Origin of the sequence: Micromonospora sp. CPCC 205561, from assembly GCF_036906775.1 — a bacterium.
Taxonomy (GTDB): domain Bacteria; phylum Actinomycetota; class Actinomycetes; order Mycobacteriales; family Micromonosporaceae; genus Micromonospora.
Genome location: NZ_JBAKHV010000047.1, coordinates 1 through 50,322 on the forward strand (window position 1 = coordinate 1; position 50,322 = coordinate 50,322).

The window sequence follows — 50,322 nt, forward strand, 5'->3', positions numbered from 1 at the left end:
CGATCCGCCTTGCGGCGCGCCCGTCCGGCCCGGGGCCGGCGGCCGGCGCCCGGGGGCGGCCGTCCGCTCCCGGGCGCCGGCACCGGGGCTGAAGTGGGGCCCGCTCCCCCGTCCGGCTCGGGTGGGCCCCGCGTCCCGCCACCGCCTGACCGGTCCCACCGCGCGTCCGGACGCTCCGCACGTGCGGCCGGGCCTGCTCCACCTGGCACGGCACGGCTCGCCGTCGGGCGCGCACCCGGGTTCCGGAACCCGGGTGCGTGCCCGGCGGCGTCCCGCCTCCGCACCGGTGCGGTTCCGCCGGTCCCCGTGACGCGAGCGGCCCGCGGCGAGGGCGCGGGCCGGAGCAGGACCCGACCCGCGTCGGGAGTCCCGGGCGGGTTCCCCCCGATCGCCGGAGAGTCGCGGCCACGTCGCCGGCGGCGTGCTCTCCGATCGCGCGGCTCCGCCTCGCGGCGACGCCGGGCGCCCATTCGGAACCGCGTGACCGTGGGCCGTGCGAAACAGCCCGCCGGTCGACCGGGGTGCCCGTCACGTGGCCCGGTTACATCGATCGCACCGGCCGACCAGCGCCTTTACCGCATTCCTCGTGCACAGGCCATCACATCACTGTGACGTTCTCATGCCCCACCCCCGACCCACAATGCCTGACCAGGGACTCCACACTTCCCACCCAATGACCCCCGTCATGCGCCCACACATCCTGCGGGGTGCCCTAGGGGTGCCCCACCAATGACTGCCGGTGGGAACCTCGAACCTCGCCGGAAACGCGCCCAGGCGCCAACACCACCCGGAGCCCACCATGCACTTCTCCGTGCTCGGAAGCACCGAAGTCACCGAGGACAACACCCCGCTCGAACTCGGCGGGATCCGCCAACGCGCAATCCTCGGCTACCTCATCCTCAACGCCAACAAGGTCGTACCCACCAGCCAGCTCCTGCACGCCATCTGGGACGGCAACCCGCCCCCCACCGCCCGCAAGATGATCCAGAACGCCGTCTCCGCCATCCGCCGCACCCTCAACGCCAACACCGACCCCACCACCACGCCCACCCTGCACACCTACGCACCCGGCTACCAGCTCCGCATCGACACCGAGACCATTGACCTCTACCGCTTCCGTCGGCTCGTCCGCGAAGGCCGCCAGGCCATCGCCACCAACAACCCGGCCCACGCCGCCGAGCTTCTCTACCAGGGCCTGTCGCTGTGGCGCGGACGCGCCCTCGCCGACCTCGTCGAAACCGGCATCACCTGGTCCGAACTGACGGCAATCGAAGACGAACGACTCTCCGCCATCGAAGACCGCCTCGAAGCCGAACTCGCCTGCGGCCGGCACCGCGAAATCACCCCCGAACTCGAAATCCTCACCGCCGCCGAGCCCATGCGCGAACGCCTCTGCCACCAATTCATGCTCGCCCTCTACCGCAGCGGACGGCAGGTCGACGCCCTGCGCGTCTACCGACGTACCCGCGAAGCACTCGTCGACGGCCTCGGCCTCGAACCCGGTCGCAGCCTCCAGGAACTCCAACACCGCATCCTGGAACACGACACCAAAATCCAAATTCCCGCGCTCGCGGGGTGAGCTGGCGACGCACCAACGGATGTCGTCCCGACAATTACCAGCGCGTGGACCGGTTGCGGGCACCATGGGCGCGCGGGCGGTCTGAGTCGCCCGACGCACCGGGTGCCGACAGCGATTATTTTCTTCGATCACAGCGAGGACGACATGGCGAACAAGTGCCCGGTGCACGGGCATCAGGAACTGGTGGATGACGACTACTTCTCCAGCCCGTACGCCCCTTACGACTTGTACGCGGCGCTGCACGAGCAGGGCACGGTCCACCGGACATGTCTCGACGGCCACGGCCAGGTGTGGGTGGTGATCGGCCACGCCGAGGTCTACTCGGCCCTGCGCGACAAGCGCCTCGCGCGTCCCCGCGAGTACTCCAATGGAGACTTCATCGGCCAGCGCTTCCCCGAGGCGTCATCGACGGGCACCATCGTCACCCTCGATCCGCCGGAGCACACCCGGTTCAAGAAGATGGTCAATGCCGCGTTCCTTCCCCGCAACTTGGAGAAATTCCGTCCCCGGATCCACGAGGTGGTCACCGCCCGGTTGGACGCGATCGCGGCGGCAGGCGGCGGAGACCTGGTCGAGGACTACGCGGCCGTCCTGCCGATCACGATCGTCTGCGACGTGCTCGGCGTCCCCGACGAGTACCGCACGAAGCTCAAGCGGTGGGCGGACCAGACCTTCACCGGCGACGACGAGACCAACGGGCAGGTCCGCACGGAGATGGCGCAGGTCATGAACCTGATCCGGGAGCAGCGGACGGCGGAGCCCGGCGACGACCTCATCTCGCACTGGATCCACGCCAAGAACGCGGACGGGGAGCCCGAGCTCGACGCCTTCCAGGTGGTGGCGATGTCCGTGCTGACGCTCATCGCCGGTTACGACACCACCTCGGGCATGATCAGCCGGGGAGCGCTGGCCCTGCTGGACGAGCCGGCGACGCTGGCGCGGCTCCGCGAGGACCCTGCGCTGTTCGACGCCGCCGTCGAGGAGATGCTGCGCAGGAACGGCTCGGTGCACCACGGCTTCCGGCGCTTCGCCACCGAGGACCTGGAGATCGACGGCACGAAGATCGGCAAGGGCGAGACGGTCCTGCTGTACCTGACCGCGGCCGGCAACGACCCGAGGCGCTTCCCCGACCCGCAGGTTCTCGACATCGACCGCTCCGACAAGGCGCACGTGGCGTTCGGCGGCGGCCCGCACTTCTGCTCCGGCTCCGAACTGGCCCGGATGGAGACGATCATCGCCCTGCGTGAGCTGTTCACCCGCTTCCCCGACATCAGGCTGGCCGTGCCCCGGGAGTCGCTGACGGTACGGCGTTCCCCGCTGCTGCCCGCCCTGGCGTCGCTTCCGGTCCTGGTCTGAGCGCTTCCCACCCGGCCCGAATCGCAACTCCTGTCCGACAAGAGGTTGTTGAACCATGCCGCGTACCGACCTGCTCCGTCCCCTGCCCGAACTGCTCCGCGCCAACGCTGCCAGGTTCGGCGCCCGGACCGCCTACGCCGACTCCCGCCGTGGCGTGAGCCACGGGGAACTGGCGGCGCGGACGGCGCGACTCGCCGGGCACCTCGCCGATCTGGGACTGTGGCCGACGGACCGGGTCGTCGTCCTGTTGGACGGCGTCGCGGCGCTGGAGGGCGTGCTCTCGGTCGTCCGCGCCAGCGGGATCGCCGTGCCGCTCGACCCGACGGTCGACGACGACGAGCTGGCCCGGCTCGTCGCGGACTCGAACGCGGAGTTCGTGATCACCGACGCCGCGAACGCCGGCCGGGTGCGGGTGCCGAACCTGATCGTGGACGGCGGGTACGACGGCGAGGCGCACTCGTTCGAGGAACTCACGACGATTGAGCCCGGGTCGCCACCCCGCGACGACGCCGGCGTCGACGACCTGGCGTTGCTCACCTACACGGCAGGGACGACCGGCCCCCGCAAGGGCGTGCTCGCCACCACCCGCAACGCGCTGTGGCCCGCCGCGGCGGCGCAGCTGGCCGGGGTCGGGTGCACCGAGGACGACCGGGTGCTGTGGATGCTGCCCGTGCACGCCTGGCTCGGACAGCTGGTCGCCGCCTCGGCGGCGGGGGCGACGGTCCGGCTCGCCGGCGGCCTGCCCGCCGACGAGACGCGTGCCGTGCTCGACGCGCTGGGTGGCACCGTGCTGGTGGGTACCGGCGCGTCGCACGGCGAGCTGTTGGACGCGCCGGTGCCGCAGGCGGCGGGGGTCCGGGTCGGCCTGGCCGTCGGTCCGGTGGACCCGGCGCTGCGCCGGCGGTTCGAGGCCGCGTTCGCCGCGCCGCTGCTCGCCGGCTACGCGACCACCGAGACCTCCGGTCTGATCGCGGTGAGCTGGCCGGGCGGCGACACCGAGCGGCGCTGCCTGCCCCTGCCGGGCCTCAGCGTCCGGGTGGTCGACCCCCGCTCGGGCGCCGACCTGAGCCCCGGTCAGGAGGGCGAGGTCTGGGTCAGCGGCCCGAACGTGATGGCCGGCGGCTACCACGACCTCTCCACCGAGACGGCCGAGGCGATGGGCGGCGGCTGGTACCGCACCGGCGACCTGGCCCGCCGCGACGACTCCGGACACCTGACGGTCACCGGCCGGCTGGCCGACATCGTCGTGGTCAACGGCGAGCGGGTGCGGCTGGACCGGGTCGACGCCGTACTGCGCGGCGTGGCCGGGGTGGTCGACGCGGCTGCCCTCGTCGGGCCGGACGGGCTGGTCGCGTACGTGGTCGGGTCCGACGTGGACGGTGCCGGGCTGTCGGCTACCTGCCGCGCGGAGCTGTCCGCCGCCGCCGTGCCGGTCGAGACGTACCTGGTGCGGGAGATCCCGCGCACCGCCCTGGGCAGCCCCGCCCGCCACCGGCTCCCCGAGCTGCCCCGCCGCCTGCTCTGCGTGGCCGGGTCGCAGCACGACGCGCTGCACGTGCTGCGCTGGGAGCCGGTGCCGGTGCGTACGCCGGGTGAGTTCACCTGGTCGGTCGTGGGGCCGCCCGAGCTGACCGCCGACCTCAGCGGGGCCGGCCTCGCCGTCGAGAGCTACGCCGACGCCGCGGCCCTGTCCGGGCTGCTGGAGCGGACGCTCGACGAGGACCGGCCGGAGGACTCGCGCCTCGTCGTGCTGACCCGCGGCGCCCTGCACGGTGACGACGCCACGGCCTCCCGACAGGCCGCCGCCTGGGCGGCGGCGCGGGCACACCAGCTCCGCCGCCCCGACCGGCTCGTGCTGGTCGACGCCGACGGCGTGAGCGACGACCTGCTGCGCGCGGCCGTGGCCTCCGGGGAGGAGGTGCTGGCCGTCCGCGCGGGCGAGCTGCTCCTGCCCCGGTACGCGGCCGTCGCCGCCCGGCCCGGCGACGCACCGCAGCGGGGCACCGTCGCGATCGTCGCCCGGTCGTACGACGCGACGCTGGCCCGCCATCTCGTGGCGGCCCACGACGTCCGGGAGCTGGTGCTGGTCGGCCCCGACGACGTGCCCGCCGACGCCCCGGCCAAGCTGGCGACGTTCGGCGCGCGGCTGTCCGCGCACCCGGGCGTGCCGTTCGACCGGGAGACGCTGGCGGCCGTCCTCGGGGACCAGCCGGTCACCGCCGTCGTGGCGGTGGACCTCGCGGCCGAGGAGACGCAGGCGCTGCACGAGGCGCTGCCCCGGGCCGCGTTCGTGCTGCTCCGCGACGAGTGGGACGTCGCCGCCACCGCCGTCGCCGACGCGCTGGTGCGGCACCGGCGCGCGCTCGGCCTGTCCGGGGTCTCCGTGGCCTGGTCCGCCCCCGGCTTCGTCCCGCTGCCCGAGGCACGGCGTACCGCTTTGCTCGACGCCGCCCTGGCGGCGGGCGAGCCCGGCGTGGTCGCCGCGCGTCCCGTGGCGGCCGACGGGCTCGACACCGACGGCGCCCGCCCCGCGCTCGCCGAGCGGCTGCTGGCGATGCCGGAGCAGGACCGCCCCGCTCTGCTGCGGGACGTCGTACGGACCGCGACCCGCGAGGTCCTGCGCGACCAGGCGCCCGCGACGATCGACGGCGAGACGCCGTTCCGGCAGCTCGGCTACGACTCGCTCACCGCCGTGCAGCTGCGCAACCGGCTCTGCGCCGCGACCGGCCTCACCCTGCCGGCGAGCCTGGTCTTCGACTACCCGACGCCGGACATCCTCGCCACCCACCTGTTGGACGCCCTGGGCCTCGGCGCGGCCGAGACGGTGCCGAGCGCGGTCGAGGCGTACGACGAGGGCGAGCCGATCGCCATCGTCGGCATGGCCTGCCGTTTCGCGGGCGGCGTCAGCTCCCCCGACGACCTGTGGCGGGTGGTCGAGAGCGGCACCGACGTGACCGGCGACTTCCCGACCAACCGCGGCTGGGACCTCGCCGCGCTGTTCGCCGGTGACGGGCCGGGCACGTGCTCCGCGACCGCGGGCGCCTTCCTGCACGACGCGGACGAGTTCGACGCGGAGTTCTTCGGCATCAGCCCCCGCGAGGCGCTGGCCATGGACCCGCAGCAGCGGGTGCTCCTGGAGACCACGTGGGAGTCGCTGGAGAACGCCGGGATCCCGCCGGCCTCGCTGCGCGGCAGCGACACCGCCGTCTTCACGGGCCTGCACGTGCAGTCCTACGGCCGGGTCGGGCACAGCGAGGAGGACGGGGTCGACGGCTTCCTCATCACCGGCACCCAGAGCAGCGTGGCGTCCGGCCGGATCGCGTACGCCCTGGGCCTGGAGGGCCAGGCGATGACCGTCGACACCGCCTGCTCGGCGTCGCTGGTCGCCCTGCACCTGGCCGTACGCGCGCTGCGCTCCGGCGAGTGCGCGATGGCGCTGGCGGGCGGGGTGACCGTGATGTCCGGCACGGAGACCTTCACCGAGTTCTCCCGGCAGAACGGCCTCGCCCCCGACGGCCGGTGCAAGGCGTTCTCCGACGACGCCGACGGCACCGGCTGGGGCGAGGGCGCCGGCGTACTGGTGGTGGAGCGGCTCTCCGACGCGCGCCGCAACGGCCACCGGGTGCTCGCCGTCGTCCGCGGCACGGCCGTCAACCAGGACGGCGCCTCCAACGGCCTGACCGCGCCCAACGGGCCGGCGCAGCAGCGGGTGATCCGCGCGGCACTGGCCAACGCCGGCCTGACGCCCGACCAGGTGGACGCCGTCGAGGCCCACGGGACCGGCACCTCGTTGGGTGACCCGATCGAGGCGCAGGCCGTCCTGGCCACCTACGGGCAGGACCGGGACCGGCCACTCTGGCTGGGCTCGCTGAAGACGAACATCGGCCACACGCAGGCCGCCGCCGGCGTCGGCGGGGTCATCAAGATGGTGCTCGCCCTGCGGCACGGGCTGCTGCCGCGCACGCTGCACGTCTCGGAGCCGACCAGCAAGGTGGACTGGTCGGCCGGGGCGGTGTCGCTGCTGACCGAGCCGGTCGCGTGGCCCGCCGGGGACCGTCCGCGCCGCGCCGCCGTCTCGTCGTTCGGGATGAGCGGCACGAACGCGCACGTGATCATCGAGGAGCCGCCCGCCCCGGACGCCCCGGAGGCCACCGACGCGCCGCCGCCGGTGGTGCCGTGGCTGTTGTCGGCGCGTTCCGAGCAGGCGCTGCGGGAACAGGCCCGCCGGCTGCACGACCACGTCGCCGACCGTCCCGACCTGCGGCCCGCCGACGTCGGTCGGTCCCTGGTCACCACCCGGGCCGCCTTCGGCCACCGGGCCGCCGTCACCGGCGCCACCCGGCAGGACCTGCTCGACGCGCTCTCCGCCCTCGCCGACGGTGGCGGCTCCGCCGACGTCGTCACCGGCACCGCGCACCCGGGCGGCCTGGCGTTCCTGTTCACCGGGACCGGCGCCCAGTACCTCGGCATGGGCGCCGAACTCGCCGCCGCGTACCCGGTCTTCGCCGCCGCCTTCGACGAGGCCTGCGCCGAGCTGGACCGGCACCTGGACCGCCCGGTACGCGAGATCATCGGTAGCGAGGACCTGCACCGGTTCGCGTACACCCAGCCCGCCCTGTTCGCCTTCGAGGTCGCCCTCTACCGGCTCGTCGAGTCGTGGGGCATCCGTCCCGGCTTCGTGGCGGGGCACTCCCTCGGCGAGCTCTCCGCCGCGTACGTCGCCGGCGTCTGGTCGCTCGCCGACGCCGCGAAGCTCGTCGCCGCCCGCGCCACCCTCATGGCGGCCCTGCCGCTGGGCGGCGTGATGGTCGCCGTCCAGGCCACCGAGGAACAGGTCACCCCGTACCTGAGCGACCGGGTCGGCATCGCCGCCGTCAACACCCCCACCGACCTGGTCATCTCCGGCGACGAGACCCCCACCCTCGCCGCCGCCGAGCAGCTCGCCGCGCTGGGGCACAAGACCAAGCGGCTGCCCATCCCGCTGGGCGCCCACTCGCACCTGATGGACCCGATGCTCGACGACTACCGCGCCGTCGCCGCGTCCATCACCCACCGGGAGCCCCGGATCGGCCTGATCTCCACGGTCGACGGGCGGCCGCTGGTGTCCACCGCCGAGCACTGGGTCGACCAGGTCCGGCACGCCGTCCGCTTCCACGACGCCGTCACCTCCCTCACCACCGACCACCAGGTCGGCACCTTCCTCGAGATCGGCCCCGACACCGTCCTCGCCACCACCACCGGCGACGCCACCGGCATCGCCACCATGCGCCGGGGGCAGCCCGAGACGCACAGCCTCGCCCGGGCCGTCGGTCACCTCTTCACCGTCGGGACCGGCCTCGACGCCGACGCGTACTTCGCCGGCGCCCGCGAGGTGCCGCTGCCGACGTACCCGTTCCAGCGGCGGTCGTACTGGCTGCGGCCGGCGGGCGGGGGCGACGTGGGCGCGGCCGGGCTCACCGCGGCGCGCCACCCGCTGCTCGGCGCGGTGCTGGGCGTGATCGACACCGACCGGCTCGTGCTCACCGGGCGGCTCTCCCTGCGCGAGCAGCCCTGGCTCGCCGACCACGCCGTCCTCGACACGGTCCTGCTGCCCGGCACCGCGTTCCTCGAGCTGGCCGCGCACGCCGCCGAGTACGCCGGCAGCACGATGGTCGAGGAACTCACCCTCCAGGCCCCGCTGACGCTCACCGAACAGCAGCGGGTCAACCTCCAGGTGTGGGTCGGCCGACCCGACGAGCAGGGCCGCCGCGAGTTCGGCGTGTACTCCCAGCCGGCCGACCAGGGGTCGGACGCGGAGTGGACGTGCCACGCCTCCGGCGTGCTGGCCGACGCGCCGGCGGCGGCACCGGCGCCGACCCCGGCGGACGAGTGGCCGCCGGCCGGCGCGGAGATCGTCGACGTCGGTGACTTCTACGGCTGGCTGCTGGCGCGCGGATTCTGCTACGGCCCCGCCTTCCAGGGGGTCCAGGAGGTGTGGCGGCGCGGCGACGAGCTGTTCGCCCGGGCCACCCTGCGCACCGAGGAGGAACCGGCCGCCGTGCGCTACGGCGTGCACCCGGCGCTGCTCGACGCCGCCATGCACCCGCTGGTGCTGCACGTGGACGGCGGCGAGGGCCGGGCCTGGCTGCCCTTCTCCTGGCAGGGGGTGCGCCTGCACCGCCGGGGGGCCTCGGTGCTGCGGATGCGCCTCTCCCCCGCCGGCGAGAACGCCCTGCGGGTGAGCACCACCGACGACGACGGCAACCCGGTGCTGAGCGCCGACGCGGTCGCCGTCCGGCCGCTCACGACGAACGGCCTGGCCGGCACGAGCGGCCCCGCCGCCGCGCTGTACCGCCCGGACTGGGTGCCCGTGGCCGTCCCGACCGGCGCCGGCGTGCCCGACGTCGAGGTGTTCCGCGTCGAGGCGGGCGACACCGCCGAGGCCGTACGGACTTCCCTGTACGACACGCTGGCGACGGTCCAGCGGGCGGCGGCCGGCGGTACGCGGCTGGCCGTGGTCACCGAGGCCGGGGATCTCGCGGGCACGGCGGCGTGGGGGCTGGTCCGTTCCGCCCAGACCGAGCACCCGGACCGCTTCGTGCTCGTGGAGACCGACGGCACCGACAAGTCCGAGCGCGCCCTCGCCGCCGCGATCGCCTCCGGGGAGCCGCAGCTCGCCCTCAGGGACGGGGCGCTGACCGTGCCGCGGCTCGCGCGGCACGCCTCCGCCACCGCCGAGCACCGGCTGTTCGACCCCGCCGGCCCGGTCCTGATCACCGGCGGCACCGGCACGCTCGGCGCCGCGCTAGCCCGGCACCTGGTCACCCGGCACGGCGCGGAGCACCTGGTCCTCGCCTCCCGCCGGGGCCCGGACGCGCCGGGCGCCGCCGAGTTGACCGACGAGCTGACCGCTCTCGGCGCCGCCTCGGTCGACGTCGTCGCCTGCGACACCGCCGACCGGGAGGCGCTGGCCGCGCTGCTCGCCGGCCTTCCCCGGCCGCTGGTGGGCGTGGTGCACACCGCGGGCGTACTCGACGACGGCATCCTGGAGTCGCTCACGCCCGAGCGCCTGGACGCCGTCCTGCGACCCAAGGTCGACGCCGCGCTCCACCTGCACGAGCTGGCGGGCGACGTCGAGCTGTTCGTGCTCTACTCCTCCGTCGCGAGCGTCATAGGCACCGCCGGGCAGGCCAACTACGCGGCGGCGAACGCGTTCCTCGACGGCCTGGCCGCGCGGCGGCGGGCCGAGGGCCGCGCGGCGGTCTCGCTGTCCTGGGGTCTCTGGGCGGAGGCCAGCGCGATGACCAGCCAGCTCGGCGAGGCCGACCTGGCCCGCATCGCGCGCGGCGGCCTGCTCCCGCACAGCGTCGAGGAGGGGCTCGCGCTGTTCGACGCCGCGTGCCGCGCGGACGAGGCGCACCTGGTGCCCGTCAACATCGACGTCGCCGCCGTACGCGCCGCGGCGAACGCCGCGCCGCCGCTGCACGGCCTGGCCAAGGTGCCGCGCCGACGGCAGGCCGCGACCCGGCCGGGCGCCTCCGCGCTGGCCCGCGAGCTGGCCGGCCGCAGCGAGGAGGAGCAGCGCCGACACCTGATCGACATCGTGCGGGCCCAGGTCGCGGCCGTCCTCGCCCAGCCGGACGTGGAGTCGGTCGCCGTGACCGCCCCGTTCCGTCAGCTCGGCTTCGACTCGCTGATGGCCGTCGAGCTGCGCAACCGGCTCAACACCGCGACGGGGCTGCGGCTGCCCGCGACGTTGACCTTCGACTACCCCAACCCGGACGCCCTCGCCGGGTTCCTGCTGGGCGAGCTGAGCGACCGGCCGGACGAGCGGCAGCCGGCCGCGCCGGCGGTCGCGGCCCGACCCACCGACGAGCCGATCGCGATCGTCGGGATGGCCTGCCGCTACCCGGGCGACGTCAACTCGCCGGACGAGCTGTGGCAGCTGCTGCTCGACGGTGGCGAGGGCATCAGCGGCTTCCCGACCGACCGCGGCTGGTCGCTGGAGACCCTGTTCGACCCCGACCCGGACACCCCGGGCACCAGCTACGTCGACCGGGGCGGCTTCCTGCTCGACGCGGCCGGGTTCGACGCGGAGTTCTTCGGCATCAGCCCGCGCGAGGCGCTGGCGATGGACCCGCAGCAGCGGGTGTTCCTGGAGACGTGCTCGGCGGCGCTGGAGAACGCCGGGCTGCGGCCGGACCGGCTGCGCGGCTCCGCCACCGGCGTCTTCACCGGTCTCATGACGCACGACTACGCCGCCGGATCGAGCGTGGTGCCCGACGGCGTCGAGGGGTTCCTCGGCACCGGCACCGCGGGCAGCATCGCCTCGGGCCGGGTGGCGTACACGTTCGGGCTGGAGGGGCCGGCGGTCACCGTCGACACGGCCTGCTCGTCGTCGCTGGTCGCGCTGCACCTCGCCGTGCAGGCGCTGCGCTCCGGCGAGTGCTCCCTCGCGCTTACCGGCGGAGTGACCATCATGTCCACCCCCAGCCTGTACGTCGAGTTCTCCAAGCAGCGGGGCCTCGCCCGCGACGGCCGGTGCAAGTCGTTCGCCGCCGCCGCGGACGGCACCGGCTGGGCGGAGGGCGTCGGCGTGCTGGTGGTCGAGCGGCTCTCCGACGCGCGCCGCAACGGCCACCGGGTCCTCGCCCTCGTCCGCGGCTCGGCGGTGAACCAGGACGGCGCCTCCAACGGGCTCACCGCCCCCAACGGGCCGTCGCAGCAGCGGGTGATCCGCTCGGCACTGGCCAACGCCGGCCTGACGCCCGACCAGGTGGACGCCGTCGAGGCGCACGGCACCGGCACGTCCCTGGGCGACCCGATCGAGGCCCAGGCCATCCTGGCCACCTACGGGCAGGACCGGGACCGGCCACTCTGGCTGGGCTCGCTGAAGTCGAACATCGGTCACGCCCAGGCCGCCGCCGGCGTCGGCGGGGTCATCAAGATGGTGCTCGCCCTGCGGCACGGGCTGCTGCCACGCACCCTGCACGTCGACGAGCCGTCCCCGAAGATCGACTGGTCTGCGGGCTCCGTCGCGCTGCTGACCGAGGCGGCCGAGTGGCGGCAGAACGGCCGCCCGCGCCGCGCGGGGGTGTCCTCCTTCGGCGTCAGCGGCACGAACGCCCACGTGATCATCGAGGAGCCGCCCGCCGCCGTCCCGGCCGCCGCCGACACCGCCGGCCCGCCGCCGCCGGTGGTGCCCTGGCTGTTGTCCGGCCGCTCCGAGCAGGCGCTACGGGAACAGGCCCGGCGGCTGCACGACCACCTGGTCGCCCACCCCGACCTGTCCAGCCCCGACGTCGCCCGTTCCCTGCTCACCTCCCGGGTCGACTTCGAGCACCGCGCCGCCGTCACCGGGGCCGACCGGCAGGAACTCCTCGCCGGCCTGACCGCCCTCGCCGCCGGCGCGAGCGCCGCCAACCTGGTCACGGGCACCCCCGGGACCGGCGGGCTGGCCTTCCTCTTCACGGGCCAGGGCGCGCAACGGCTGGGGATGGGCACCGAGCTCGCCGCCGCGTACCCCGTCTTCGCCGCCGCGTTCGACGAGGTGTGCGCCGCCCTCGACGCCCACCTCGACCAACCGCTACGCAAGGTCGTCGACAGTGACGACCTGCACCAGACCGGCTACACGCAACCCGCCCTGTTCGCCTTCGAGGTCGCCCTGTACCGGCTCGTCGAGTCCTGGGGCGTCCGCCCCGACTTGGTCGCCGGGCACTCCATCGGCGAACTCGCCGCCGCCCACGTCGCCGGCGTCTGGGACCTCGCCGACGCCGCGAAGCTCGTCGCCGCGCGCGCCAGGCTCATGCAGTCGCTACCCACCGGGGGCGCCATGATCGCCGTACAGGCCACCGAGGAGCAGGTGGCCCCGTACCTCAGCGACACCGTCGGCGTCGCCGCCGTCAACACCCGTACCGACCTCGTCCTCTCCGGCGACGAGGCCGACACCCTCGCGGCGGCCGAGGCACTCGCCACGCAGGGCCACCGGACGAAGCGGCTCACCGTCTCCCACGCGTTCCACTCCCACCTGATGGATCCCGTCCTCGACGAGTACCGGGCCGTGGCCGCCGCCGTCACCCACCGGGAGCCCGCCGTCCCCGTCATCTCCACCGTCGACGGGCGACCGCTGCGCTCCACCCCCGAGCACTGGGTCACCCAGCTCCGCCGAACCGTCCGCTTCCACGACGCCGTCGAGACCCTCGCCGGTACGCACCACGTCGGGACCTTCCTCGAGATCGGCCCCGACACGGTCCTCGCGACGGCCGCCACCACCACCGCCGGCGACGCCGCCGCGATCGCCACCATGCGCCGGGGAGAACCCGAGGCCCACACCCTCGCCCGCGCCGTCGGTCACCTCTTCACCGCCGGCACCAGCCCCGACGCCGACGCGTACCCCGCCGGTGCCCGGGAGGTGGAGCTGCCGACGTACGCCTTCCAGCACCAGCGGTACTGGCTGGTCCCCGCCGACGGGCCGGCGGACGCCACCGGGCTCGGGCTCGGGGCGGCGGACCACCCGCTGCTCGGCGCGGTGCTGGGGCTCGCCGACTCCCAGCGGAGCGTGCTCACCGGGCGGCTGTCCCTGCGCGAGCAGCCCTGGCTGGCCGACCACGCCGTCCTCGGCACGGTCCTGCTGCCGGGTGCCGCGTTCGTCGAACTCGCGCGGCGGGCCGCCGAGCACGTCGAACTCGGCGGAATCGAGGAGCTGACCCTGCACGCTCCGCTGGTGCTGCCGGCGGACGGCGCGGTACAGGTACAGGTGGAGGTCGGGGAGCCCGACGAGGTCGGACGCCGGCCGTTGCGGGTGCACTCCCGCCGCGAGGACGCGGCCGACGGCGAGCCGTGGACGCAGCACGCGAGCGGCCTGCTCGACGCCGCCGGTGCGGCCGACGTCGACTGGGCGGGCGAGTGGCCGCCCGCCGACGCCGTCCCGGCCCCGGTCGAGGAGCTGTACGACCGGATCGCGGACCTCGGCGTCGACTACGGGCCCGCGTTCCGGGGTCTGGTGGCGGCCTGGCGTCGGGGCGACGAACTGTTCGCGGAGGTCGCCCTCCCCGCCGTCGCGCCGGCGGGCCGGTTCGGGCTGCACCCGGCGCTGCTGGACGCGGCCCTGCACCCGATCGCCCTGGCCGCCGGGGCCGACGATCCGCTGCGCCTGCCGTTCAGCTGGCACGGCGTACGGGTGCTGAGCAGCGGTGCGACGTCGCTGCGGGCGCGGCTCACCCGCACCGGCACGGACGCGTACGCCCTGGCGCTCGCCGACGGCACCGGCCTGCCGGTGGCCACGGTCGAGTCGTTGGTCACGCGCCAGGTGACGGTCGAGCAGCTGCACAGCGCCGCCGGCCCGGACGGGCTGCACCGGTTGGAGTGGCTGCCGGTCCCCGCGCCCGTGGCCCCCGCCGACGCCTTCGACGTGTTCCAGGTCGGGACGGGCACGGACGCCGGGGCGGTACGGGCCGCCGTGCACGACGCGCTCGCGGCGGTCCAGGAGTGGCTGCCCGGCGACCGCTCCCCGCTGGTCTTCGTGTCCCGGGGCGCCACCGACGGCACGAACCCGGCGGGGGCGGCCGTCTGGGGTCTGGTCCGCTCCGCGCAGACCGAGCATCCCGACCGCTTCGTCCTCGTCGACACCGACGACCCGGCACACGTCGGCGCGGCCGTGGCGACCGGCGAGCCGCAGGTGGCCGTCCGTGAGGGGGTGCCGACCGTGCCGCGGCTCGCGGCGTTCGCGGCCCCGTCGGACCGCCGCCTGTTCGATCCGGCGGGCACCGTGCTCGTCACCGGCGGTACGGGAGCCCTGGGCGCGGAACTGGCCCGTCACCTGGTCACCGCGCACGGCGCGCGGCAGCTCGTGCTGACCTCCCGCCGCGGGCCGGCCGCGCCCGGCGCGGCGGAGCTGACGGCCGAACTGGAGGCGCTGGGCGCCCGGGTCGACGTGGCGGCCTGCGACGCCGCCGACCGCGCCGCCCTGGAGCCTCTCCTGGCCTCCCTGCCCGACCTGGTCGGCGTCGTGCACGCGGCGGGCGTGCTGGACGACGGAACGGTCGAGTCGCTCACGCCGGAGCGGGTGGACGCGGTGCTGCGCGCGAAGGTCGACGCGGCCCTGAACCTGCACGAGCTGGCCGGCGACGTCGAGCTGTTCGTGCTGTTCTCCTCGGCGACGGGGGTGCTGGGCACCGCCGGCCAGGCGAACTACGCGGCGGCGAACGCCTTCCTGGACGCGCTGGCCGCGCGACGTCGGGCGGCCGGCCTCGCGGCCACGTCACTGGCCTGGGGCCTGTGGCGCGGCGGTGGCGCGATGACGGGTGGCCTGACCGACGCCGACCTTGCCCGCATCGGCCGCACCGGCGTGCTGGCGCACACCGTCGAGGAGGGGCTCGCGCTGTTCGACGCGGCCTGCCGCACGGACGAACCGTGCCTGGTCCCGATCAGGTTGGACCTGGGCGTGCTGCGGACGAACACGTCGGCGCCCCCACCGCTGCGGTCCTTCGCCCGTCCCCGGCGCGCCTCGTCGGCGGAGAGCGCGGCGTCGCTGTCCAGCCGGCTGGCCGGGCTCGCCGAACCGGAGCAGCGCGAGGTGCTGCTGGCCCTGGTACGCGCGAACGTGGCCACCGTGCTGGGGCACGGATCGGTGGAGACCGTCCGGTCGGACCAGGCGTTCAAGCTGATGGGCTTCGACTCGCTGACGGCGGTGGAGCTGCGCAACCGGCTCAACCAGGCCACCGGCCTGCGCCTGCCGGCGACCCTGACGTTCGACCACCCCACGCCCGCGGCGCTCGTCGAGCACCTGACCGAGGAGCTGGGCGGCAACCAGGCGAAGCTCAGGCTGCGCAGCCTGGTGGACGGCATCGCCAAGCTGGAGGCGACGCTGGAGTCGGTCGACGCGGCGCAGACGGCGGAGACGGACATCGCCGCGGCCCTGCAACGGTTGCTGACCAAGTGGCGCGACAAGTCCAACCCGGCCCCGGCCGAGGACCTCTCCGCGGTCACGGCGGACGACCTGTTCGACATCCTCGACAGCGAGCTGAACAACACCTGACGAGCGGCGCGGCGACCAGCCTCCCACCACCGGTGGGGGGCTGGTCGGTCGTGGGCCGGTCGGGGTGACGGTTCCGCCGACGGCGCCGCTCCACCGCTGCCGCCGGGCGTCGGGGCCGGCGTGGCGACCTGGCGGGCGCGCGGCGCCCTCCCGAGGACCTGAAAGGCCCATCGGGCCCCGGGAGTGCCCGGGGCCCGATGGGCCTTGTGAACGTCCTTGCGTGCGCGGGTCCGCGCGCCGTCAACCCTCCGGGGCGATCCGTGCCCCGGTCCGCGCGTCGAACACCGAGATGGCCTCCACCGGACAGTAGTCGGCGGCCTCGACCAGCACGTCGTCCGGCGCCACCACGTCGGCCGTCGGCCGGGAGGCCCCCTCCAGCGTGAAGTGGTCCGGCGCGGTGGCGACACAGAAGCCCGAGGCTACGCACCTCTTCTGGTCCACCACCAGCCGCCACGCGGTCTGCCCGCCCGCACCAGCGCTCATCGCCGTCCTCTCGTCACATGCCCGCGGCACCGGGGCCGTCCCGTCCCGAGCGGATCCATGTCAGCTCACCACCGAGTACTTCTGCCAGCCGGTCGCGACGACCTCCGCCGCGGAGAGCGTCGCGGCCGGCCGGTCCGGGTCGAACTTGCCGGTGTGCAGATGGACGACGAGCGTGCCGTCGGCACGCACCGCCAACAGGTCCGGCCGGCCGTCAAGATCGATGTCCGTCACCGCGATCTGCGTGAACTCCTGCCACCCCCGCCCGAGCGTGAACCAACGCCCCTCGCCCCGCCACCACGGCCCCTCCCCGGAGGTGTTGTGCGCGAACTCGTACACGTCCAGATCACCGTTCGCACGCCGCACCAGCAGGTCGGGCCGACCGGTCCCGGTGACGTCGGCCATCGCCAACGGAAAGTCCTCGACGTCGACCGTCACCATCCGGTGCGCGGTACGGTCGTACGTCTCGTTCTGCCTTACCTGCCGCTGGTTGAAGAACGCGTCCACATTTCCCGCGTCCTTCTCCCGGCCGAACATGTCGTCACAGCCGTCCAGGTCGATGTCGGCGATGCCGAGGGTCTCCCACTTCTTGTCGTCCCGCGAGCCCGAGATGCGGATCGGCTCCCCGAGCGTGTCGAGACCGTTCAGACCGCCCCTGTTCGGGTAGAGGAAGATGCCGGGGTTGTCGTGCCAGGGCTTCATGCTCGCGCCGATGACGTCGGCGTAGCCGTTGCCGTTGACGTCGATGGAGCGGACCAGTCCGTGATCGCGCAGGGCATGGAAGCGGGTGCCGATCAGCTCCGGCTCGCCGAAGGTCTCGCTGCCACGGTAGCTACCGTTGTGGGGCAGGACGAACAGATGGCCCGTGGCGTCGTCCACGACCATGATGTCCATCCTCCCGTCCCCGTTGAAGGAATGGCAGTGGCCATTTCCCTTCATCATTGCCACGAATTACCTCCACCTGCGCCCGAATTACGACGATCCGATCGTTACCAAGAGAAGGAGGGCGGACAACCCCTACCCGCACCCCTCACCACCGCTATGTATATCGATGCACAGCAGTGCGTTCCGTTCATCGCCCACGACGGGATTCAGCGGAACCTGATGTGGGAACGGTTCAGCTCGCCCACCGAGGCGACGCCGAGCAGCTTCATGGTCACCTCGATCTCCTGGCTCAGGATCTCCACACGCCTCGGCGAACGTGCCGACGCTCATCGACGGCGGGATGGTCAGTCCGTTGCGGATGTCGCGGCGGCGCGGGACGGAGATCGGCGTGTCCAGGGTCAGCAGGATGGTGTCGAACCTCGCCTCCTCGGCGAGCGCGAGCAGTTCCTTGACCATCGTCCGATCCTCGGCGAAGCACAGCTGGAACCAGTGCCGGCCCTCGGGCGCGGCGGCGGCGATGTCGGCCAGCGCCGTGGTGGCGAGGGTGGAGACCGAGTACGGCACGCCGAACCGCTGCGCGACCGAGGCGACGGCGGGCTCGCCCGCCGCGTGCATCATCCGGTTGAACCCGACGGGCGCCAGCGCGAACGGCAGCTCCTGCCGCCTGCCGAGCACCACCCGGCTGGTGTCCAGGACGGACACGTCGCGCAGCACGGACGGCTGGAACTCGGTGCTGGCGAAGGTTGCCCGGGCCCGGCTGAGGCTGCGCTCGCTGTCCGCCGCCCCGTCGCAGTAGTCGAACACCACCCTGGGCACCGCCCGCCGGGCGACGGCGCGCAGGTCATCGATTCCCGCCGCGCGCAGCAGCCGGCGCCGCGTCGGGTTCCACGCCACCTTGGGCGGCCTGATCAGGGTGTTCATCCGAGCGGACTTGCTCATGAGGGCTTCCTTCTGCGAAGGCGAGACGAAGGAGCGCTCCTCCTCGTGAGGGGTCTGCTACGCGACGAGGGCTCGCTGGGCGAGTAGTTCCTCGACCACCTCGGCAGGCGTCGGGTGGTCGTAGACGAGCGCGGCGGTCAGCTCCAGCCCGGTGAGGGCTTCGAGCCTGCGGCGCAGCTCCACGGCGGTCAGCGAGGAGAAACCGATGTCGAGGAACTCCTGGTCCTCGTCGACCATCGCGGCCGACGGCAGACCGAGCGTGTACGCGGTCTGGGCCCGCACCACGTACGACAGCACCGTGCGGCTCTCGGCCTCGCCGGCGCCGTCGAGGAGCCGCCGCACCGCCTCCGGGCTGTCGGCGTCGAGCGTGTCCTCGGCGGTCTCGACGACGTGGCTCATCGCGTCCGGCAGGTCCCGCAGCAGCGGGCTCGGCCGGTAACGGGTGAACTCCGGCACAAAGGTGGCCCAGTCGACGGCGGCCGCGATCCGGCCTACCGCGCCCGCGCCCACCACCGCGGCGAACTGCTCGACGGTGAGGTCCGGTCCGACCGCCATCGACACTCCCCCGGCGTGCTGCCGGGCGATCGCGTCGAAGACGGCCGCCGTCTCGGCGGCACCGGCGACGCCGAACGCCTCGTCGACCGTGTGCACGAGCACGAGCCGGTCCGCCTGGGCGGCCAGGGCGGTCGCGATCGGATCGTCGGCGTCGCTGGTGACGACCACCGTCTCGGCGGCACCGGTGACGACCTGCACGTCCGCCGCCCGGAGCAGGGCGGCGATCCGGTCCGCCAGCGGCCCGCCGTGCAGCGCCACCGGGTTGGTGGGCCGCCACGGCTCGCCGGTCGGCGCGGGGGCCGCGACGAGCCGGCGGGCGAAGACGCCCGCCGGGCGCAGGGCCACCTGGTCCTCGCCCGCGCCCCGGGTGAGCACCCGGCACAGGGCGGTCAGCGTGCGTTCGTCGAGCGCCTCCGGCAGGTCCACGACGCCGCCCCAGGCACGGGGCGTGGTGACGGCGGCGCTCCGGCCGAAGCCCCACCTGGCGGCACCGGTCAGGTCGGTGACCGGGTCCGCGGGGGTGACCGCCACCGCGTGCCGGGTCAGGCTCCACACCGGGGAGTCGATGCGGGCCTCGTCGAGCGCCCCGAGCAGCACGGCCGGCGCGGGCCCGGCGGGCGCCGTCAGCACCCCCGCCACGACGTGGTCGGGCGCGAGGTCGAGCAGTTCGGCCGGCGTGCCGTCGCGGTAGACCCGCACGTCCGCGCCGTGCCCGGTCATCGCCTCCGCGATCCGCTCGGCGCCCTCCGGCACCAACCAGATGCCCTGGAGCGCGGCCACCGGCAGCTCCGTGACCGGGGACCACCGCACCTGGTAGCCCGGCGCGGGCCCGCGCCGCCACGTCGCCAGGGCGACCGCGACGTCCTTCAGGGTGGCGGTGTCGTCGAGGCCCAGCAGCGTGCCCAGGTCGTCGCGGTCGACGGCGGTCCAGAAGTCGTCGGCCGGCACGGTGGCGGCGGGCGGGTCCGGCCACAGGCGGGTGCGCTGGAAGGCGTACGTGGGCAGGTGCACCGGGCGGGCGCCGGCGAAGAAGCTTGCCCAGTCGACCGGTACGCCACGAGTGTGCAGGCGGGCGAGCGCCTCGGTGACCGCCAGCGGCCCGTCCCGGTCGGCGCGCTGCGCGGGGACGAACTCGCCGTCCGCCACGCAATCGCGGCCGAGCGCGGTGAGCACCGCGTCCGGGCCCAGTTCGAGGAACGTGCGTACGCCCCGGGCGGCCAGCGCCTCGACCGCGGCGGCGAAGCGCACCGTGGCCCGCACCTGGTCCACCCAGTAGTCGGGCGTCAGCTCGGCGACGTCGCCGGTGACCGTGGAGATCACGGGGATCGTCGGCGGGTGGTGCGCGACGGACTCGGCCACCGCGCGGAACTCGTCGAGCATGGGGTCCATCAGCGGCGAGTGGAACGCGTGCGACACGGTCAGCCGCTTCGTCTTGCGTCCGGCGCCGGCCAGCTCCTCGGCGACCGCCAGGGTGGCGCCCTCCTCGCCGGAGAGCACCACCGACTCCGGGCCGTTCACCGCGGCGATCGCCACGCCGCCGGAGAGCAGGGGCGCGACCTCGTCCTCGGCGGCCCGCACGGCCACCATCGCGCCGCCGCCGGGCAGCGCCTGCATCAGCCGGCCGCGGGCGGCCACCAACCGGGCGGCGTCGGCCAGGGTGAGGACCCCCGCCACGTGCGCCGCCGCCAGCTCGCCGATCGAGTGCCCGGCCACGTGGTCGGGCCGTACGCCCCACGACTCGAACAACCGGAACAGCGCCACCTCGACCGCGAACAACGCCGGCTGCGCCCACCCGGTCTGGTGCACCTCGTCGGTGTCGAGCACCTCCCGCAGCGGCCGGTCCAGGTGCCGGTCCAGCTCGCCGCACACCTCGTCGAACGCCCGCGCGAACGCCGGGAGGGCAAGCAGCTCCGCCGCCATCCCGACCCGCTGCGCCCCCTGGCCGGTGAAGAGCACCGCCGTCGCGCCGGCGGTCTCCGCGACCCCGCCGACAGCTGTGGCGACGTGCTCGCCCCGGGCCAGCGCGGACAGCCCGGCACGCAGCTCGTCCAGGTCCCTGCCGAGTACGGCGGCCCGGTGCCGCAGCGCGGTACGGGTGGTGGCCAGCGAGAAGCCCACGTCGACGGCGCAGGTGTCCTCGGTGAGGTGCGCGGCGAGCCGGGCCGCCTGCTCCCGCAGCGCGGCCTGGTCGCGGCCGGACACCAGCAGGGGCACCACCGGCACCTCGGCGGTCGAGTCCACCACCACCGACTCCGGCGCCTGTTCGATGATCGCGTGCGCGTTGGTGCCGGAGATGCCGAACGACGAGACGCCGGCGCGGCGCGGGCGTCCCGTCTCCGGCCACGGCACCGCCTCGGTCAGCAGCCGGACGTCGCCCTCGGCCCAGTCCACGTGCGGCGACGGCGCGTCCACGTGCAGCGTCCGCGGCAGCACCCCGTGCCGGATCGCCTCCACCATCTTGATCACCCCGGCGACGCCGGCGGCGGCCTGCGTGTGCCCGATGTTCGACTTGATCGAGCCGACCCAGAGCGGCTGCCCGTCCCGGTCCCGGCCGTACGTCGCGATCAGCGACCGGGCCTCGATCGGGTCGCCCAGCGTGGTGCCGGTGCCGTGCGCCTCCACCGCGTCCACGTCGGCCGGGCGCAGCCGCGCGTCGGCGAGCGCCTGGTTGACCAGCCGCTGCTGGGAGGGGCCGTTCGGCGCGGTCATGCCGTTGCTCGCGCCGTCCTGGTTGACGGCGGTGGCGCGCACGACGGCGAGCACCGGGTGGCCGTTGCGGCGCGCGTCGGAGAGCCGTTCGAGCACCAGCACCCCGACGCCCTCCCCCCAGCCGGTGCCGTCGGCGCCGGCGGCGAAGGACTTGCACCGGCCGTCCGGCGCGAGGGCCCGCTGGCGGCTGAAGTCGATGAACGCGCTGGGCGTCGCCAGCACGGTCACGCCGCCGGCCAGCGCCAGCGTGCACTCGCCGCGCCGCAGCGCCTGGGCGGCCAGGTGCAGGGTGACCAGCGACGACGAGCACGCCGTGTCGACGGTGACGGCCGGCCCCTCCAGCCCCAGCGTGTACGACACCCGGCCGGAGACCACGCCGCCGGCTACGCCGGTGCCGATGAAGCCGTCCAGCTCGGCGGGCAGGTGTTGCAGGTGCGCGCTGTAGTCGTGGTACATGAGGCCGGCGAAGACGCCGGTGCGGCTGCCGCGCAGGGTGGTCGGGTCGATCCCGGCCCGCTCGACGGCCTCCCACGAGGTCTCCAGGAAGAGCCGCTGCTGCGGGTCCATGGCCAGTGCCTCGCGCCGGGAGATGCCGAAGAACTCGGCGTCGAACCAGGCCGCGTCGTACAGGAAGGCGCCCTCGCCGCAGTAGGTGCGGCCTGCCTTGTCCGGGTCCGGGTCGACGAGGTTGTCGATGTCCCAGCCCCGGTCGGTCGGGAAGCCGGCCACCGCGTCGACGCCCGCCGCGACCAGGTCCCACAGCTTCTCGGGCGAGCTGGCGCCGCCGGGGAAGCGGCAGCCCATGCCGACGATCGCGATCGGGTCGTCGCCGCCGTCGGACGAGGCCACCACCACGGCGGCGGCCGGCCCGCCGGCGAAGAGTTCCGCGTCCAGGTGCTCGGCGAGCGCCGTCGGGTTCGGGTAGTCGAAGACCAGCGTGACGGGCAGCCGCAGGCCGACCACCGCGTTGAGCCGGTTGCGGAACTCGACCGCGGTGAGCGAGTCGAAGCCCAACTCCTTGAAGGCCGTCGTGGCCCCGACCGCGTCGCCGCCACTGTGCCCCAGCACGACCGCGACCTGCGCGCGGACGACGTCCACGAGCTCCTTGCGGCGCTCCGCCGGGCCCCGGGCGGCCAGCGCCGTCACCAGGTCGGAGGCCGCCGCCGCGTCGGACGAGACCTGGCGTCGCGCGGGGGTGCGGACCAGGCCGCGCAGCACCGTGGGCAGCACCGCGCCGGTGGCCTGCTCCCGCAGCGCGGCGAGGTCCAGGTGGATCGGCACGAGGGCGGCCTCCGAGGCGCCGAGCGCCTCGTCGAAGAGCGCGAGTCCGTCCTCGGTGGAGAGCGGGCGTACGCCGGAGCGCCGCATCCGGGCCAGGTCGGCGTCGTCGAGGGCACCGGTGAGGCCGGTACGCTCCGCCCACATGCCCCACGCCAGCGACACGGCGGGCAGTCCCCGGGCCCGCCGGTGGGCGGCGAACGCGTCGACGAAGGCGTTGGCCGCCGCGTAGTTGCCCTGCCCCGGGCCGCCGAGGACGCCCGCGGCCGAGGAGAAGACGACGAAGGCGCTCAGGTCGCCCGCCAGCTCGTGCAGGTTGACCAGCGCGTCGACCTTCGGGCGCAGCGCGGTCACCAGCCGCTCCGGCGTGAGCGACGCGATCATCCCGTCGTCGAGGACGCCGGCCGTGTGCACGACCGCCGTGGGCGGGTGCTCCGCGACGAGCGCGGCCAGCGCCTCCCGGTCGGCGGCGTCGCAGGCGGCGACCGTCACGTGGACGCCCTGGGCGGTCAGCTCGTCGTGCAGGGTCGCCAGTTCCCCGGTCATGCCGCGGCGGCCGGCGAGCACGAGCCGGCGGACGCCGTGGCGCGCCACGAGGTGCCGGGCGACGAGGCGGCCGAGCGTGCCCGAGGCGCCGGTGACCAGGACGGTTCCGGTGATCTCCGGCGGCGTGGCCGGCTCCCCCGCCGCCTTGGCGAGGCGGGGCGCGAGCACCTCGGTGTCGCGCAGGGCGAGCTGCGGCTCATCCGTACGCAGCGCGGGCAGCAGGTTCGGCCGCCACCGCTCGCCCGCCACGTCGACCAGGACGAACCGCCCGGGGTTCTCGGACTGCGCGGAGCGCACCAGCCCCCACACCGCGGCGAGCGCCGGATCGGTCCCGTCGGTCGCGCCCTCGGTGAGCAGGACCAGCCGGGCCTCGGCGAACCGGTCGTCGGCGAGCCACTCCTGCACGGCGGCGAGGGTGCGCTCCACCGCCCGGTGGGTGGCCCCGACCAGGTCGTCGCCGTCGCGGGTGACCGGGAGGACCACGTGGTCGGGCACCTCGGTGATCGCGGCGAGGCTGTCGTACGCGGTCGCGCCGGGCAGCTCGCCGCCCACGACCGCGAGGGTGGCGGGGCCGTCGGCCACCGGGACCGGCACCCAGTCCAGCACGTGCATCGCCTGGTGACGCGGGTTGGTCAGGGCGGCCAGCGCGCCCGCCGGCAGCCGGCGTACGGCCAGCGCGTCGATCGCGGCGACGGGCGCGCCCGCGTGGTCGGCGACGGTCACCGCGACGGCGTTCGGGCCGGCCGGGCGGATGGCGACCCGCAGCCGGGTGGCACCGGTGGCGTGCAGGGTCACCCCGTGCCAGGCGAACGGCAGCCAGGGGCCGCCCGCGCCGTCGTCCTCGGTGAACGCGCCCAGGCCGAGCGGGTGCAGCGCCGCGTCGAGCAGGGCGGGGTGCAGACCGAAGCCCGCGACCTTCGCCGTCTCGGGCGCCGCGACCTCGGCGAACAGCTCGTCGCCCCGCCGCCACACCGTGCCCAGGCCGCCGAAGGCGGGCCCGTACGTCACGTCGAGCGACGCGAAGCGGTCGTACAGGTCGCCGGTGTCCACCGCCTCGGCGCCCTCGGGCGGCCAGACCCCCGCCGGGGCCGCCGCGCGGTCCCCGGCGCCGGGCGCGCCGGCGCCCAGGGTGCCGGTGGCGTGCCGGGTCCACGGGCCGTCCGCGTCGGGTCGCGAGTGGACCGTCAGCCGCCGGGCGCCGTCCGGGCCGGGCTCGCCTACTCGGAGCTGGACCTGCACCGCGCCCCGCTCCGGGACCACCAGGGGGGCCTCGAGCGTCAGTTCCTCGATCTCGGTGGCGCCGACCTCGTCACCGGCGCGGATCGCCAGCTCGACGAAGGCCGTGCCGGGCAGCAGGATCCGGCCCGCCACCCGGTGGTCGGCGAGCCACGGGTGCGCCGAGGTCGACAGCCGGCCGGTGAGCAGCACCCCGTCGGCGCCGGCGAGGGACACGGCCGCGCCGAGCAGCGGGTGGCCGGTGGAGCCGAGGCCGAGGCCGGTGGCGTCGACCGGGGCGCCCGCGCCGCTGGGCCAGTAGGTCCGGCGCTGGAAGGCGTACGTCGGCAGGGCGACCGGCCGGGCCCCGGCGGTGACCAGCGTGGCCCAGTCGGGCCGTACGCCGCGGGTGTGCGCCTGCCCCAGCGACAGCAGGAACCGGCGCAGGCCGCCCTCGTCGCGGCGCAGCGTGCCGACGACGGAGCCGCCGGCCGCCCCGTCGAGCAGGTCCTGCACGGCGGGTACGAGCACGGGGTGCGAGCTGACCTCGACGAACGAGTCGACGCCGTCGGCGACCAGGCCGCGTACGGTCTGCTCGAACTCGACGGTCTGTCGCAGGTTCCGGTACCAGTACTCGGCGGTCAGCTCCGCGGTGTCGATCAGCTCGCCCGTGACGGTCGAGTAGAGCGGGATGTCGGCGGTGCGCGGGCGGACGGGGGCGAGGACCCGGAGCAGTTCGTCGCGCATCGACTCGACGTGCGCGGAGTGCGAGGCGTAGTCGACGTCGATGCGCCGGGCCCGGACCTCGTCCCGCTCGCACTCGGCCAGCAGCTCGTCGAGTGCCTCGGGCGCGCCGGAGACGACCACGGTGGAGGGCCCGTTCACGGCGGCGATCGACAGGCCGGGCCGCAGCCGCCGGGCGACCTTCGCGACCGGCTCGGACACCGACACCATCCCGCCCCGCCCGGCGAGGTCCACGGCGATCAGCTGGCTGCGCCGGGCCACCACGAGGGCGGCGTCCTCCAGGGTGAGCGCGCCGGCCACGCAGGCGGCGGCGATCTCGCCCTGGGAGTGCCCGACCACGGCGGCGGGCTCGACGCCGTGCGAGCGCCACAGCGCCGCCAGCGAGACCATCATGGCGAACAGCGCGGGCTGCACGACGTCGACCCGGTCCAGGGAGGCGGCGCCCGGAACGCCGCGCAGCACGTCGAGCAGCGACCAGTCGGTGTGCCGGTCCACGGCGGCGGCGCACTGCGCCATCCGGGCGGCGAAGACCGGCGAGGTGTCCAGCAGCTCGGCGGCCATGCCCGGCCACTGCGAGCCCTGGCCGGGGAAGAGGAAGGCGGTGCGCTCGCCGACCTCGGCGAGCCCGGTCACGAGGTTGCGGGCGGCGCCGCCGTCGGCGAGCGCGTCGAGCGCGGTCGCCAGCTCCGCCCGGTCCCCGACGAGGACGGCGCGGTACGGGAGGCGGGCGCGGGTGGTGGCGAGGGCGTGCGCGACGTCGTGCTCGGCGTAGCCGCCGGCCAGGTGTTCGCGCAGCCGGACCGCCTGGTCGCGCAGGGCCGCCTCGGTGCGGGCCGACAGTACCCAGAGGGTGGGGCCGTCGGCCGGCTCGGCGTCCTCCGGGGCCTCGACGGGCGGCGGTTCCTCGATCACCACGTGGGCGTTGGTGCCCGAGATGCCGAACGACGAGACGCCGGCGCGCCGCGGGGCCTCGCCCCGCGGCCAGGGCACCGGCTCGTCCAGCAGCCGGACCGCGCCGTCGGTCCAGTCCACGTGGTGCGACGGCTGGTCCACGTGCAGGGTGCGGGGCAGCTCCTCGTGCCGCAGCGCCATGATCATCTTGATCACGCCCGCGACGCCTGCGGCGGCCTGGGTGTGCCCGAGGTTGGACTTCACCGAGCCGAGCCAGAGCGGCCGGTCGCGCTCCTGGCCGTACGTGGCGATGAGCGACTGGGCCTCGATCGGGTCGCCGAGCGTGGTGCCGGTGCCGTGCGCCTCCACGGCGTCCACGTCGGCGGCGGTGAGCCCGGCGCTGGCCAGCGCGGCGCGGATGACCCGCTGCTGCGACGGCCCGTTCGGCGCGGTGAGGCCGTTCGACGCGCCGTCCTGGTTGACCGCCGAGCCGCGCATCACGGCCAGGATCCGGTGGCCGTTGCGGCGCGCGTCCGACAGCTTCTCCAGCACGAGTACGCCGGCGCCCTCGCCGAACGCCGTGCCGTCCGCCGCCGAGGCGAACGCCTTAACCCGCCCGTCCGGGGCGAGCCCCTTCTGGCTGGAGAACTCGATGAACGTGCCCGGCGTGGCGATGACGCAGCTGCCGCCGGCCAGCGCGAGGTCGCAGTCGCCGCTGCGCAGCGCGTGCGCGGCCACGTGCATCGCCACCAGGGACGACGAGCACGCCGTGTCGACGGTGACCGCCGGTCCCTCCAGCCCCAGCACGTACGACACCCGGCCGGAGACCACGCTGCCCGCGACCCCGGTCATCGTGTAGCCGATCAGCGAGTCCACGTCGCGCTGCATGACCGACACGTACTCGACGCTGTTCGCGCCGACGAAGACGCCGGTGCGGCTGCCGCGCAGCGAGTGCGGGTCGATCCCGGCGTGCTCGAACGCCTCCCACGACGTCTCCAGCATCAGCCGCTGCTGCGGGTCCATCGCGAGCGCCTCGCGCGGGCTGATGCCGAAGAAGCCCGCGTCGAAGTCGATGGCGTCGGAGATGAAGCCGCCCCGCCGCACGTAGCTGGTGCCGGTGCCGCTGTCCGGGTCGAACAGGTCGTCCAGGTCCCAGCCCCGGTCCGTGGGGAAGTCGGTGGTGCCGTCGCCGTCGGACGACACCAGCTCCCACAGGTCGTCGGCGGAGCGTACGCCCCCGGGGAAGCGGCAGCCGATGCCGACGATGGCGATCGGCTCCCGCTCCGTCGCGGTACGCAGCTTCCGCCGCGTCTCGTGCAGGTCGGCCGTCACGCGCCGGAGGTACTCGACAAGCTGCTCTTCGTTCGCCATCAGTAAGCCCTCCTCAGCGCGTGGGGTTCAGGCGGCGCCGAGTTCGTCGTCGATGAACCGCAACAGCTCGTCGGCCGAGGCGGTCTGCAGCGCCAGGCCCACGTCCGGACCGTCGGATGGGGTCTCCGCGTCGGACCTGCCACTCCAATTCGACATCACCGCGTGCAACCGCTCGGTAATCCGTGCCTTGACCGGACCCGGCAGGCCCGCCGCGCCGGCCTGGGTGAACGAGCGTTCCAACCGGTCCAGCTCGGCCAGCAGCGCCGCGGCCGGGTCCGCCTCGGCGGGGGCCAGCCCGGCCAGCAGGTGATCGGTGAGCGCCGCGGCGGTCGGGTAGTCGAAGACCGTGGTGGCGGAGAGCTTCAGGCCGGTGGCCGTCTTCAGCCGGTTGCGGAACTCGACGGCCGTGAGCGAGTCGAAGCCGAGTTCGGTGAACGGCCGGTCGGCGTCCACCGCGCCCGCGCCGGCGTGCCCGAGCACGGCGGCGGCCTGTGCCTTGACGAACTCCAGCACGGTGTGCCGCCGCTGCGGGCCGCTCTGGCTCGCCAGGCTCTCCCGCAGGGCGCCGGGCGACTGCGTGGTCTGCTCCACCGCCCGCCGGGACGGACCCCGCACCAGGCCCCGCATCAGCGCGGGCAGTATGCCCGCCCGGCCCAGTTCGCGCAGCACCGCCGGGTCCACCGGCATCGGCACCAGCAGCGGCTCGTCGTGCAGCTCCGCCGCGTCGTAGAGGGCCAGCCCCTGCTCCACCGACAGTTCCACCAGCCCGACGCGGGCCATCCGGGCGCGGTCGTTGGCGTCGAGGTGGGCGGTCATCCCGCTCGCCTCGCCCCACAGACCCCAGGCCAGCGAGCGGGCGGGCAGCCCGGCCGCGCGGCGCCGCGCCACGAGCGCGTCCAGGAACGTGTTCGCCGCCGCGTAGTTGCCCTGGCCCGGGCCGCCGAGCGTGCCGGCGGCGGCGGAGAAGACCACGAACTCGGCCAGCTCGCCGTCGAGCGTCAGCTCGTGCAGGTTCACCGCGGCGTCGACCTTCGGGCGCAGCACCGCGTCCACCTGCGCGGGGGTGAGCGCGGAGACCACGGCGTCGTCCAGCACGCCGGCGGTGTGCACCACGACGGTCAGCGGGTGCGCGGCGGGGACGCGGGCCAGGGTCTCGGCCAGCGCCGCGCGGTCCGCGGCGTCACAGGCCGCGACGGTGACCTGCGCCCCGTGCCCGGTCAGCTCGGCCACCAGCTCGGCGGCGCCGGGGGCGTCCGGGCCGCGCCGGCTGGTGAGCAGCAGGTGCCGCACCCCGCCCCGGGTCACCAGGTGCCGGGCCAGCATGGCGCCGAGGGTGCCGGTGCCGCCGGTGATCAGCACCGTGCCGTCGGGGTTCCGCCGCGGCGGCGCGGTGAGCACCAGCTTGCCGACGTGCTGCGCCTTCGCCATGATCCGGAACGCCTCCGGGGCGCGGCGCAGGTCGTACGTGCGGACCGGCAGCGGCGTGACGCGCTCCTCCGCGAGGAGCGCGAGCACGTCCCGCAGGATCGCGCCGACCTGTGCCGGGTCGTTGGCGAGCAGGTCGAACGCCTGGTACTCGACCCCCGGGTGCTCCTCGGCCACCCGTCCCGGGTCGCGTACGTCGGTCTTGCCCATCTCGACGAACCGGCCGCCGGGGCGCAGCAGGCGCAGCGAGGCGTCGACGAACTCCTTGGCCAGCGAGTCGATCACCACGTCGATCCCGGCCCCGGCGAACCGCTCCTCGAACTCCAGCGTGCGGGAGTTGCCGATGTGGGTGTCCGGCAGCCCCATCGCGCGCAACGCGTCCCACTTGCCGGGGCTGGCGGTGCCGTACACCTCCGCGCCGAGGTGTCGGGCGAGCCGGACGGCCGCCATGCCGACGCCACCGGCGGCGGCGTGCACCAACACCCGCTCCCCCGGCTTCACCTGGGCCAGGTCGACGAGCGCGTGGTGGGCGGTGCAGAACGCGATGGGCGTCGACGCCGCGGTGGTGAACGACCAGCCCGACGGCATCGGCACGACCACCCGCGCGTCGGTGACCACCTCGGTGCCGAAAGCGCCGTAGAAGAGGCCCATGACCCGGTCGCCGACCGCGAAGCCGGTCACGTCCGGCGCGGCCTCGACGACCACGCCGGCACCCTCGCCGCCCATCACGCCGCCGCCGGGGTACATGTCGAGGGCGATCAGCACGTCCCGGAAGTTCAGACCGGCGGCCCGCATCGAGATGCGCACCTGGCCCGGCGCCAGGCCGGGGACCTCCTCCTCGGGCAGCAGGGCGAGGTTGTCCAGCGTGCCGCGCTCGGTGACGTCCAGCCGCCAGCGGTCGACCGGCGGCGCCACCAACGCGGGGCCGCTGGCCGCCCGGGCGAGGCGCGGGACCAGCAGGACGCCGTCGCGGACGGCGAGCTGCGGCTCGTCGACCGCGACCGCCGCCACGAGCGCCCGGTGCGGTTCCCGGTCGTCGACGTCGAGCAGGACGAAGCGGTCCGGGTTCTCGCTCTGGGCGGACCGGAGCAGGCCCCACACCGGCGAGCTGGCCAGATCCGGGGCCGCCTCGTGCACGCTCACCGCGCCCCGCGTGACGACGACCAGCCGGGCGTCGGCGAACCGGTCCTCCGCCAGCCACTCACGCAGCACCGCGAGGGTGTCGTGGACGATCCGGTGCGCCGCCCCGGCGGGATCGTCGGCCGCACCGGCCGCACCGGCCACGCAGGGCAGCACGACCAGGGCGGGAACCGGCGCGCCGTCCGCCACGCTGGCCCGCAGCGTCGCCAGGTCCGGGTAGCTGTCCGCGTCGAGGCCGGCGTCCTGCGGCAGGGTGCACCCGCCGAGCGCCGCCCACCGGCCGTCCGGCAGGGCGGCCGGAGTCGCGGCCGGCGTCCACTCCAGGCGGAACAGGGCGTCGTGGTGCGTGCTCGGCTGCGCGGTGGTGGTGGCGGCCTCCCGCAGCACCAGCGACTCCACCTCGGCGACCACCGCGTTGCTCTGGTCGGCGACGGTCACCTCGACCGTGTTCCGGCCACGCGGGCGCAGCCGGACGCGCAGCTCCGTCGCGCCGGTGGCGTACACGGACACGCCGCTCCACTCGAACGGCAGCAGCGCCTCGGTGCTCGTGCCGGCGAGCGCGAGCGGGTGCAGTGCGGCGTCGAGCAGCGCCGGGTGCAGGTTGTACCCGCCCGCCGTACGGGCGGCGTCCGCCGGCAGGGCGACCTCGGCGAGGATCTCCTCGCCCCGGCGCCACACCCGGCGCACGCCCCGGAACGTCGGGCCGTACGCGAGACCCGCCGAAGCCAGGGTGGTGTACAGCTCGTCGGACGGGACGACCTCGGCCTCCGGCGGCCACCGGGTCTCGAAACCGCCCGCCGGCTCCGCGGGGGCCAGCAGACCGACGGCGTTGCGCACCCACGGCGCCGCGTCGGTGGCGACCCCGTCCGGTCGGGAGTGGATGGTCACCTGGCGCTGCGCGTTCTCGTCGGGCGGGCCGACCCGCATCTGCACCTGGACCCCGCCCCGCTCGGGCAGGGCCAGGGGCGCGGTCAGGGTCAGCTCCTCGACGCGCCCGCAGTCCACCTCGTCGCCGGCCCGGACCGCCAGATCCACCAGCGCGGTCCCGGGCACGATCACCTGTCCGCCCACCGCGTGGTCGGCCAGCCAGGGATGGGCGCCCACCGAGACGCGGCCGGTGAACAGCACGCCCTCGGTGTCGGCCAGGGCGACCGCCGCGCCGAGCAGCGGGTGCTCGGTCGCGCCGAGGCCCAGCCCGGCCGCGTCGGCGGTGGCCGTCCCGACGGCGGGCCAGTACCGCTCGTGCTGGAACGGGTAGCCGGGCAGCCGGACCCGGCGCGCCCCCTCGTCGTCCCAGCGGGGACGCACGCCGTGCGCGTACGCCTCGCCCAGGGAGAGCAGGAAGCGGGCCAGGCCACCCTCGTCGCGGCGCAGCGTACCGACCACGGTGGCGGCGGCCTCCGCGTCGTCGATGACGTCCTGCACGCCGATGGTCAGCACGGGGTGCGGGCTGACCTCCACGATCGTGCTGACGCCCGCGTCGAGCAGGGCGCGGATCGCGGGCTCGAACCACACCGTCTGGCGCAGGTTGCGGTACCAGTACTCGGCGTCCATCGGCACGTCGTCGAGCCAGCGGTCGTCCACGGTGGAGTAGAGCGGCACCTCGGGCCGGCGGGGCTCCAGCCCGGCCAGGACGTCGCGCAGCTCCTCGTGCAGCTCCGCCACGTACGCCGAGTGCGACGCGTAGTCCACGTGGATGCGCTTGGCGCGGACACCGTCGCGTTCGCACTCGGCCAGCAGCTCGTCGAGGCCGTCCAGCTCGCCGGCCACCACCGTGGTCCGGGGGCCGTTGACCGTCGCGACGGTCACCCGGCCGCCGAGGCGCTCCAGCCGCTCCCGCACCTCGTCCGCGGGCAGCGGCACGGAGACCATGCCGCCCTTGCCGGACAGGCGCAGCAGCGCCCGGCTGCGCAGTGCCACGACCCGGGCCGCGTCCGCCACGGAGAGGGCGCCCGCCACGCAGGCCGCGGCGATCTCCCCCTGGGAGTGCCCCACCACGGCGGCGGGCTCGACGCCGTGGTGGCGCCACAGCTCGGCCAGCGACACCATCACGGCGAACAGGACGGGCTGCACGACGTCCACCCGGTCCAGGTCCCGGCCCTCGCGCAGGACGGCCTCCAGCGACCAGTCCACGTGCGGCGCCAGGGCGTCCGCGCACTCGGCCATCCGCGCGGCGAAAACCGGGGAGGCGTCGAGCAGTTCCACGGCCATCCCGATCCACTGGGAGCCCTGCCCCGGGAAGGAGAACGCCACCTTGCCGGGCGCGCCGGAGGCGACCCCGGTGACCAGGTTCGGCGCGGGCTCCCCCGCCGCGAGCGCGGCGAGGCCGGCGCGCAGCTCGTCGACCCCGCCGACCACGACCGCGCGACGCGGGTGCGTGGCCCGTCGGGTGAGCGAGTACGCCAGGTCGCGCGGCGGCACGTCGGCCAGCAGCGGCGCGATCTCGACGGCCTGCTGGCGCAGCGCGCCGTCCGACCGGGCGGAGAGCACCAGCGCGACCGGGCCGTCGTCGTGCGACCGTTCGACCTCCGGGGTCCGCGGGGCCTCCTCGATGACGAGGTGGGCGTTGGTGCCGCTGAAGCCGAACGACGAGACACCGGCGCGACGCGGCTGCCCGGCGCGCGGCCACGGCTGCGGTTCGGCCAGCAGCCGTACCCCACCCGACCAGTCGACGTGCGTCGTCGGCTCGGCCACGTGCAGGGTCCGGGGCAGTTCACCGTGCCGCAGCGCGAGCACCATCTTGATCACCCCGGCGACGCCGGCGGCGGCCTGGGTGTGCCCGAGGTTCGACTTGACCGAGCCCAGCCAGAGCGGCCGGTCACCGGCCCGGTCCCGGCCGTAGGTGGCGAACAGGGCGTCGACCTCGATGGGGTCGCCCAGCGTGGTACCGGTGCCGTGCGCCTCGACCACGTCGACGTCCGAGGTGGAGAGTCCGGCGTCGGCCAGCGCCTGCCGGATGACCCGCTGCTGCGCCGGCCCGTTCGGCGCGGTCAGCCCGTTGGACGCGCCGTCCTGGTTGACCGCGCTCCCGCGCACCACGGCCAGCACCTCGTGCCCCGCGGCCAGCGCGTCGGAGAGCCGCTCCAGCACGACCATCCCGACGCCCTCGCCCCAGTTGGTGCCGTCCGCACCGGCCGCGAACGCCTTGCAGCGCCCGTCCGGGGCGAGGCCGCGCATCCGGCTGAACTCCACGAACCCGCCCGGCGTCGACATGGCGGTCACCCCGCCCGCGATCGCCATCGCGCACTCGCCCGCGCGCAGCGCCTTCACCGCCAGGTGCATCGCCACCAACGACGCCGAGCAGGCGGTGTCCACCGTCACGGCCGGTCCCTCCAGCCCCAGCACGTACGAGAGCCGGCCGGACATGATGCTCGACGCGTTCCCGGTGGCCATGAGGCCCTCCGCGCTCGCGCCCGCTCCCGCGGCGATCCGGGCGTAGTCGACGATGTTGGCGCCGACGTACACCCCGGTCGCGCTGCCCCGCAGCGTGGTCGGGTCGATCCCGGCGTCCTCGAAGGCCGTCCAGGACGTCTCCAGCACCAGCCGCTGCTGCGGGTCCATGGCCTCCGCCTCGCGGGGGCTGATGCCGAAGAAGTCCGCGTCGAAGCCGGGCAGGTCGGCGAGGAAGCCGGCCTCCCGGACGTAGCTCGTCCCGGAGTGCTCCGGGTCGGGGTGGAACAGGCTGTCCAAATTCCAGCCGCGGTCGGTGGGGAACGGGCCGATGCCGTCACGCCCCTCGCGCAGCATCGTCCACAGCTCCTCCGGCGAGCCGACGTCACCGGGGAACCGGCAGCCCATGCCGACGATGGCGATCGGCTCGTCGGCGGCGGCGGTGCCGACCGCCACCTCGGTACGGCCGGTCGCCAGCATGTGCTCGGCCAACGCCACCGGGGTCGGGTAGTCGAAGGCGACGGCCGCGGAGAGCCGGACGCCGGTGGCCTCGACCATCCGGTTGCGGAACTCGACGGCGGTGACCGAGTCGAAGCCGAGTTCCTTGAACGCCGAGGTCGGCTCGACCGCCTCCGGGCCCGGGTAGCCGAGCGTGAGCGCGACCTGGGCACGGACCAGCCCGACCACGTGGTCGAGGCGGTCCGCCTCGGGCAGGTCGGCCAGCTGACGGGCGAAGTCCGAGGAGGCGGCCGTCCCGGTCGGCTCCTGCTCCGCGACCGCCTCGGGGATGGTGTCGAACAGCCGGTTGGGCCGCAGCGCGGTGAACGACGGCACGAAGGCCGCCCAGTCCACGTCCGCGAGCACGACGGCCGGGTCACCGGCCGCCAGTGCGGTACGCATGGCCGCGACGGCGCGTTCCGGCGCCATGGGTGCCAGGCCCCGCTTGCGCAGGGAGGCCGACATCTCGTCGTCCACCAGCGTGCTCTCGGCCCACGGCCCCCAGGCGAGGGCGACGGCCGGCTGCCCCCGGCCGCGCCGCGCCTCGGCGAGGGCGCAGAGGTGGGCGTTGCCGGCGGCGTAGGCGGCCTGGCCGCCGCTGCCCCAGACGCCGGCGACGGAGGAGAAGAGCACGAACTCGTCGAGGTCCCGCTCCGCGAAGATGGCGTCGAGGTTGGCGGCGCCCGCGACCTTGGCGGAGACGACGTCGGTGAACTCGTCGAGGTCCATGTCCACGATGCCGGTGAGCTGCGCCAGCCCCGCCACGTGCACCACGGCGCGCACGTCGGGGTAGCGGTCGACCACCGCCGCCAGGGCCGTCCGGTCGGCCACGTCGCAGGCGACGACGTCGACCTGCGCGCCCAGTGCGCGCAGCTCGTCGAGCGCCTCGGCGGGGGCGGTGCCGCGCCGGCTCAGCAGGACGACCCGCTCGGCGCCGTGCCCCGCGTACAGCCGGGCCGCCTCGATGCCGAGGGTGCCGGTGCCGCCGGTGACCAGCACGGTGCCGGACGCGCCGCGCCAGCGCGGGGAGCCGCTCACCGGCGCGCGGTGCAGCCGGCGGACGAACACCCCGTCCGGGCGCACCGCGACCTGGTCCTCCCCGATGCCGGCGAGCACGCCGGCCAGCGCGGCGGCCGTCCGCCCGTCCAGGTGGGCGGGCAGGTCGACCAGGCCACCCCAGGTGTCCGGCAGCTCCAACGCGGCCACCCGGCCGAGGCCCCACACCTGCGACTGCGCCACCCCGGTCACCGGATCGGCCGGCGAGGTGGTGACGGCGCCGCGGGTGAGACACCACAGCGGGACGCCCCGCCCGGCGAGGGCACGGATCAGGTCGAGGGTGGCGGCCGCGCCCGCCGGGACACCGGGGCGGCCGGGCAGGAACGCCTCGTCGAGCGCGAGCAGGGACACCACGCCGGCCGGTTCGCCGCCGAGGTGGTCGGTCAGCCCGTCCCGGTCGGTGGTGACGACGCTGGCGCCGTGCGCGGCGAGCGCGTCGGCGACGGCGGCAGCCGCGTCCCCGGCCGACGCCGGGTCGGGGAGCACCAGCAGCCAGGTGCCGGTCAGCGTCCCCGGGGTGCCGCCGGGGCGGCGCTCCCATTGCGCCTGGTAACGCCAGCCGTCCAGAGCGGAGCGCTCCTGGCGCCCCCGGCGCCAGGCGGAGAGCGCGGGCAGCACCGACGCCAGGGGCGCCTGCGGGTCCACGTCGAGGGTGGTGACCACGGTGTCGAGGTCGCCGCTGTCCACCGCCGCCCAGAGGCCGTCGTCGTCGCCGGCCCCGTCGGCGGCGGCCGGCTCGACGCTGTCGCGCCAGTACCTTTCGTGCTGGAAGGGGTACGTCGGCAGGTCGACCAGGGACGGTCCGGACCGGCGGTAGAACGCCCCCGGGTCCACCGTGACGCCCCGGGTCTCCAGTCGGGCCACGGCCTCCACCAGGGCGCGCGGCTCGTCGGAGCCCCGGCGCAGCACCGACGTGGCGAGCACGTCGCCGTCCAGGCAGTCCGCCACCATCGTGGCCAGCACCGTGTCCGGGCCCAGTTCGAGGAACGAGGCGACGCCGGTCGCGGCGGCGGCGCGTACCGCGTCCGCGAAGCGCACGGTCGCGCGGACCTGCCCCACCCAGTACTCCGCCGTGGTCAGCTCGTCGTCCACCGGCGCGCCGGTGACCGTGGAGACCAGCGGGATCGTCGGCGGCGCGTACGTCACCGTCTCGGCCACCGCCCGGAACTCCGCGAGCATCGGATCCATCAGCGGCGAGTGGAAGGCGTGCGACACGGTCAGCCGCCGGGTCCGCCGGTCGGCGAACCGCGCGGCCACCGCCGCCACCGCCTCCTCGGTGCCGGAGACGACCACCGAGTCCGGGCCGTTGACGGCGGCGAGGTCGACGTCCGGGCCGAGCAGCGGCGCGACCTCGGCCTCGGTGGCCTGGACGGCGAGCATCGCCCCACCGGCCGGCAGCGCCTGCATCAGCCGGCCCCGCGCCGCGACCAGGCGGGCGGCGTCGGCGAGCGGGAACACCCCCGCGACGTACGCGGCGGCCAGCTCACCGATCGAGTGCCCGGCCAGGACCGACGGGGTGACCCCCCAGGACCGGACGAGCCGGTACAGGGCGACCTCGACGGCGAACAGGGCGGGCTGCGTCCAGCCGGTCTCGTGCAGCTCCTCGGTGTCGAGGATCTCGCGCAGCGGCCGGTCCAGGTGCGGGTCCAGCGCGGCGCACACCTCGTCGAACGCCGCCGCGAACTCCGGGTACGCCGCGTACAGCCCCCGGCCCATGCCGAGCCGCTGCGCGCCCTGCCCGGAGAAGAGCATCGCGGTCCCGCCGTCGGCCACCCGGCCACGCACCAGGTTGGCGGCCTGCCCGTCGCCGGCCAGGGCGGCCAGGCCGGCGCCCAACTCCTCGACGGAGGACCCGAGCACCGCGGCCCGGTGCGCGAAGCGGGTCCGGGTGGTGGCCAGGGCGTAGCCCAGCTCGGCCGGCTCCGCCTGCGGCAGCACGGCGGACAGCCGGCGCGCCTGGTCCCGCAGCCCGTTGGCGTCGCGGGCGGTGAGCAGCAGCGAGGTCACCGGCGCCGAGGCCGGCTCGGGCGCCTCAGCCTCCGGCGCCTGCTCCACGATGACGTGGGCGTTCGTGCCACTGAACCCGAACGAGGAGACCGCCGCCCGGCGCGGCTGTCCGGTCCGCGGCCACGGCGTGGCCTCGGTCAGCAGCCGCACGTTCCCGGCCGTCCAGTCCACCTGGTCCGACGGCTGCTCGGCGTGCAGCGTCGCGGGCAGCACGCCGCGCCGGATCGCCTCCACCATCTTGATCACCCCGGCCACCCCGGCGGCGGCCTGGGTGTGGCCGATGTTCGACTTCACCGAGCCGAGCCAGAGCGGGTCTTCCCGGTCCTGGCCGTAGGTCGCGAGCAGCGCCTGCGCCTCGATCGGGTCGCCGAGGGTCGTACCGGTGCCGTGCCCCTCGACCACGTCGACCTGGCGCGTCGACAGGCCCGCGTCCACCAGCGCCGCCTCGATGACGCGCTGCTGCGACGGTCCGTTCGGCGCGGTCAGCCCGTTCGACGCGCCGTCCTGGTTGACCGCGGAGCCCCGGACCACCGCCAGGACGCGGTGCCCGTGCTCGATCGCGTCGGACAGCCGCTCCACCAGCAGCACGCCGGCGCCCTCGGCGAAGCCGGTGCCGTCGGCGTCCGCCGAGTACGAGCGGCACCGCCCGTCCGGCGAGAGGCCCCGCTGGCGGGAGAACTCGACGAACGTCAGCGGCGTCGCCATGACCGAGACGCCCCCGACGAGCGCGAGCGTGCAGTCACCCCGGCGCAGCGCCTGGATCGCCAGGTGCAGCGCCACGAGCGACGACGAGCAGGCGGTGTCGACGGTGACCGCCGGTCCCTCCAGCCCCAGCGTGTAGGCGACCCGGCCGGAGACCACGCTGCCCGAGCTGTTGCTGTCGGCGTAGTCGTGGTACATCAGGCCGGTGAAGACGCCCGTCGGGCTGCCGGCGAGCGAGGCGGGGTCGATGCCGGCGCGCTCCAGGGTCTCCCACGCGACCTCCAGCAGCACCCGCTGCTGGGGGTCCAGCCCGACCGCCTCGCGGGGACTGATGCCGAAGAACGTCGGGTCGAAGTCCGCCGCGTCGTACAGGAAACCGCCGCGCGAGGTGTAGGACGTGCCCTCCCGCAGCGACTGGGGGTCGTACAGGGACTCCAGGTCCCAGCCGCGGTCGGTCGGGAACGCGCCGGTGGCGTCCGTCCCCGACTCGACCAGTCGCCACAGGTCCTCGGGGCTCGTCACGCCGCCGGGGTAGCGGCAGGCCATGCCGACGATCGCGACCGGCTCGTGCGCGGACGCCTCCACCTCGTGCAGGCGCTGCCGGGTCTTCTGCAGGTCGGCCGTGACCCGCTTCAGGTAGTCCCGGAGCTTGTCCTCGTTGGCCACTACGGTCGCCCTCCTCGCACTGTCATGAGATCCCCAGTTCGCTGTCGATGAGAGCGAAGACCTCGTCGTCGGTCGCGGCATCAAGATCGCCGCCGGTGGATGCCGACTCGCCGCCCAGCTTCGACAGCACGTCCCGCAGCCGCAGCGACAACCGGGTACGGGACTGCTCGTCGACGGTCGGCAGGACCGCCTCGAGGCGGTCGAGTTCGGCGAAGGCGGCCAGCACCGCGTTGGTGTCACCCGCCTCGCCGGAGAGTTCGGCACGCAGGTGCGCGGCCAGGGCGTTCGACGTCGGGTGGTCGAACACCAGCGTCGCGGAGAGCCGCAGCCCGGTCGCGGCGCTCACCCGGTTGCGCAGCTCGACTGCGGTCAGGGAGTCGAAGCCGAGCTCGTTGAACGGCCGGTCGGCGGCGAGCGCGGCCGGGTCGGGGTACGCCAGCACGCCTGCCACGTGGGTGCGGACCAGGTCGAGCAGGATGGCCTCGGCCTCCTCGGCGTCCCGGCCCGCGAGCCGCTGCCGCAGCGCGTCGACCGCGCCCGCGTCGGACTCGGTCACCCGCTTGGCGGGTACCCGGACCAGGCCGCGCAGCAGCGGCGGCACCATTCCCGCGGCGGCGCGGTCGCGCAGCGCCCGGTGGTCGAGCCGGACGGGCGCCACCATGCCCTGGTGCGACAGCGCCGCGTCGAACAGGGCCAGTGCCTCCTCGACGGAGAGCGCGTCGACGCCCGAGCGCGACATCCGCCGCAGGTCGGCCTCGGTCAGCTGCTCCGCCATGCCCGCCTGCTCCCAGCGGCCCCAGGCCAGCGACACCCCCGGCTGGCCGTTCGCCCGCCGGTGCTGGGCGAGCGCGTCCAGGTAGGCGTTGCCGGCGGCGTAGTTGCCCTGGCCGGGCCCGCCGAGCACCCCGGAGACCGAGGAGAACAGGACGAACGCCGTCAGGTCCCCGGTCAGCCGGTGCAGGTTCGTCGCGGCGTCGACCTTGGGCCGCAGCACCCGGTCGACCCGCTCGGGGGTGAGCGAGGAGAGGACGCCGTCGTCCAGGACACCCGCCGTGTGCACCACCGCGCGTACCGGGTGTGCGGCGAGCAGCGCGGAGAGCGCCGCGGAATCGGCTACGTCGCACGCGGCGACGGTGACCTCGGCCCCGAGGGCGACCAGTTCGGCACGCAGCTCGGCCGCGCCCTCGGCGGCGGGGCCGCTGCGGCTGACCAGCACCAGCTCGCGCACGCCGTGCCGGCTGACCAGGTGCCGGGCGACGAGCCGGCCCAGCACGCCGGTGGCGCCGGTGACCAGGACGGGCCCCTCGATCCCGGTCTCCGGGGCGTCGGCGACGACAGCGGCGCGCGCCAGGCGGGGCACCAGGACCCCGGCGCCGCGGACGGCCAGCTGCGGCTCGACGGAGCCGAGGGCGGCGGGCAGCCCCGGGCCGGCGTCCTGGTCGACGTCGACCAGCACGAACCGGTCGCCGTGTTCGGACTGCGCGGAGCGGATCAGGCCCCACGCCGCGGCCCCGGCCAGGTCGGTGACGTCGGCGTCGGCGCGGGTGGCCACCGCGCCGCTGGTCACCACGGCCAGGCGGGAGGTGCCGAACCGCTCGTCGGCGAGCCACTGCTGGGCGAGGGCGAGAACCTGGTGGGTGGCCGCCCGCGCCCGCACGTCCTCCGTCGCACCCCGTTCCGGGGCGCACCGCGCCACCACCACCTCGGGCACCGCGGCGCCGGCGTCGACGGCCTCGGAGAGGGCCGCCAGGTTCGGGTACGTCGGCCCGTCGAGGCCGCCGATCGCGTCCCCGAGGACCGCGACGGTACGCGGTCGGGGCGGCTCGGTCAGCGGCGTCCACTCCAGGTGCAGCAGCGACTCGTGACGGTCGCGGCGGAGTGCGGCGAGCTGCTCCGGCGACACCGGGCGCACCGCCAGCGCCTCGACCGAGGCGACCGGGGCACCGGTCGCGTCGGCCAGGGTGATCGCCGCCGTGCCGTCACCGGGCACGATGTGGGCCCGCAGCCGGGTGGCGCCCGTGGCGTGCAGGGTGACCCCGCGCCACGAGAACGGCAGCACCGGTGCGCCGTCGCCGGTCGCCGCCGCCGCGTGCAGGGCGGCGTCCAGCAGCGCCGGGTGCAGGCCGAAACGGCCGGCGTCGTCGTGCGCCTGCTCGGGCAGAGCGATCTCCGCGAACACCTCGTCCCCACGCCGCCACGCCGCCGTCAGCCCCTGGAAGACCGGGCCGTAGCGGAGGCCGCGCGCGAACAGGTCGTCGTACGTCGTGGAGACGTCGACCGGTTCCGCGTCCGGCGGCCAGGCCCGCAGGTCGGCGCCGGTGGCCTCGACCGGAGTCAGCCGGCCCAAGGCGTGGGTCGTCCACCCGTGCTCGTCCTCGGCCCGCGAGTGGACGCTGACGTCCCGCCCGCCGTCCGGCGCGGGTTCGCTCACGGTCAGCCGCACCTGGACGCCGCCGGAGTCCGGCAGCACCAGCGGTGCCTCCAGCGTCAGCTCCTCGACCCGCGGGCAGCCGAGCTCGCGGCCGGCGTACGCCGCCAGCTCCACCAGCGCCGCACCGGGCAGCAGCACCAGGTCCGCGACCGCGTGGTCGGCCAGCCACGGGTGGGTGGTCGACGCGAGTCGGCCGGTGTACACCGCGCCGCCGTCGGGCAGTTCGACCGTCGCGCCCAGCAGCGGGTGGTTCGTCCGTGTCTGGCCCAGCCCGCTCGCGTCGCCGGTGCTGGCGCCCGGCCGGGGCCAGTACGGCTGGTGTTGGAACGCGGAGGTGGGCAACTCCACCGTCCGGCCCGGCACCACCGTGGACCAGTCGATGGTCGTGCCGCGTACCGCGAGCCGGGCGAACGCGGCGGCGACGCTCTCGGTCTCGGCGCGGCCCTTGCGGCACACCGGGATCCAGGCGCCCTCGGCCACGTTCCGGCCGAGCGCGGTCAGCACCGCGTCGGGACCGATCTCCAGGAAGGTGGTGGCCCCGGAGGCGGACAGCGTGGCGACCGCGTCGGCGAACCGGACGGGTTCGCGTACCTGTCGCACCCAGTAGTCGGCGTCGAGCGTGGCGACCTGGCCCGTCACCGTCGAGACCAGCTCGATGGTCGGCTCCCGGCACTCCACCTGCGCGACGACCGCGCCGTACTCGTCGAGCATCGGGTCCATCAGCGGCGAGTGGAACGCGTGCGACACGGTCAGCCGCCGCGTCCTGCGGCCCCGCCCGCCGAGCTGTTCGGCCACGGCGAGGGTGGCGGCCTCCTCGCCGGAGAGCACCACCGACTCCGGCCCGTTCACCGCGGCGATCGCCACGTCGTCGGACAACAGCGGCGTGACCTCGTCCTCCGTCGCCCGCACCGCCACCATCGCCCCGCCGGCCGGCAACGCCTGCATCAACCGGCCCCGCGCCGCCACCACCTTCGCCGCGTCGGCCAGCGACCAGACACCCGCCACGTGTGCCGCGGCCAGTTCGCCGATCGAGTGCCCGGCCACGAGGTCGGGCCGCACGCCCCACGACTCGAACAACCGGAACAGCGCCACCTCGACCGCGAACAACGCCGGCTGCGTCCAGCCGGTCTGGTGCAGCTCTTCGGTGTCCCAGACCTCCCGTAGCGGCCGGTCGAGATGCCGGTCCAACTCGCCGCACACCTCGTCGAAGGCCCGCGCGAAGACCGGGAACGCCATCAGCTCCCGCGCCATCCCGACCCGCTGCGCCCCCTGGCCGGTGAAGACCATCGCGAGCCTTCCGCCGTCGGCCGTGCCGGTCACCACCTCGTCGCCGAGCAGCACCGCGCGGTGCGGGAAGCCGGCCCGACCGGTGGCGAGCGTGTACGCGACGTCGACCGGGCGCAGCGCCGGGTCCGCGCCGACGTGGGCGCGTAGCCGCGGGATCTGCTCCCGCAGCGCCTCCTCGGAGCGGGCGGAGAGCAGCCACGGCGTGAACGGGACGTCCGGCTCGTCGGCCGGGGCCTCCGGCTCGACCTGTTCCAGCACGACGTGGGCGTTGGTGCCGCTGATACCGAAGGACGACACGGCGGCCCGCACGGGCCGCTCGGCGGCGGTGAGGGGCACCGCGGCCGAGGCGAGGCGTACCGCGCCCGCCGTCCAGTCCACGTGCGGCGAGGGCTCGTCCACGTGCAGGGTCGGCGGCAGCAGGCCGTGCCGCAGCGCCAGCACCACCTTCATGACGCCGGCCACCCCGGCGGCGGCCTGGGTGTGCCCGAGGTTCGACTTGACCGAGCCGAGCAGCACCGGCGTCGCCCGCTCCTGGCCGTAGGTGGCGAGGATGGCCTGTGCCTCGATCGGGTCGCCCAGGGTGGTGCCCGTGCCGTGCGCCTCGACGACGTCGACGTCGGACGGGGAGAGCCGGGCGTCCGCCAGGGCGGCCCGGATCACCCGCTGCTGGGCCGGCCCGTTCGGCGCCGTGAGCCCGTTCGAGGCGCCGTCGGAGTTCACCGCCGAGCCGCGGACCACGGCCAGCACCGGGTGCCCGTGGCGGCGGGCGTCGGAGAGCCGCTCGACCACCAGCACGCCGACGCCCTCCGAGAGCGACGTGCCGTCGGCCGCGCCCGCGAACGACTTGCACCGCCCGTCGGGGGCGAGGTTGCGCTGCCGGGAGAACTCCAGGAACGGATTCGGCGTCGACATCACCGACACGCCGCCGGCGAGGGCGAGGGAGCACTCCCCGTTGCGCAGCGCCGAGACGGCGAGGTGCAGGGCGACCAGCGACGACGAGCAGGCGGTGTCGACGGTCATCGTCGGGCCCTCCAGCCCGAGCGTGTACGAGATCCGGCCCGAGATCACCCCGCCGGAGTTGCCGGCGGCCAGGAAGCCGTCGACCGACTCGGCGGAGTCGCCGAGCACAGTGGTGTAGTCGTTGTACATGACGCCCGCGTAGACGCCGGTGCGGCTGCCGCGCAGCGCGGTCGGGTCGATGCCGGCGCGCTCCAGCGCCTCCCACGACGTCTCCAGCAGCAGCCGCTGCTGCGGGTCCATCGCCAGCGCCTCACGGGGGGAGATGCCGAAGAAGCCGGGGTCGAAGTGGGCCGCGTCGTAGAGGAATCCGCCCTGGTCGACGTAGCTGGTGCCCGGCTTGCCCGGCTCGGGGTCGAGCAGCGCGTCGAGGTGCCAACCCCGGTCGGTGGGGAACGGGCCGATCGCGTCGCCGCCGCCGGCCAGCAGCCGCCACAGGTCCTCCGGGTCCCGCACGCCGCCGGGGAAACGGCACGCCATCCCCACGATGACGATCGGCTCGTGGTCGTGCCGGTCGGGCGTGACGTCCGTCGTCGCGGCGCGCGCCCCACCCACCTGCTGCACCAGGTAACCGGCCAGCGCCTCGGGCGTCGGGTAGTCGAACACCAGCGTCGCGGGCAACCGCAGCCCGGTCGTCGCGCTGAGCTGGTTACGCAGGTCGAGCGCGCTGAGCGAGTCGAAGCCGAGCTCCTTGAAGGCGCGGCCCGCCGGCAGCCGGTCAGCCCGCGCGTAGCCGAGCACGGACGCGACCCGGGTGAGCACCACCTCCAGCACCACCTCGTGCCACCGCTCGGCGGGCACCTCGGTCAGCCGCCGGGCCAGCGAGGAGCCGCCCACGGCCCGGCGGGCCGGGGCGCGGACGAGGCCGCGCAGCAGCGCCGGCGGCTCGACGTCGCCCCGACTGAACACGGTCAGGTCCATCGGCACCGGCGCCAGCAGCGCGTCGGCCGACCGGATCGCGGCGTCGAAGAGCGCCAGGCCGTCCTTGCTGGACAGCTCGCCCATGCCAATGCGCGCCAACCGACCCAGCTGCGCGCCGTCCACGTCGGCGGTCATCTCGCTGCGCTCGGCCCACAGCCCCCAGGCGAGCGAGTGGGCGGGCAACCCGGCGGCCCGCCGCCGCGCGGCGAGCGCGTCGAGCAGCGCGTTGGCCGCCGCGTAGGCGCCCTGGCCGGCGCTGCCGAAGATGCCGGCGGCCGAGGAGAACAGCACGAAGGCGGTCAGCTCGCCGGCCAGTTCGTGCAGGTGCCACGCCGCATCGAACTTGGGGCGCAGCGCGGTGGCCAGCCCCTCGGGGGTGAGCGTGGGGATGGTGGCGTCGGCCATCACACCCGCGGTGTGCACGACGCCGGTGACCGGGTGCGCCGCGAGCAGCGCCGCGACCTGGTCCCGGTCCGCCATGTCGCACGGCACCACCGTCACGATGGCGCCCAGGTCGGCGAGTTCGTCGCGCAGCTCGACCGCGCCGTCGGCGGCCAGCCCGCGGCGGCTGGTCAGCACCAGTTCGCGTACGCCGTACTCGGTGACCAGGTGGCGGGCGACCAACGCGCCGAGGGTGCCGGTGCCCCCGGTGACGAGCACCCGGCTGTCCGGGCCGAACGCGGCGGGCCCGGCGGCGTCGGAGTCGGGTACCCGGGCCAGGCGGGGGGCGCTCACCACGCCGTCGCGGATGGTGAGCACGGGCTCGCCGCTCGCCAGTGCCGCGGCGACCAGGGCGTCCGCCGTCTGGTCGGCCTCCAGCAGGACGATCCGCTCCGGGTTCTCGGCCTGCGCGGCGCGCACCAGGCCCTGGACCGCCGCGCCGGCCAGGTCGTCCGGGCGGGTCACCACGACGAGTCGGGTGTCGGCCAGGTCCGGTGCGGCGAGCCACTGCTGGATGGCCCCCAGCGCGTACTCGGTCAGCTCGGACGCCGCCGCGACGCCGGGCGCGTCGGAGAGGCACGGCAGGAACAGCGTGTCGGCGGTCGCGTCGGCCAGCGCCACCGGCGGCGCGTCGAAGACCGGCGTGCTGCCCAGCGTCTGCCAGGTACCTCGCTCGGCCGGCCCGACGGCCAGCGGCGACCGGTCCAGCCGGAACAGCGACTCGACGAAGCCGCTGCGCCCCCGCAACGCCTGCGGGGCCACCGGGCGTACGGTGAGCGCCGCCACGGAGGCGACCGGGGCGCCCACGTGGTCCGCCAGGAGCAGGGCGGCGCTGTCCGCCCCCGTCCTGGTGAGCCGGACGCGCAGGCTCGTCGCGCCCGTCGCGTGCAGCGTCACCCCGGCCCAGGAGAACGGCAGCCGCGGCGCACCGTCCCCCGCGTCGGCGGCGAGGGCGTGCAGGGCGGCGTCGAAGAGCGCCGGGTGCAGGCCGAAGCCGTCGGCCTCGATGCCCTCCGGCAGAGCCACCTCGGCGAACGTCTCGTCGCCCCGCCGCCACGCGGCCCGCAGGCCCTGGAAGACCGGACCGTACTGGAGGCCGAGCCCGGCGAGCCGGTCGTACAGGTCGCCGAGGTCGACGGCCTGCGCGTCGGCGGGCGGCCACTCGACGAGGCGCTCCCCCGCGTCGGTGGCGGCGGCGAGGACGCCGGTCGCGTGCCGGGTCCACATGCCGACCGTCGCCTCGGTGTCGGTCTGGCCGTAGACGCCGAACGCGCGGCGACCGTCCTCGTCCGGTGCCTCGACGGTGAGCCGCAGCGCCACCCCGCCCTGCGCCGGGACGACGAGCGGGCTGGTGATGACGAGTTCCTCGACGGTCGGGCAGCCGACCTCGTCGCCGGCGCGGACGGCGAGTTCGACGAGCGCCGTGCCGGGCAGCAGGACGGTGTCCAGGACGGCGTGGTCGGCCAGCCAGGGGTGCGTCTCCGGGCTGATCCGGCCGGCGAGCACGACCAGCTCCCGCTCCGGGACGGTGAGCGCGGCCCCGAGCAGCGGGTGGCCGACGACGTCGATGCCCAGGCCGCGGGCGTCCACGGCGGAGGCCGCGGCGAGCTGCCAGTACCGCTGGTGTTGGAACGGGTACGTCGGCAGCGGGGCCGGTACGCCGTGGGTGTGCCGGGACCAGTCGACGGCGACGCCGCGCACGTGCGCCTCGGCCAGGGAGAGCAGGAACCGCGACAGCCCGCCCTCGTCGCGCCGCAGCGATCCGACCAGTGCGGCCGGGGTGTCGGCGCGGTCCAGGATCTCGCGCACCCCCATGCCGAGCACCGGATGGGGGCTGATCTCGACGAGGACGTCGTGCCCGTCGGCGAGGAGGCGGTCGACCGCCTCCTCGAAGCGGACCGTGCCGCGCAGGTTGGTGTACCAGTAGCCGGCGTCGAGGGTGGCGGTGTCGACGACCGCGCCGGTGACGGTGGAGTACAGCGGCACGTCGGCGCCGCGCGGCCGGACGTCGGCGAGGACGCTCAGCAGCTCGTCCCGGATGGCCTCGACCTGCGCGGAGTGCGAGGCGTAGTCGACCGGGATCATCCGCATCCGTACGCCGTCGGCCTCGCACGCGGCCAGTAGTTCCCGCAGGGCGGCGGGCTCGCCGGAGACGACGGTGGCGGCCGGCCCGTTGACGGCGGCGATCGAGATCCGGTCGTCCCACGGGGCGATCCGCGCCGCCACGTCCGCCCGGGGCGCCGCGACCGATGCCATGCCGCCGCGTCCCGCCAGACCGGCGGCGATCGCCCGGCTGCGCAACGCGACCACGCGGGCGCCGTCGTCGAGGGAGAGCGCGCCGGCGACGACGGCGGCCGCGATCTCGCCCTGCGAGTGCCCCACCACGGCGGCGGGCTCGACGCCGTACGACCGCCACAGCGCCGCCAGCGACACCATCACGGCGAACAGCACGGGCTGCACCACGTCCACCCGGTCGAGCGACGGCGCGCCGGGCACCCCCCGGACGACGTCGAGCAGCGACCAGTCGGTGAACGCGTCCACGGCCTTCGCGCACTCGTCCATCCGGGCGGCGAACACCTCGGCGGTCTCCATCAGCTCGACGGCCATGCCCACCCACTGCGAGCCCTGGCCGGGGAACATGAAGGCGACCCGCGGCTCGTCCCCGAGCGCGGTGCCGGCGGCGACGGTGGGCGCGGGTTCGCCCGCCGCGACGGCGGCCAGGCCGGCCCGCAGCTCGGCCGGGTCCGCGCCGACCACGACCGCCCGGTGCTCGAACCGGCTGCGCGCCGCCAGGGCGGCGGCGACCTCCGCCAGGGCGGCGGAATGCCGGTCGAGGTGGGTCGCCAGCCGGGCGGCCTGCTCGCGCCGGGCGTCGGGGGTACGCCCGGAGAGCACCCAGGGCACCGGCCCGGTCGCCCCGGTGTCGGGCTGCGCGGCGTCCGGTACGTCGTCGGAGGCGGGCGGCTCCTCCAGGATCACGTGGGCGTTGGTGCCACTCACGCCGAACGACGAGACGGCGGCGCGGGACGGCTCACCGCCGCGGGGCCAGTCGACCGCCTCGGTCAGCAGGGAGACCGCGCCCCTGCTCCAGTCGACCTGCGCGCTCGGCGCGTCCACGTGCAGCGTCTTCGGCAGTATCCGGTGCCGCAGGGCGAGCACCATCTTGATGACCCCGCCGACGCCGGCGGCGGCCTGGGTGTGGCCGATGTTGGACTTGATCGAGCCGAGCCAGAGCGGGCGCTCCCGTTCCTGGCCGTAGGTGGCGAGGATGGCCTGGGCCTCGATCGGGTCGCCCAGGGTGGTGCCGGTGCCGTGCGCCTCGACCACGTCGACCTGTTGGGCCGACAACCGCGCGTTGGCCAGCGCCGCCCGGATCACCCGCTGCTGCGCCGGCCCGCTGGGGGCGGTCAGGCCGTTGGAGGCGCCGTCCTGGTTGACGGCCGTGCCGCGGACGACGGCGAGCACCCGGTGGCCGTTGCGGCGCGCGTCGGAGAGCCGCTCCACCACCAGCATGCCGACCCCCTCGGACCAGCCGGTGCCGTCGGCGGCGGCGGCGAAGGACTTGCACCGGCCGTCCGGCGACAGGCCCCGCTGCCGGGAGAACTCCACGAACGTCTCGGGGGTCGCCATGACCGTCACCCCGCCGGCCAACGCCAGCGAGCACTCGCCGCCGCGCAGCGCCTGGGCGGCGAGGTGCAGGGCGACCAGCGACGACGAGCACGCCGTGTCGAGGGTGACCGCGGGGCCCTGCAGCCCCAACGCGTACGCCACCCGGCCGGAGGCGATCGCGCCCGTGGAGCTGTTGCCCGCGTAGTCGTGGTACATCATCCCGGCGAAGACACCGGTGGCGCTGCCCCGCAGGGACACCGGATCGACGCCGGCGCGCTCCAGCGCCTCCCACGACGTCTCCAGCAGCAGCCGCTGCTGCGGGTCCATGGTCAGCGCCTCGCGCGGGCTGATCTCGAAGAACTCCGCGTCGAAGTCCCCCGCGTCCGGCAGGAAGCCGCCCTCGCGGGTGTAGGACTTTCCGGCCACGCCCGGCGTCGGGTCATACAGCTCGGCCACGTTCCAGCCACGGTCGGTGGGAAAGGGGCCGATTCCGTCGCGTCCGGCGGCGACCAGCTCCCACAGGTCCTCCGGGGTGCGCACCCCGCCCGGGTACCGGCAGGCCATGCCGACGATGGCGATGGGCTCGTGCGCCGCCTCCTCGGCGTCACGCAGCTTCCGCCGCGTATCGCGCAGCTCGGCTGTCGTCCGCTTGAGGTAGTCGAGCAGCTTTTCCTCGTTGTCGGGCATCGACGTCACTCCAGGGGCGGACCGGTCAGGGGATCGGGGTGCTAGAGCGGGATGTTCCCGTGCGTGCCGCGCCGCCGGGCTGGGCCGGCGGCGTCGGCGAAGACGGAGACGAGGCGGGCGCGGGTGTGCTCCGGGCGGACGACCTCGTCGACCACGCCGAGGTCCAGCGCCCGGCCGAGGCCACCGGCGACCCGCCGGTGCTCCTCGACGAGTCGCGCGACGAGTTCGGGCCGGCCGGTCTCCTCGGTCGCGGCGATCGTCCTGCGGTGCAGGACGCCGACGGCCGCCTCGGCGCCCATCACGGCGACCTCGGCGTCCGGCCAGGCCAGCACCGACGTCGCGCCGAGCGCCCGCGAGTTCATCGCGATGTAGGCGCCGCCGTACGACTTGCGGGTGATCAACGTGACGCGCGCGACGGTGGCCTCGGCGAAGGCGTACAGCAGCTTGGCCCCGCGCCGCACCACCCCGCCCCACTCCTGCGCGACACCGGGCAGGTAGCCGGGGACGTCGACCACCACGAGCAGCGGTACGCCGAGACCGTCGCACATCCGCACGAAGCGGGACGCCTTCTCGGCCGCGAGCGAGTCGAGGCAGCCGCCCTTGCGCAGCGGGTTGTTCGCCACGACGCCGACTGTGCCGCCGCCCAGCCGGCCGAGGCCGACGACCATGTTGGGTGCCCACTTCGGCTGGAGTTCCAGCAGGTCCGCGTCGTCGAGCAGCGCGGTCAGCAGCGGCCGGACGGGGTAGGCGCGCACCGGCGAGTCCGGCAGCAGCGCCCGCAGGTCGCGCGGCGCGCCGGCCCGGGCCGGGTCGAACGTGCCGGGCCGGGACAGCAGTGCCACCAGTCGCCGCGCCTGGTGGTAGGCGTCCTCCTCCGAGTCGGCGGGCACGTGCGTCACGCCCGACCGGCGGGAGTGCGCCTCCGGCCCGCCCAGCCCGGCCATGTCGATCTGCTCGCCGGTGACGCTGCGCACCACGTCCGGCCCGGTGATGAAGATCCGGCCGGCGGGCGCCTGGACGACGATGTCGGTGAGCGCCGGACCGTACGCGGCGCCGCCCGCCGCCGGACCCAGCACGACCGAGATCTGGGGTATCCGCCCCGACGCCCGCACCATGGCCGCGAAGATCGCGCCGATGCCGTGCATCGACTCGACGCCGCCCGCGAGCTTCGCCCCGCCGGAGTGCCACAGGCCGATCACCGGCACGCCCTCGGCGAGCGCGAGCTCGACGGCGTCACGGATGCGCAGGCACTCCGGCAGGCCCAGCGCCCCGCCCTTGACGGTCGCGTCCGTGCAGAAGGCGACCACCTTCTCGCCGGCGATCCGGCCACGGGCCACGGTGGCGGCGACGCCGTCCGGTTCGTGCAGCAGGGTCAGGGAGTCGTGGTCCAGCAGCCGGGGCAGCCGGCACAGCGGGTCACGGGTGTCCCGCTCGCTGATCACCGCGGTCATCGGTGATCAGCTCACCCGGCGCTCATGGCCC

Annotated in this window: 9 protein-coding genes and 1 pseudogene; 3 read left to right on the forward strand and 7 right to left on the reverse strand. The window is 75.4% G+C overall.

From position 1 onward, the window contains the following. Window positions 1–799 precede the first annotated feature (799 nt). From V6V16_RS21760 to V6V16_RS21770, 3 genes are all read left to right on the forward strand, one after another. Window positions 800–1,579 carry an AfsR/SARP family transcriptional regulator gene (locus tag V6V16_RS21760; RefSeq protein WP_334564792.1) on the forward strand — a complete coding sequence of 260 codons (780 nt, stop codon included), beginning with the start codon at window positions 800–802 and terminating at the stop codon, window positions 1,577–1,579. Between the two features lie 144 nt (window positions 1,580–1,723). Next, window positions 1,724–2,935: a cytochrome P450 family protein gene (locus tag V6V16_RS21765; protein WP_334564794.1), complete on the forward strand. Its 1,212-nt coding sequence runs from the start codon at window positions 1,724–1,726 to the stop codon at window positions 2,933–2,935. Window positions 2,936–2,990: 55 nt separating this feature from the next. Continuing rightward, entirely contained in the window at window positions 2,991–15,950 is a 12,960-nt protein-coding gene (locus V6V16_RS21770) for an SDR family NAD(P)-dependent oxidoreductase (RefSeq protein WP_334564796.1), read from the forward strand. A gap of 240 nt (window positions 15,951–16,190) precedes the next feature. On the opposite strand, the gene V6V16_RS21775 is transcribed toward V6V16_RS21770, so the two are convergent. The 7 genes and pseudogenes from V6V16_RS21775 to V6V16_RS21805 form a co-directional block, all read right to left on the reverse strand. After that, on the reverse strand, window positions 16,191–16,433 hold the full coding sequence (locus tag V6V16_RS21775) for a ferredoxin (protein ID WP_334564798.1): 243 nt from the start codon (window positions 16,431–16,433) through the stop codon (window positions 16,191–16,193). 60 nt (window positions 16,434–16,493) lie between these two features. Then, window positions 16,494–17,372: an FG-GAP repeat domain-containing protein gene (locus V6V16_RS21780; protein WP_334564805.1), complete on the reverse strand. Its 879-nt coding sequence runs from the start codon at window positions 17,370–17,372 to the stop codon at window positions 16,494–16,496. A gap of 75 nt (window positions 17,373–17,447) precedes the next feature. Then, the gene (locus tag V6V16_RS21785; protein WP_334564800.1) at window positions 17,448–18,254 is read right to left on the reverse strand and encodes an alpha-hydroxy acid oxidase; all 807 of its coding nucleotides are present in this window, start codon (window positions 18,252–18,254) and stop codon (window positions 17,448–17,450) included. 57 nt (window positions 18,255–18,311) lie between these two features. Next, window positions 18,312–27,524 (reverse strand): annotated as a pseudogene (locus tag V6V16_RS21790) (type I polyketide synthase); the annotation flags it as partial. Between the two features lie 66 nt (window positions 27,525–27,590). Further along, on the reverse strand, window positions 27,591–38,447 hold the full coding sequence (locus tag V6V16_RS21795) for a type I polyketide synthase (RefSeq protein ID WP_442934129.1): 10,857 nt from the start codon (window positions 38,445–38,447) through the stop codon (window positions 27,591–27,593). Between the two features lie 22 nt (window positions 38,448–38,469). After that, window positions 38,470–48,840 (reverse strand): SDR family NAD(P)-dependent oxidoreductase, encoded by a 10,371-nt coding sequence (locus tag V6V16_RS21800; RefSeq protein WP_334564803.1) that lies wholly within the window; start codon window positions 48,838–48,840, stop codon window positions 38,470–38,472. A 41-nt stretch (window positions 48,841–48,881) separates the two neighbouring features. After that, window positions 48,882–50,291, reverse strand: a complete 1,410-nt coding sequence (locus V6V16_RS21805; RefSeq protein ID WP_334564804.1) for a carboxyl transferase domain-containing protein — start codon at window positions 50,289–50,291, stop codon at window positions 48,882–48,884. Window positions 50,292–50,322 lie beyond the last annotated feature (31 nt).

Excerpts from the sequence above, each read along its gene's own strand:
- V6V16_RS21760 (WP_334564792.1), top strand. The coding sequence starts at position 800 with ATGCACTTCTCCGTGCTCGGAAGCACCGAAGTCACCGAGGACAACACC.
- V6V16_RS21765 (WP_334564794.1), top strand. The coding sequence starts at position 1,724 with ATGGCGAACAAGTGCCCGGTGCACGGGCATCAGGAACTGGTGGATGAC.
- V6V16_RS21770 (WP_334564796.1), top strand. The coding sequence starts at position 2,991 with ATGCCGCGTACCGACCTGCTCCGTCCCCTGCCCGAACTGCTCCGCGCC.
- V6V16_RS21775 (WP_334564798.1), bottom strand. The coding sequence starts at position 16,433 with ATGAGCGCTGGTGCGGGCGGGCAGACCGCGTGGCGGCTGGTGGTGGAC.
- V6V16_RS21780 (WP_334564805.1), bottom strand. The coding sequence starts at position 17,372 with ATGATGAAGGGAAATGGCCACTGCCATTCCTTCAACGGGGACGGGAGG.
- V6V16_RS21785 (WP_334564800.1), bottom strand. The coding sequence starts at position 18,254 with ATGAGCAAGTCCGCTCGGATGAACACCCTGATCAGGCCGCCCAAGGTG.
- V6V16_RS21800 (WP_334564803.1), bottom strand. The coding sequence starts at position 48,840 with ATGCCCGACAACGAGGAAAAGCTGCTCGACTACCTCAAGCGGACGACA.
- V6V16_RS21805 (WP_334564804.1), bottom strand. The coding sequence starts at position 50,291 with ATGACCGCGGTGATCAGCGAGCGGGACACCCGTGACCCGCTGTGCCGG.